Consider the following 45188-nt stretch of genomic DNA (forward strand, 5'->3'; position numbering starts at 1 on the left):
AAATCCCCCTAATGAGGGGGAATAGGTTCAGCCACATCCAGGCTGCTCGTCGTCACATCAACTTCCCCCAGCAATTCAGCGCGGACGAACGTGAGTTGCGTACCCGTCAGGTAAAGGGGGGCGGCCAGTCATCACATCCCAGTGACCTGCCCAGCACCTGCATTTCGCACGCGCAGCCGAAGAGTTGGGAATCGCCCCGCCTTCGCTCACCAAGCAGATACAGGATGCAGAACGCCTGCTCCAGTTCCGGCTGTTCCATCGGACCCGCCGTTCCGTGTCGCCTCGTCGGCCGGCAACTCGACGTTGCCTACGTCAGGCCTCCGATGTCCTGGTCCGAAGAACTGCAAGCCAGCCGCGTGTATCAGGACGAATTCGTCGTCGCACTACCGGAAGACTCCCCGCTGGCTGCACAGAAAGGTATTGCGCCGCAGCAGTTGCGTAATGCACGGTTCGCGGTGCCCGAGCAGGAATTCGGCACGCTCGAAGTGGCTCGGCGCGGACGCTTTTCGCCTCAGATCGAATTGCGGCCGGGCCCACTGGTCGCGGTAGTCGCGAGCGTGTCGCTCGGCAATACGGTGGCCATTGTTCCCGGCTCACTGTGTGCATGCGTCACGCTGCCCGGCGTGGTCTACCGGCCACTGACCGGCAAGCCCGTTCTTTCGGAAATCGCCCTGCTTTACCGCCAGCACGAGCGCTCGCGTGTGGTGAGTGCATTTCTGCAGTATGCCCACAATGAATCTGCCTCCATGCCTCATCGCCCTTGACATGGGCCAGTTCCTCAAATCGTGCTGCAATCTGCTGCTCGCGCAGGAAAGTCGCCGCTCCTAAGCGCGACGCGCGGAGGCGAGCCACTGTACAAAGGTGCGGACTGCACTGGACGTCGCATGCTCCGCGAGATGGGCGACATAGAAGCCGTAGCCAGCTAACGCAAAGGGCAGCACTTTCACGAGCGCGCCGCTCAGCAATGCCTGCTCCAGTACGATGTCGCTGCACAGAGCGATTCCCTGACCGGCAAGCACAGCGTCAATCGCATGGAGCTCTTCCCGAAAGCTCAAATCACGCTTGCTGCGAAGAGGCGTGAATGCGGATACCGGAACACCGTAAGCCGAAAACCAGCGCGGCCAGCAAGGTGCCTCGGGATCTCCGTTCGTCCACTCGTAATGGATCAGAGGAAATCGAAGCAGGTCCATCGCCGCAATTGGGCGTGTATTTTCTGCCCCGAGGAGGCCCGGGCTAGCGACAGGGTAGAACGCATCTCGCGCGATCTCCTTACAAATCAGACCTATTGGCGCCGCGCGTGCGTAGCGTATCGCGACGTCTGCTTCGCCCGCGTCCAGGTCGAGGACCGCATCGGTACCGATAATCTGCAGCGGAATATCGGAGTGAGATTCGTGCCATTGCGACAGCCGCGGAACCAGCCAGCGACTCGCGAAGGCGTTCGGACTGGTGATCCGTAGCGCGGTCGTGCCACCCATTTCCGCGACCGTGGAGAGTGCATCCGCGAATGAATCGAATCCCCTGCGCAGCGGCGGATACAAAAGTTGCCCGGCAGCAGTGAGTCGAATGGGTCGCGGCCGACGCGCAAAGAGTTGCCGGCCACACGCTTCCTCCAGCGTGCGGATCTGGTGACTCAGGGCCGTCGGCGTCACGTTGAGCTCTTCCGCGGCATCCTTGAAACTGCGATGCCGCGCAACCGCCTCGAACGCCTGCAGCGAACGCAGAGGAGGCAACTTTCGCATCTGTTCAGTCTAGATGAAGTTTTCTCATCTGAAAGCTGAATTCTTTCATTTTGCTTCGACGCGTGGGAAGTGCAACCATCAAGCGACCGAACTTGAATTTCGGCTTCAGCGCTAGCGAGCATGAAGGAGGCAAGATGAGCACCGAAACAGCGTCGTCAGATATCTTCAGGGGCGAAAGCCACGCTGCCTCGCGTGAGCTCGAGCAATTGCGTGGCACGCTCCACGGCACGCTGGTCATGCCTCGCGATCCTAACTACGACGAGGCGCGCCGGGTGTGGAACGGGTCAGTCGACAAGCGGCCGGCGATGATCATCTATTGTGCTGACGCCGACGACGTGGTCGCAGCCGTGCGCTTTGCCAGGTCGATCGATGCGCGGGTTGCGGTGCGTAGCGGCGGTCACAACGTGGCGGGCCTTTCGGTCTGCGATGCCGGTATTGTTATCGACCTCTCCCGGATGAAGCAGATCGACCTCGACGCCGATCGGCGGGTGGTGCGCGCAGAGGCCGGCCTCAACCTCGGTGAGTTCGATCGGGCCACGATGGCCCACGGCCTCGCGACGACAACGGGCGTTATCAGCGACACGGGCCTTGCCGGCCTGACGTTGGGCGGCGGGTTCGGCAAGCTCGGCCGCAAATACGGACTCACTTGCGACAACCTCGTCGCCGTCGAAATGGTCACTGCGGACGGGCAGCAACGGCTCGCGAACGACTGCGAACATTCCGACCTGTTTTGGGCCGTCCGGGGCGGCGGAGGCAACTTCGGCATAGCGACGGCTTTTCACTTGCGGCTGCACCCGCTGGATCCCGAGTTGCTCGTCGGCTCTTTGCTATACCCGTTCGAGCAGGCACGCGCCGCATTGCGCGCTTACGACCGGTTTGCGCGCAATGCGCCGGATGAGGTGAGCGCAGATGCTGCACTCGTTACCAATCCTTCCGGCGAGCGATTCCTCAGCATATCGGCTTGCTATGTCGGCGCGCCCGAGTCCGGTCGACAGGTTCTCGAGGCACTGATGGAGTCCGGCTCACCCGTCGACCGCCGCCTCGAGCGTCTGCCCTACCTCCAGATTCAATCGAACGGCGACAGTGTGTTTCCGCGGGGCCGGAGGTACTACTGGAAGGCGCAGTTCCTGAGAGAGATCGACGATGGCGCGATCGACGCGGTATTGGGCGCCTATGAACGTTCGCCTTCGTTGTCATCGTTGCTGGTGTTTCAGCATGTTGGGGGAGCCATTGCCCGCGTCGCCGGGTCCGCGACCGCCTACCCGCATCGCGACGCCAGCTTTGACTGCTTTCCCGTCGCGATCTGGGACGATGCAGCCGAAGATGCGGCGAACGTCCAATGGGCGCGCAGCATATGGGACGCGCTAAGGCCGTATTCATCCGGAGGCGTCTATGCAAACAACCTCGGCGATGAAGGCAACGAACGCGTGAAGGAAGCTTATGGCGGCAACTATGCGCGGCTGGCTTCCATCAAACGCCAGTACGATCCAGACAACGTCTTCCGCCTGAATCAGAACATTGCTCCCGCCTGAGTCTCTTCACCGGGCGTGCAATACCCGGCACACGGAACTTCGTGCAGCCGTTCGCTCGAAACCGAAAGGTGCATTTCTCGACGATCCATGCCCTATGCCGTTTGCTTGAGAAAACGACGATGCCAGTTCATGACGCGATGAACGTCAACCGCGAACGACCGGTCGTCAACATGAGGCACTACGAGCGGATTTAGAAAAGATAGTTTAGATAAGATAGTCATGAAATTGGCAACCGCGTCCACATTGATCACCGCCACCCGCTTGCTCGACGTTTCTGAAAAATATCTTCACCGACTGGAACCCATTATCGCCGCGATGCTGGTTACCAAGGTGAAAGAAGGCCTTCACGAGCCTGTTCGCACCATGCTTAAAAGGGCTTTTAAGAGGATCATTGCCCGGGTGATTCTGGGTTTCGAGTGACTCGCCGTCTTCGTAGCTCCGATTTCCTTCAGACACCGGTGAGGGAATTCAACGAAGTGGGAATTCGAGCATCGACGGTTTTCTAGCAGATCGAAGGCGCAGCATGTATGCCCACGTGCCCGCGCACACGCGTACACGCAAATTCGTGCGCCGCACATTCCTAAAATGGGGCAGACCTGCGCCTGCCCCGTGTACTTACTTTAGTGAATGGCCATCTGCACGACCTTCACGATCACGAGACCCACTGCGACGACGAGGTAGGTGCGCAGCACGCCCATCCACACGCGTGTCGACAGCGTCAGGTGCTGCGGCGCCGGCAGGTCTTCGAGCGGCGACATGCGCCACGTGTCGCGCAACTCCTTGAGCGCTGGCTTGTTGAGCGGCAATGCATCCTGGGTGACATCCGCGCCGCGCGATTTGCGCGTGAGTTCCACCGCGGCGTACACGGCCACGGCAATTCCACAACCGCCCACGAGAATCTTGACGATCGCCGCGCCGCTGATGTCCGGAAACACGGTGGCCGCCGTCAGGATGATCGACAGCACGACGAGCACGGCAATCACTGCACCCGTGAACACGTTCAGCTTCTTCGAATTCACCCACGGGCCAAGCACCGCTTTGTCATTGCAGAGCAACAACAGGAACACCGTTGCGCTCGGCAGCAGCACGCCAGCCAGCGTTTGCACAGCCTCGGTCAGGAGGCCAAGCGGGCTGCCGGGTATCAGCACGAGGGCGGCCGCGAGCGCGATGATGCCGAAGTAGACGAGATAGAAGCCCTTCGCGTCGAGCACGCTGCGGTGCAGCGAGTGCTTGACCTTGAAGACGTCGCCAACCGCATAGGCCGTCGATAGCGAGACCGCGGCAGCGCCGATGATCGACGCGTCGAGCAGCGCGACGGCGAAGATCGTGGCCGACGTCTGTCCGACGTATTTGTGCAAACCTGCAATCACGCCACCCGCGTCGGTGAAGTTGCCGAACTCGGGCTTGCCGTCAAAGAGCGCGGCGGTGAAGGCCATCATCGCCACAGCGCCGACGATCACGAACGCGATACCGATCCAGAGGTCCGCCTTTTCGTACTTCATGAAGCGCGGCGTGATGCGCTTGTCGATCACGTAGCTCTGCTGAAAGAATAGCTGCCACGGCGCGACAGTCGTGCCGACGATGCCGATCACGAGCAGCATCACATCGGAGAGCTTCGAATTCGCCGGCCAGGTCGGCACGAAGAAGTCACGCGCGATGACGCCCACAGGCGGGTGGATCGAAACGAGCACCGGGATCAGCAGGAGGCTCAACAGGCACAGGACGATCGCGAAGCGTTCGAAGCGCCGGAAGTCGCCCGTACTGACCGCCGCCATCGTCAGAACCGCGGCGATGCAAACGCCGAGTACCTTCGAGACGCCGAGAAAGTCGAGCGCAAACGTAATGCCGATGAACTCGGTGACGATCGTGAGCGCATTGAGCAGAAAAAGATCGATGACGCTGAAGGCGCCCCAAAACTTGCCGAAGCGTTCGAAGATGAGGCGTGCGTGACCGACGCCGGTCACGGCGCCGAGGCGCAGGACCATTTCCTGGTTCACGTAGAGAACCGGGATCAGCAGCGCGAGCGTCCAGAGCAGCGAAGTGCCGTAGTTTTGCCCGGCCTGCGTATAGGTGCCGAAGGCGCCGGCGTCGTTATCGCCGACCATGACAATGAGGCCGGGGCCGAGAATGGCCAGCAGCGTGCGCAGGCGCGCCATCCAGTTGCTACGAGGGGCGGTGTCGTGGCGGGCGATCGTGCCGAGAGCGCCTTTGATATCGCCCACGTGCGCGTCGTCGAGCACGGCACTCCGACGTTGCGTGAGGTTTGCGGGAGTGGTAGACATTTTTTAGTTATTCCTTGGCAGTACTGCTTGAAATCGATGATTGAGGCGTGGCACTGCCCTGCCGCCTGCCGGTATTGATGCAGTGGGCAGACAGTCGGCCACGCCCGGCCGTGTCAGCGAGCGAGCTGTTTGAGCGCCGTCCAGATGGCAGCGACTACGCCGGTCGATGCGTGCGAACGGGCGTCGAGCGCGAGCATGCCGTTGTAGTGCGAGCGAGCTTCTTCGACGTGCGGAAGTTGCGAAACGAGGAGTGCGAAGTGCATGGTGATTCCTCCAGTAACTTGAAACGTGGCGCCTTTGACCAGGCCTGCTCTCGTTTCAGTCCACGCGCGCCGATGCGCTCGGGCGTGATGGAGGAACGTGTGCGGCCAGATGTCAGGCGAAGTGAGCGGCGTTCGGCGAGAACGCGTGCTGTGTCGTACAGGAACAAGGCTCAGGGTCGGGCATCGTGAGCTCCACTTTCATTTGGGTCCGGTTCATGTTTGACGGACGTGTTTAACCGCACGCCGGTTCCGGCACGCAATTGCTTGCGCGAAAACGGCGTGAACGAGCGGCGTCGCGAGCCAATGGCCCGACGCGCGGAGTCGCGTTGACGAACGTGCGTGACAGCACGCGCGTCAACGACGGCGGCCAATCGAAGAGATGCGCGGGAAAAACTGCGAAAACTACTGCGGCGCGCACCGTCTGCCTGCTGGCAGGACGGCGGCTAAGGAAGAATCCAGGCGGGCGTCGTGCCGGTCAGGCAGAAAAACGATTCGAAGGTCGACTACTACAACTGTCCAAGGCAAATGCCCCTTTCGTGGAAACAGGCGAATTCTAGTGACGACGCGCAAGCCGAGTCAACGACTATTTCAAAGATTTTTCTTTCGAATCTGTTACTGCGGTGGATGCAAATCATTTGCATAACTCTTCGTTTCGCATTCGTGCAGTGCAGACCGTTGCCCGAGGGTGGTGTGCGTTCGGCATCCCTGTTGAAGCTACTAAGCACTGCGTGACAATTTCTGCTTGCACGTTCACAGAGGGCGCGCATAGAATCCGCCCTGTCTTAGAAACAGGAGAGTCCTTCGTGGACGCAAGCTCTAGTAGTCGATCTTGTACGCCGGCCTGTGCCGGCACCCAGACTGCAATCGCGCGTTAGCGACGCCGGACTTTCCTTCCTGCCGCTGACTCCGATTGTCGGGTCAGCGCGCTTCTTCTGGACCGCCTCTTCGGTCTAACTGTAGCTCGCTCCCTTTTTTGCTTAAGAACACCGACAGCGCTTGACTGCGCTGACGGCGTGTCGCTTATCGAACGTTGCCCGGTCTCGCCGGGCTCGACGGGAGTTGAACCATGCATATCGAACGCTTTCTTCGCGTCTCACGCACTTACTTGCGTGCGACGCTGGCCATCGCACCGCGCCACGAACTTGACGGACCAGGCCAGCTCTGGGGGCACCCAGGCGCCCGCCCAGTTCACGCAGTGCGACGCGACGCCTCGGTCGCGGCCCTCTGGACAACGTCAAAACGTAACACCGGCAGTACCTCGTGGCCCGCCTGAGCGGGCCGTCGCGAGTACGACTCCACAAACCTGCCGCCTTGTGGCGAGTTGACGCCGAACACGTTCCTGCCTCGGCGTCGCTCATTCATCAGTTCGTTTCCCAGAAGAAAGCAAAAATGATCTCCTTTGGCATGCCCACACAAAACGACAATGGCATTAGCACGCGACGCCTCCTCCACCCGTCCTCGCGCATTAAACCGGTTTGCGCCACCGCGGTGCTGTTAATTGCGCTGGCCGCCGGCACAACCGATCCGGCTTACGCACAGTCGCAGTCACCCGCTCCCACATCCGCGGACCAGGACCCTGCGGCAGCCACGAACGCAGATGCAAACGCCGCACCGGCCGACGCCGCCCCCGCGCCCACCGGACTCTGGGAGCGCTCGAACCTGCTCGGTGACATGGGCGGACTGCGCACGTTCCTGGGCGACCACGGCGTCACGCTTAACGCGCAGGAAACAAGCGAGCTTTACGGTAACTTCTCCGGCGGTCTGTCGAAGGGCGCTTCATACAACGGCGCCACGCAGTTTGGCCTTAACGTGGATACCGACAAGGCGTTCGGCCTCAAGGGCGGCACCTTCTTCGTCGATGCCTTGCAGATTCACGGGCACGGCATCACGGCGGCACGCCTGAATGCGCTGCAGGCCGTGAGCGGCGTCGAGGCCGAAGCGTCGACGCGTTTGTGGGAACTCTGGTACCAGCAGGCGTTCGGCGACAGGTTCGACGTCAAGATCGGCCAACAAAGCCTTGATCAGGAATTCATCATCAGCCAGTACGGCAGCACGTTTGCGAACGCGACATTCGGCTGGCCCGTGCTGGCTGCCACCGACCTCCCTGCGGGCGGCCCCGCGTACCCGCTATCGTCGCTTGGCGTGCGCCTGCGGTTCAAGCCGAGTGATTCGATGACGATTCTCGGCGGCATCTTCGACGGCAACCCCGCGCCGGGCAACGGCGACCCGCAGCAGCTCAACGCCAGCGGCACCCAGTTCAACCTGCACAACGGCGTCATGATGATCGGCGAGGTCCAGTACGCGATCAATCAGCCACCGGCAGGAGGTTCCGGCGCAACACAGCCGGGCGGCCTGCCCGGCACCTACAAGCTGGGCTTCTGGTACAACAACAATCACTTCGCGGATCAGCACCTCGATACAAACGGCATCTCGCTCGCGAGCTCCGCGTCGAATGGCGTGCCGGCGACGCATCGCGGCAACTTCAGCATTTATGCCATTGCAGACCAGATGGTGTGGCGCCCGAGTGCCGACAGCCCGCAATCGGTCGGCGTCTTCACGCGTGTGATGGGCGCGCCGGGCGACCGTAACCTGCTCGACTTCAATCTCAACGCGGGCGTCGTGCTGAAAGCGCCGTTCAAGGGCCGGGACAGCGACTCGGTCGGGCTCGCTGTGAGCTACGCGAACGTCAGCTCGAGCGCGAGCGCGCTCGACCGTGACATCGCAACGCTCCAGACGCCAGGCTACCCCGTGCGCTCGGCGGAAACGGTGATCGAGGCGACGTACCAGTATCAGGTTGCGCCGTGGTGGCTGTTGCAGGGCGAACTCCAGTACATCTTCCATCCGGGTGGCGGCATCCCCAATCCGAACAACAGCGGTGCACGCATCGGCAACGAGGCCGTGGCCGGACTGCGGACGGTCGTGACCTTCTGATGGTGTGACGCTCTGCGACGCCCCGGCCTGCCAGCATTCCGCGAGCAGGCCGGGATATACGGTCACTAAATCGACGCGCCCGCTCGGTAAATGATCGCTTGATTGATTGAGGACGACTGTGCACGACCGATGATCATCGGTGGGATTTCATACAACCATCGGCGCGAACGCTGCCCATGGCTCACCATCAGCCTGCCTACATTCGCCAGCAGGCTGACTTCGTCAGCCGGCCATTGGAGACGTATGTCCGGGCACGGCCGCGCTCGCGAGAATGCCCTGCATAACGAGCGCTTCGACCGTCAGCCGCTCCTCTTCTCCAGCACGGCGCACGCAAGCGAGCCGGCTGCAGTCGCGAACAGGACGTCCTGCACGGCGGCGAGGGCGATCTGCGCGACGACGAGCGGCTCCATCATCACTTCACCTTGAACGTGTAGTGCCCCTGCGTGCGATGCCCGTCCGCAGCGACAGCGACCCACGAGACCGTGTAGACACCCGGAGTCAGCGGATTCAGCGACACCGACATGTGCTTGATGTTCGACTGGTCAACCACGGCCTTGCCACTGGTGACGGTGCCGCCATGGGCGTCCGTGACGCTGATCGAACTGAAGGCCGGCTCCAGGCCATCGTCGAAATCGATTGCGACGTCCTTCCGCGAGACGGGGACGGTCGAGCCGGCCGCTGGCGCCTGATGGGTCGGGTACGCGTGCGCGTGTGCGAGTTGCGCGAGGGTCAACGCCAGCGCGGCGGCGGCGCCGCGCATCGAAAGGGGGACCAGAGCGGTTTTCATTGTCCGAAGAGCGGTTTGCCCAGAGTGTCAGGGAAGATATCGTCGAAATACACGTGAGCCTGCAACAGTATTCCCGTATGCGTACCGCTCGCGCGATTGACGGGAATCTGCGCCTCGATGCCGAACTGGCCGTAGCGGTTGATCCAGATTACGCCGGGGTTAATCGTCCCCGTCGTGTGACCTGAGCATGCGCCCGCCGTGCAGGTGCTCATCGGGAATTCGACGACCGGCACCAGATTGCCGATCGGCTGGGGCAGCCCGAGGTCCTTCACCTGCGTTTGCAAGTAGAGAATGCTGTACTGGAGCGTGACGCCCCAGCCCAGCGAGTTCGGACCGTTATCGGACGACGCCGTCGTCAGGTTGGGACCAATCGTGCCGGTAATCGCGAGCGGTCGCAGGTAACCGAGTGATGCCGGCAGGTCGCCGAAGCCCTTGCCGAAATAAGCGGTCGGGGTGAACGTCGAAAACGAGTTCGCAATTGATCTGGCGCCGGTACCGCCGAGTGTGGCGAGCAGGCCGACCGACGCCATGAATTCGTGCGGCGCGTTCGTGTAAACAAGATATTTGACGCCGAGCGTGAAATTGTCCCAGCCCTTCGCGCTGCCATCTGGTGAATTCAGGCTTGTGTAATTGCTCGCGATGCTGAACGCGAGATTCTTCGTGATCAGTTTGTCCCATTCGTACGACACGGTATTCACGTTCATGTCGTCGCCGTTGCTATCCGGCGTCTTGATGTGGCTGAACTCCAGGTTGAATTCGTCGCCGACGCCTGGGTCATCGACAGCCATCGTGGCGGGAAAGACCCGGTCCCCGACGACGGCGTGAGCCGACGCGTCAACGGAAAGCAGGCACGACGCGAGCGCGCATAGCGCGGCGGCGGCACGTTTGGGCGTGGTTCGCATTTTCAGATCCTGATCAGATTGTCGTGACGCGCCCTGCAGGCTGCCTGCAGGCAGACCAGGAAGTCCTTGCAGGCCGCGCCCCGAAGATGCGCGACAACGCAGCGACGCCGGTCATCGGCATTGCTGGAATGGTTGAGAAACGTTGACGAAGATCAGGACCAGGTAGGGGGAGCGCGCGGCTGGGCTGGCGTCAGCACCGTATATGGACGGAACGCAGGGCCGATGAGGGGGGACGGAAAGGAGGGACGCAGCGGCACGACGCTCGATGCGACGGTCACGCCAGGCAGGGCTGGAGAGTGTGCGAACAGTCCGCAATATGGGCACGCGTCGCACTGAAAGGACGAATCGGAACCATGGTGATGCATGGCATGTCCGGCATGCGCGACTTCGACGGCCGCTTGATGGTGATGCGCATGATGGGCGTGATGCTCGACCTCTCCATACACGCCGCGCAGCACCTGGGACACCGTCGGCGCGAACACGCTCAGCAGGATGGCAAGCATCCCGAGCCAGGCACCAAGCTTCTGACGGTGGCGGTTGAGCATCGCGAATCTGCCAGACGGCAAAATAAGCTGGAGGGGAAGGAATGCTAACAGCCTGCCTGGCATTCCCGATAAGCGGAAACCCATGACCGGCATTGGCATGTAGCGGCAGCAAAACGGCCGCCACAATGCGCAAGCGACGCAGTTTCCAAAAAACTGCCGCCATCGGACCGAGTATGTCGCACCGCCATTATTGACGCACCCGAGCCAGACCCGAGATAGTCGTGGGGACATTCCCCCTAATTGCCACGTTCGCCAGCGCGGGGAGCAAATGGCGCCGCGTTGGAGGGGGCGCGGCCAACTCCCGTCTCTGCTTCAACGCTCCAGAAAGTCCCCTTTCCGCGCTCACCGCACAGTCCCGGCGCGACGTTGATCTTTTCGAAAGGTGATTAGTTATGCGAATGTAATTTGCAAAATGCGGCGTGCCTAAGCGTCAATTTGAATGATACGAACGCCCATTTCAAAAAAAAACGCGGCCCGAAAGCCGCGTAAAAACAGATGAAAAAAGACCGCTCCCTTAGTCAAAGGGGCGAGGCAAATTGTATCGCTGCGCCGAGCGGGATTTCAGGTCACAATCTGGAATATTGCCTTTCGCAAAATGACGGAAACTATGCGTTTGCGGTCGACCGGGACAACTGATTCGTCTATCCGAGAGCATTGACGTATTCCTGCAGTGCAAGCCGTCCGCTAGGGACTGTGTACCGCCGAGCAGTGAAAGTCGCTCGCGACGTCCTTGCCTGGACTGCAGGCCACCGGGCGCCACGACCCACCGCTGCTTCGCCTTTACTCGCGCCCGGCGCCGTGCGCCAGTTTCAGAGCGATATCGAGCCGCGCGATCCACTGCGCGTCGTCGAGCGAAGCGCCGAGCATCTTTTCGATGCGCTCCAGCCGGTAGTTGAGCGTGTTCAGATGAATGCCGAGCGCGTCCGCCGTCGGGCGGCGGCGTCTGCCATTGGCATAGAACGCGGTCAGCGTCGCCAGCAGATCCGAGTCGGTTCTGATCTGCTCGACGAGCGAGACGAGATAGCGCGTCACATCGCCGGCCGTGCGCACCGTTTCTTCGAGTGCGATGGCGGAATATCGCGCGACCCGCGCCCCGTCTGCGCTGCGCAGCGAAACCTCCGCCGCACGAATGGCCTCGTTGGCGGAGGCCGCCCATCCCGCGGCTCCTTCATTCAATAAACCGACGCCGACCGCACGAAGGCGCTCTTCCGCGCTCACAAGGTTTTGCGCGCATTGACTCGCTGCGAGATCACTTTGCGCAGCCAGATCTCCGCGCTGGCCCGGAAGCCAGAAGATTGCACGTCCACGATGCCACACGTGAACGATCGTCTCTCGCTCAATCCGGAAGTGACGCGACACGGCAAGCGCGTAGCGCTCGGATTCGCGGTGACGGATTTCTGACGTGAGCGCTTCGAACCCGGCATCGAGCGCGATCGCGATTCGCGGCACCGAAGCGTCGAGCCCCAGCGCGCTCATCGCCGTTGTGAAGCTCGCGTGATCGTCAGGAGAATGGAAGATCGCAGCATGCAGCTGGTAAAGATTCGCCTCACGCCAATTCGCGCGGTGGCGTTGCTCCTCGACATATGCTTGCGCGAGGGTCTGCGCGATACCTTCGAAGAACTCGAAAAGGAACGGCGCCACCGTCAGCGCCAGCTCGCGCGCGAGGTGTACTTCCTCACCGGCCACTTCCACGCTGGCTTGCCAGACTTCGCGCGCGCCAATCTGGGTGGCGCGTAGCAACGCCTGCAGTGGCACGCTTTGGTGAACGCGTCGACGGGCTGATTCCTCGATGTCCGCGTTCACAGGTTCCGCGGGCTGGCTCCCCGTCAGCAGGAGCCGGAACCACAGCCTCGCCAGTTGCTCGACGGACTGGAATATGTCGTCGCGGATAGCGGGTGGAAGCGCCTCATAGCCCTCCAGTTTCATGAGCGAAGCGTACACACGCTCGATGGGCACATGCGGGTCGTTAGCAAGGGCTGTCAACCCTTGGCGCAGTCGCGGGCTGATCTGGGGAGCGGTAATGAGCAAAGGGGGTCCTGCCATGAGTCGTCAGTGCATGCGTACCACAGGGGACAGAATGAGGCGGTAGGCCGTTTCGTGAAATGACACACCGGGCCTGTGCCGTTTGCCAATTTACCATGCACCTTCGTCCGCCTAGGATAAGCGCTCGGGACAAGAGGCTTCCCGCCGATGTCGCTTTTGCTGAGTATCAGCCTGCCGGCCCCCCGCGCCCGCAGCGCAACCAGCACGCGGGGTTGCTTGCGCGCCGGCTCGCCCTTCAACGCGTTTGCATCGTCAGCGATGCCTGTGATTCATTCATGACCCTTTCCACTGCAAAACGGCTTGCCTGGTCGGCGTGCGCATCGCTGTCATTGGGCGGATGCGCGATTTCGCCATCCTTACCGCTCTTTGGCGCTGCCTTTCCCGACTGGCTTTTCTGCATCGTGGGCGGCGTCGCGGCAACGATCATCGTGCATCGTGAGCTTGGCCGCCGCGACTTGCGCGGGGCGCTGTCGCCCGTAGCCGTCAGCTATCCGGCCCTGACCGCCATCTTCGCGACGGCAGCCTGGCTCATTTTCTTTTCCCGCTGAGGGTGCGCTCGCCCATGACACCTGACGCCCGCGCCTTTCGCAACACCACGCGCACCGCAGCCGCAATCGTCCTCGCCGGCGCTGCAGCATCGCTGTTAGTGCTTTGGCGGCTTGACTGCGTCCTGGGGACCGCCTTTTCGTCGCTCGCATCGACGGTTTTTTCTTTTCTATGACTGCGCGTATCGCATATGACTGACAACGCTCGCGCACCGCTGCGCACGAAACGGCTGCCCGCGGCGATTATCGCCCTTATCGCCATCGCACTGCTTTGCATCGTCGTCTGGCGCAAAGATCACGCCCCCAGCACCGACGACGCGTATGTGTATGCCGACACTATCGACGTGGTTCCGGAAGTCAGCGGACGGATCGTGGACCTTCCCGTACACGACAATCAGGCCGTCAGGAAAGGCGATCTGCTCTTGCGCGTCGATCCTCGTCCTTATCAAGACGCACTCGCTCAAGCAAGCGCGCGCCTTGTCGCGCTCGACAAGCAGATCGAGCTGACACAGCGCTCGGTAAACGCGCAGCAATACAACGCCGATTCGGTGAAGGCTGCGGTCGAGCGCGCGCGCGCCGTGGCAGCCCAGGCCGCCGACACGCTGCGCCGGACCGAGCCTCTGCTCGGACAGGGTTATGTTTCTGCGGAAGAAGTCGATCGCGCACGCACGGCTCAACGTTCCGCGCAGGCGGAACTCGACGCCGCGGCGCTGCAGGCCCGGCAAGCCAACGCCGCGGTGAGCGGCGTCGATGCGCTGGTCGCGCAGCGCGCCGAGGTCCAGGCGCAGATTGCGATTGCCGAGTTGAACGTCGCGTTCACCGAAGTTCGCGCGCCGTTCGACGGCCGCATCGTGTCGCTGCACACGACGGTCGGCCAGTACGCCTCGCCGTTGAAGCCTGTCTTTACGCTGATCGACACGGAACAGTGGTACGTGGTCGCCAACTTCCGCGAAACGGAGCTCAAAGACGTGCGCGCAGGAACGGCAGCCACCCTCTACCTGATGACCGATACCAGCAAGCGCTTCTCGGGTGTCGTGGATTCGGTCGGCTACGGTGTGCTGCCCGACGACGGCGGCCTCGTGCTCGAAGGGCTCCCGCGTGTCCAGCGCAGCATCAACTGGGTCCACGTTTCCCAGCGCTTCCCGGTGAAGATCGCCGTGCGCAATCCCGACCCGGTGCTGTTCCGCCTTGGCACGTCGGCCGTTGCCACGCTCGAGCGCACCCGTGCGGTAGGCGGTCCGGCGCAATGAACGTCGCCATGGATGCCGCCGCCCGGTCCCCGACAGGTTTCGCGCGACTCGCCCGCTTCCTGGCGGAGGAGGTTCGCGCCTACCCGGGAAGGGCGAACTTGATGCTGCGTTGCATGCTGGCCAGCGCAATCGTGATCACCGTGTCCATGGCGTTGCAGGTGCCGTTTCTCGCGCTCTCTCTCATCGCGGTGTTTTTCGTGACGCAGTCGAATGTGGTGATGACGCGCCTGATCGGCATCCTGTTTATTCTCGGCACGACGCTCGGCATCGGCTGCATCATTGTCGTGCTCGAGCTGACGTACGACTTCCCGCTGCTGCGCATCGTGATTTCGGCGGCCCTGTTCTTCGCAAGCGCTTACCTGATGCGCGTGGCGAAGGTCGGCGCCGCGTTCATGCTGGTCGGCATCGTCGTCATCTACGTACAGTCGTTCGTCGATTTGACCGACCAGGCCGAGGCGCTGGTTCGCGTCTCACTATGGGTGTGGGTCGCCAACACCTACGCCATTGCCGTCACGCTCGTGATCAATACCCTGTTCCTGCCCGCGGAGCCCGCGCGCCAGCTCGAAGACGCGATGCTAGGTCAAATTGAGGCGGTCGACGGGCTCCTCGCAGCGCTCGAACGCGGCGACACTTCGGTGGCCCGCCCCAACGCGGGCCGCGTCCAGAACGCCGCGCTCACGCTGCAGAAACTGCTGCGCTTTTCGACGATGCGCGATCCGGAGTTCAGGCGCCGACAGGCCTTTCACCTGGCCCGTGTGGCGACCGTCTCGCGACTGTTCACAGCGGCGGCGCATCTGGACGGCAGCGCCGGGAATGCCGGAGCCGGAATCGTCCCCGCGCTGCGCGACGGTTGCGCGCGTCTCGCGGAGTCCATCCGCACGGGCGAGCGCTTCGTATTCGCCGGCGCGGCGCCCGTTTCCCGCGCCGCGCCCCTGCCCGGCGCGCTGTTCGAAATCGGCAATGCCCTGCGGGCCTTCGCCGACCGCAGCGCAGCGCCGGAGCCGGCCGAGTCGCCCGCGGAGAAAGAGCGGATGCTCGTGCAAGACGCCTTTTCCAATCCCGTGTATGCGCAATTCGCACTGAAGACGTTGTTTGCGGCGTTGCTGGGCTACCTCTTTTACCGCGCCACGGACTGGCAGGGCATTCACACCGTCATGCTGACGGCGCTGATCGTGGCGCAGCCGAGCCTTGGCGCGACGGGCCGGCGCGCGATATTGCGTATCGCTGGAGCCGCCGCGGGCAGCCTGCTCGCGCTCGCCATGGTGATCTGGGTGGTACCGAACATCGACGGGCTGACCGGCTTGCTGCTCATGTCACTGCCCGTGATCGCGCTCGGCGCGTGGCTGGCTGCCGGATCGGAGCACATCAGCTATGCGGGCACCCAACTCATGTTCACGTTTGCACTCGCCCTGCTCGAGCAGTTCGGGCCGACCACCGATCTCACAGAAATCCGCGACCGCATGCTCGGCATTCTGCTGGGTGTGGCCATCTCCGCAGTCATCCACGCGTCGCTGTGGCCCGAGGCGGAAGGCGAGGCGCTGCGCCAGCGTGTCGCGCGCCTGCTGCGCCGCATCGCGGCGCGCCTGCGGCAACCGCAAAGCGCGATTCCCGCCCTGCTGTGGGCCGAACACGCCGATTGCGAGGCAATGGCGGCCCGTGTCGCGCTGGAACCCGGCTGGCAGCCGGGCGAAGCGCAACACGAGATGTTCCAGCTACACATGCAGGCAGTGCTCGCGCAGACCCGCGAGATCCTGCTGGCAAGCGACGCATTCGAAGCCGAGCTGCGGGCGCTGCCCATACAGACACCGGGCGGCCTGGGTACCCCGACGCAGTTCGGCGAAACGAGTGCCGCCTCGCTGGAAGGCTACGCAGACGACCTGACTGCCCGGCCTGGATCGGTACGCGCGCCCGCGCTCGTCGTTCCCGCGCCGATCGCCGAACCGCACAGCGCCGATGAGCGCATCGTCGCAGGCGCCGCAAAACTGGCCGCGCAGATTTCGACGCTGCCCCACTGGGGCGTGGCTTCGTCAGACCGCGACTTCACTACCCACGCATCGCAAGCATGACCGTATCCTCTGTTTCCGTTGTGTCCCGCTGTCTGCGCTGGGGCGCAAGCGCCGCCGTGGCCTGCGCCTTGTCCGCTTGCGCATTGGTCCACGAAGCCAGCAAAGCCCCGGCGCCTGTCGCCGCGGAGCAGATCCGTCTCGCCAGCGACATCCAGCTCGCGCACGGGGACTGGCCCGCCGGTCCATGGTGGAGAGCGTACGCGGACCCGCAGCTGGACGCTCTCATCGAGCGCGCGTTGGCTTCCTCGCCGTCGATCCTGATCGCGCGCACGCGCGTCGCTCAGGCGAAGTCGGACATCGATCTGGTACGGGCGGGCACCAATCTCCAGATCGCGGCGCTAGGAGCCATAGATCGCCAGCACGTGTCGTCCAACGGGTTCCTCGGCGCGTACTCGGGCGACCAGCCGCTAATTGGCGCCACGGGGCCGTGGTACACGGAAGGCATTGTCGGCCTCGGCGCCAGCCTGAGCGTCGACATCTGGGGCAAGCAGCGCGCCCAGGTGCAAGCCGCGATGGGCGTGAGCAACGCGCGGCGCGCCGAACTGGTGGCCGTGGAACTCGAACTGTCCACCGATGTGGCGCAGCTTTATTACGGTATCCAGACGACATCCCAGCTGGTCGACCTGCTCGACCAGCTACACGACGAGGCGGCGTTTTCTGTCGACGCTCACGCCGCCCGCGCAGCGCGCGGCCTCGAGCCCAAAACGCAGACTGAACTCGCACGTGCGCATCTGCTGGCGACGCAGCGTCAGATCGTGGCGGCTCAGGCCCGGATCATGCAGTTGCGCGAATCGCTGCGCGCGCTGCTCGGCGCGGGGCCAGACGATCTCCCGCAGATTCGGCCCATGCCGTTGCCCCTGCCGCAGGCCAGCTTGCCGCCTACCCTGTCGTACGAGCTGCTGGCTCGCCGCCCGGATCTCCAGGCCATGCGCTGGTACGTGCAGTCCTCGTTCGACCGCATCGACGCCGCCAGGGCAGCGTTCTACCCGAGCTTCGACATCAAGGCTTTCTTTGGCGTGAATGCGCTGCATCTCTCCGACCTGTTCACGCATGCGAGCCAGCAGATCAACCTGATCCCGGGGCTGTATCTGCCGATCTTCGAGGGCGGCCGCCTCAATGCAAACCTTGATGCCGCGCGCAATGCGCGCAATGCGCTGATCGAGCAGTACAACCAGTCCGTGCTCGATGCGGTACGCGACGTGGCTGTGACGGGCAACAGGCTGCAGGACCTCGAAGAGGAGACGAACCTGCAGACGCAGAAGATCGAGGCGGTATCGTTCGCCGAAGCGAGCGCGCAGGCGCAGTACCAAAGCGGCGTTGCGAGCCGCCTCGCGGTCACAGACGCGCGCCAGGCGGTCGTGCTTGAGCGCATCGCCCTGCTCGATATCGACGCGCAGCGGCTGAGCCAGAACATCGCGCTCACGAAGTCGCTGGGCGGTGGCTACAACGCCAAGGCGGATGCGCTTCTGACTGATCACCCATGACGACGATCCTGCGGACTGCTTTCGGTACGCCCCTGACCGGGGCGATGCCGCAAACCCTGGCTGCCGCACAAGTGCACCCGGATTGCGGCGATGCCCTCATGCTGGTCTTCCGGGTACACAGGAGCCTCAGTCGTGCGCTCACCGATGACCTCCAGCACGCACTTGGCGTTTCATTTTCGCATGCGCGCGCCATGCTCTGTCTAGCCGGCTCTCGCCCTGTCACCTGCACGGAACTGGCCCGGCGCCTCAACTGGGACGGCAGCCATATCTCCCGCCTGGTTCCCGTGCTGGAAAGGAAGAATCTGATCACGAGCCATCGGTGCGCAGACGACCGCCGTACGGTGCGGCTTTCGCTGACCAGCGCGGGCGCCGCGCTCGCGGATCGTGTGCCTGCCGTCTTGCGCGACAGTGAGGAAAGATTCCTCAGGGGAATCGACGAGCGTGAACGCGAACTGTTACGCAGCCTGCTGCTTCGAGTTGCTTGCCACGGCGAAAACGCGGTATGCGATCGGGCAGATGGCGCGTCCAATGCTCTGGATAACTGAGTGACACCATTTTGGCTTCGGCAGCGGGCACCAGGCCGACGGGCAGAACGCAAATGGAGTGCCCCGGGGACATGACTCTGTTTGATTCCGGAATAATGTTATCTGCAGTTGACGGTTAACCAAAGCTCACTCTTCAGCTTAGACTTTTATGGAGCGCCGACGCATTGCTTGGCCGTCCACAAAAACCAATGGGATTGAGTTAACCATGAAATCGCTGATCCAGACCGTTGCCGTCGCACTTGCCCTCGTCGCACCGCTTACCTCGTTCGCCCAGTCGAATGGCCAGATCACCCGTGCGCAAGTTCGCGCCGAGTTGGTCCAGCTTGAAAAAGCCGGCTACAACCCAGCCCGTGGCGAAGACCCCAACTATCCGGCTGATATTCAGGCCGCAGAAGCCAAGGTTGCCGCAACGAACGGTAATTCGAGCGGTTACGGCGGAGCCACGAACGCTTCGTCGGATGCGGGTTCGCCGCACGACGTTCGGCTTTCGTCGTACTCTGCTCAGATTTACGAATACCACTAAGTTCAAGCCAAGCGCTGCACTGTGCGGGTGCGCGGACGGCTACCGTTATCCCATGCCGTTCAACGTCGACTTGAAGTCGTTATAGTGAGGAAAGCGAGTAGACGCCCTTTGCGGTGCCTACGTGGTGTGTGGCCCGGGGCAGCCAACTTTCCGCCAACTGCGTTAAGCGTCCCCCCGGGGGGAATATCGTGATTTTCGGCCTGCTTCTTTCGAAACCCATACTCGAAAGTCACTGCGTCAATGCCTCATGACGGCCGTCTGCGTTCCTTCGGGCTGCCGGGCAATGCGCATGAAAAAACGGCGAGCACTTCCTGTATTACTGCCTCGCTCATTTCCTGGGGCGCGTTCATTATCGAGAACTGCACGCCGTCGCACAGGCTTACCAAGGCGAGCGCGAGGGCGTCCACCTGCAGGGGAAATGGGCTGCCGTCGCACCGCGAAACAGCGCCGGATGGACGTGCTGACCTGATCCCGCTTTCCATGCCTGCAGGCGTTAATGTGTTTTTGAAATGTGGCGTCTCTGCGCGCGAGTAGCCTGGTCTCGATCCAAACTGCGAAGCAGTCGTGATCTCGGAGATCTTGGCTGTAGTGAGCGATAGCGCGCGCCCTCAACTACCCGCGTGCCACCCTCTTCTTCGACGAATCTCTCGGGCGGCCGAAAGCAGGCGCTCCCGCGTCTACTCTTTCCTCTGTGCTTGCGTCAGGCGTTCGCGATTCACGGCATAACGTATTGGTTCGATCGCCATCTGCGGTGTCACCGCTTGGGGGGCGCGTGTCAGATGACGGGCTCGCACCGACTCTTTCGACATGGATTCAAAAATCTCGCACCCGCCTCGACGGTTCGCGCAAACTATTTCCCACTCTGGATTACTTCGACCACGGCACATTGAGTTTGCCGACGCAAACACAATGTGCCCACTAACGATAGGCCACCAGATCTTTGGTGGCCGTTACTCAGCATCCCAAACAAGATGATCGGCTCAAGACCGCCGGGAATGTACGAGGTCCGTAAAGGGAGTATACGTCCACGCAATTGCGCCGGCCAGTCTCGCTGACGCGGGGAACGCCCGGAGGCGTACATGAAATTCTAGAACATCTTGCGAAGCCCCATTGCGACGCCCAGTTGGTTCGTGCGGCCAATCGTGTTGGTCGGAATGCTGGCTGAATCGACCGCGCCCGGATAGTCGGCAGCAAAGGCACCGGTGCCGCGCGCCCAGTCGGTAATCGCATAGATTTCCGTTTGCTTCGAGAATGAGTACTCGGCGAGAATACTGGCTGACTGGTTCACACCCCTTCCGAGGTTACCATCGAGCAGAAGCGCATTGCGTGTCTTGCCGTAGTAGTACGCAAACGTGAACAGCAGCGGAGCGGTAGCTTGCCAGTTGGCACCGACATAATAGGTGTCGTCGATCCGGTTAGGGCTGTAACCATGCAATGTCGGCGCGCCACCTTGCTGCATGTTGTAGTCGGTCAATCCAGTCTGGTCCTGCCCATGCAGCCATCCTGCGAGCAGGCGGACATCGTGGTTGACTTGATACGCGCCACTGATGTGGAAGAAATTCGTCTTACCGCCATTGATTACGCTGCCGGTATTGTTGCCAACCGATGAGCCGGTTGCGGACGTCGGCACGGAGACCTGCTGGAAGCCGGCATTCAGCATGGCGGGGCCATACGTGTACGTTAATTCCACGGCATAGGTCGCGCCGAGACCCACTGCGCCTGGCTGGTTTCCGAAGCCGTAAATGGCATCGATCGCCAGGTTGTTGAAGGTGCCCCTATACTTGACCGAGTTGTTGACTTCCAGATAACTGCCGATACCGTTGTACATCCAGCTGTTTTGCCAGTAGTTGCCAACCGTCAACGGGTCGAAGACATCGCCCAGGGTATCGTAAGCGGGCGCGTATTGCTTACCAAAGGTCAGCGCGCCCCACCTGTTGCTGGACAGCCCCACGTAGGCCTGCCGGCTGAACAGCGTGTTAGCCTCGTGGAGCTGTCCATTAAATGCTTCGAATCCGTTTTCGAGGCGGAAGACGGCGGAGAGGCCATCCCCCAAGTCTTCGGAGCCCCTCAAGCCCCAACGGCTGTGAGTTTCCGGGCCCGAGGTCATGGAGACCTGATCACCACCGCCCGGGGCCGCATTCGTTTGATACCGAATAGCGTTGTCGACCAACCCGTAGAGCGTGACTGAACTCTGTGCGAATACCGATGACGCTGCAACAGTGAAAAGTGCGCCTACAGCACCGGAAATTGCGACTTTCTTCATTTTCGTCCTGACCATGATTAATTACTTTTCGACTCGATCAACGCTTCACCGAGACAGAACGGGTAAACCGTCATCGGGAGAATAGTTCGCCGTAATTTTTCCGGGCAACTTTCTTTAAGCGCTGTTGTATGTTTTCCATGCATCGCGTATGGTGCGTTGCCGCTCAATCCTCGGCCCGACAAGGCTGTTTTCAATTAATAGCGTTTCTGGAAATGTCTGATCCAATTAGACGCTTGATCCCCGAAGGACTCGAATTGCCCTGTCAGTCGGATATATCGAGAGTCCAAAAGCTTTCCAGACTAGCGGGGCGCCCTCCTGTAAAGCGAGGATGGCGGATTGAGGTCGCCATGACAGGCCCGAAATCCGTCCGCGGACTCCGCAGCCATGAGAGCGATATTCCCGCGATGCACCAGTGAACGAGGCGGCAGCGAACGAGAGCACCTTGTTTCAGGATGCTGCTCTCCTTCGCTTACCAATACCGCCACTGCAACAGCTTTTCTCTTTAACTGATCTCCTGGCGACGCTTAACCAGACACGCGATCCGCAATGTTTGCGGAAGCGTCCACGTCGCCATGGTGTTCGCGCTCGTCGAGGTATTCGGTACGATAACCCGCACTCACACCCCAGTAGTAGAAGACTAGCGCACAGGCAATCACGACCAGCATGTCCCATCCGTAGGGCAGTACGCCGAGACCGCCGAAATCCTTGCTGCCGATCAGCGACAGAACCGCCATTGCCGGCAAATAGGCTATCAGCCACCACGCCGCTTTCAGATCGCGGCCCCAGCCACTAAAGCCCGACTTGGCCTGAAAATAGAAGTACACGGGCAGTGCGACGACCATTAGCAGGATGATTTCCCCAGTCAGCGGCCACTTCGCCCAATAGAGAACGAGCGATGCACAGACGAATGCGAACGGTGCGATCACATTCATGAACGGTAAGCGCAGCGGACGAGCCAGATCCCTGGCCGCACGGCGCAGCGCCATCAGGCTGATCGGGCCCGTGAGAAAGGAGACGACTGTCGCGACGGAGATCACCGCGGACAGGGTCCCCCAGCCGCGGAAAAAGAACAGGAAAATGAACGAGACGAACAAATTGAACCACATGGCCTGCCGCGGCACGCCGTAGAACGGGTGCACGTTGCCGAACATCTTTGGCATCGTGTGATTGCGCTCCATTGCGTATATCATGCGCGTCGTTGTCGCCATGTAGGTCGTACCGGTGCCGCTCGGGCTGACGAATGCATCGACGTACAGCAGGACTGCCAACCAGTTCAGATTCAGCGCGATCGCCAGTTCCGCGAACGGCGACGCGAAGTCGAAGTGATTCCAGCCTTTCGCGACATCGGAGGGGTTGACGGCGCCGATATAGGCGACTTGCAGCAACACGTAGATGACCAGTGCGAGCAGGATCGAGCCGATCACGGCGAATGGCACGCTCTTCGCCGGATTGCGCGCTTCACCCGCCAGGTTGATCGGGCTCTGGAAACCATTGAAGCTGAATACAATGCCGCTCGTAGCGACCGCCGTGAACACCGCTGGCCATCCGAACGGTGCGAAACTGCCAATCGTGCCGAAGTTTGCCTTGTGAAAGCCCGTCAGCATCAAGCCGAGGATCGTTGCACCCGGCACGAGAAATTTGAAGATCGTGATCGCTGAATTGGCTCGCGCGAACACCCTTACGCCCCAATAGTTCAGCATGAAGTAGATGACGACGAGCAGCGCCGAGAGAAAGATACCGGTTGACGTCAGCGATCCGTCTACGAGTAATCGGTGCGCCCACTCGTAGGGCCAGGTGCTCATATACTGGATCGAAGCTTCGGCCTCGACCGGAATCACCGACACCATTGCGATCCAGTTGGCCCACGCGCTGACGAAGCCGACGAGCGCGCCATGCGAATAGCGGGCGTAGCGCACCGTGCCGCCGGACTCGGGGAACATCGCGCCAAGTTCCGCGTACGTCAACGCAATGGCCAGGATTACCACGGCGCCGATGAGCCAGGCACAGATAGCCGCCGGACCCGCGATTTTCGCGGCCTTCCATGCACCAAACAGCCAGCCCGAACCGATGATCGAGCCTAAACCAGTGAGCATCAGTGCGATTGGCCCGATGTTCCGTCGAATAGAACTTTTCACTTCTTTTCCTAGTATCACAGATCCCCGACAGGAGAATCCACACAAAAGCGGTGAGACTAAGCAGCCAAAAAACTGGCATTAACCCCACGTTCCGAATAAGTTCCTTTCGGATCAGGCTATATACCGATTCCATTACATGCGAGACCGTTTCAATTGAAATTGATCCAGCCGGAAACTGAAACCCTCGAGTAATCGCCGCTTGCTGAAATACACCCATCGACTGCAGTCGAGACGCAACGAATCCGCGACACGCCCACGCACGGCATGCATGGGCTGATTGATCGCCGTTGCGGCGCCGCCTTCGACGGTCGGCACGCCCAATGCCGACATTCCTTTTAGTCTTACGGCGGTATATGTCAAAGGCGCAGGCAGGCATCCGGATCGAGGGGGCGCGGCAGAGACAAGCTCGCAATCCAGGAACGTGGGCGCGCGAAGCAGCGCAAAACGCAGCTTCACGATCATGCTCCCGGTGTAATTCTCGACCGTCATTTCGGGGCCCGCGGCGCGCGGTCAGTCACGTCTGGCACGCGGCAGGGTACCGATTCCGTTTGCAAGGTACCGTTGCGGCGACCGGTTCAACGGACGCCTGGCGGCACTCCCATCGCTATAGAAATTCGTCGGGAAATGCTGAGTCGCTTGATTAACTGGAATATGTTGTTGCGCGCAGCCGCGTTGCTCGCGCCGATCTTCATCGTCGAACGGGTGACGGGCGACGCCGAATGGTTGAGCGTACCGGTCATCACCGTGTCTGCGTTTGTGGCGGTAGAGCGCGGACGTCTCGCGCCGCTTGGTGCCGTGCTCTACGCGCTCGCGATTGGCGTGGCCTTCGTCGCAGTGACCGCCTCTTATGGCACGCCCGCCGCGTATATCGGCGTCTCGATGGTGCTTGCGGCCGCATGCGCGAGCTTGCTCGCCGGCGGCAGCGAGATGCGTTGGACCGGTTTTTTTGCCTTTATTCCAGTCATGTACTTCGGCTGCCAAACGGCCCGCGAGGCGCATGGCCATGCGTATCTGAACGCCGGCATAGAGGCCATGCCCTATGCGCTGGCCGCAACGCTGCCCGTCATTGTTGCCTCGATCGTCAGCTACGCCATGCAGCGTGAACCCCGCTCAGAGCACGGCTGGCTGGCGCTACGGCTGATCAGCGAGCCGCCTTCACCGGGGCGGCGTGAGGCGATCGTTGCCGGGGTGCTCGGGGTGGGATTGGCGTCGGCCTTGGTGGCATGGCATCCGATGCCCTATCAGGAGTGGTTCGTCTGGTCGGCCTTCAGCGTTGTGACAGGCGATTGGAAATCGGCGCGCTCAAAGTGGCGCGACCGATTGGCGGGCACTATTGTCGGTGTGCCGGCGGGCGTGCTGGTGGCGATGCTTTTGCCGCATAGCCACCCGCTTGCCAATGCGGTGGAGATTGCGATCGCGCTGGAACTCGTTGCTTTCCATCGGTACGTGGTGGCGTTCGGCGTGCGGTGTGCGATGCATGCGGCCGCGATCGTCATTTCAGGCCACGCCTGGTTCTGCGCGGATGCACGCCTCATTGACGTAGTGCTCGGCAGCACCATCGGGATCGCGTTCGTGTTCGTCGCGCGTCAGGGGGCGCGTTCTCTGCGGCGCAACACCCCAGGGGTGTGACGTCCCCGCGCGTTGGCCAACAGTGAAATTACTTCTCGATATACGTCGCTGCTAGCCGTTTGTTGAACGGCGTCGCGCTGAAGAACTTCGATCGCTGGCTGTCGCTCACATATGTCGCGACGCTCGCGACGAACCCGGCGTTGTCACTGCCTTGTCGTCTTGCAACGCTTCCTCTTCCGCCGTTTGAAGCGAACGTGATCAATTCCATTGACGGCAAGCGCCATCGTATCTCGTCGTGCTTAACTGCACCGTCGTCGATAGCGCTTGCTACACGTTTCACCTTGCGCGCGAGTATTCGCGTCCGGTTCGAACGCTTGCGCTGGCGGACCCCGGCGGACGGAAGGCGCCTCCCCCCGGGGATGAACTTAACGAGGCGTCGGAGTTTGAGAGGCCTCGCCCGCCGACGAACGCAGCGCGAGCGGCGAAAACGGGACGGTCTCCTGCGGCGTCGGCAGCGCCGCCGCCGTCCAGCCGCCCCCCAACGCGCCGACCAGCTCGACCGCCGCCTGCAGCCGCCTTGCATGCACCTTCGCCGCCGACAACTCCGCGTTGAGCGCCGCGACCTGCGCCACGGTCACGTTCAGATAGTTGTCGAGGCCGCTCGTGTATAGCTCCATCGCGATCGTCTGGACCTTCAACGCCGCGGTGACCGCGTCGCGTTGTTGTCCGTACTCCGTCGCGAGCTTGTCAGTGAGCGCGAGCTCATCTTCGACCTGCCGGAATGCATCCAGCACGGTCGCACGATAGTTGTCGGCCGCCTGGTGCACGGTGGACCAGCTTTGCTGAAGTTCTGCCCGGCGCAAGCCGCCCTCGAACAGCGGCAACATCGCCGAAGCGCCTACCGACCACAGACTTTCCGGCAGCGCCGCGAGTGCAACCCCGTTGTCCTCGAAGCCGAAGCTGGCGGCCAGATCGATATTGGGGTAGAACGCGGCACGCGCCACGCCCACCGCTGCATTGGCCGCAGACATCCTGCGCTCCGCCGCCGCGATGTCCGGGCGCCGTTGCAGCAGTGCAGAGGGCACGCCAACCGGAACGACCGGCGTGCTCAGATGCGCAAGCCCATCGGGCGCCAAGGTGAACGTCGACGGATTGGCGCCCGCCAGCACCGCGATCGCATGCTCGAGCACGGCGCGCTGCGCCTCGATCTCCGTATCGGCGGCCTGCGCGGCGGCCAGCTGGTTGCGCGCCCGCTCAACGTCGAGGCCCGGACTGATCTGCCGGTTGTAGCGCAGCGAAGTGAGCTTGACGGCCTCGTTGTACGACCGGACCGTGTTCGTATAGATCACGTGCTGCTCGTCCAGACCTCGCAGCTTCACGTAGTCGTCCGCCAGTTCCATCTCGAGGCTAAGCCGCGCCGAGGAGACCATGGCCGCGGCAGCCTGGGCGTTGGCCGTCGCATAGTTCGTCCGGTTACGGATCTCGCCCCACAGGTCAGGCTCCCAGGTCGCGGCCGCGCCATATCCCAGCGAAGACTCTTCGAGCGGCGATCCGGAACTGGCACTGTGAAAGAGCGCGTGCTTCGACAAGCCGTTGTCCGTGGCGAATGCCTGCGCGCTCAACTGGGGGAACAGTTGCGAACGGGCCTCGGCCACGACGTCGCGCGCCTGCGTATACGTTTCCTGCTCGGCGCGCAGTGTCGGATTCGAAGCATCCAGCTCGCGTTCCAGGGTGTCGAGTTGCGGGTCCTTGAAAACTTCCCACCAGGGTCCCCGCGAAAGCTGATCGCCGGGCCGCGCGAGCACGAACGGTCCGGTCCCCTGGTAGCTGTCGGGCAGCACCGTTTTGGGCGGGCTGTAGGTCGGCGCGAGACTGCATGCGGCGAGCGGTGCGACGAGCGCCAGCAGTACGCCAGCCCGGCGCAGTGCGATCTTGATTGGAGATTTCATTTTGAATTGTTCCCCGCATTGTCGGCATGCGCTTGCACTGGCGCCTGCGGTTGCCCCTGGGGGGTTCCAGCCGCGTTGCCCGGCCCGATGCCCGGCACGCCGCTCACGATGCGCACCTGCTGAGCTTCGAGTATCCCGGCGGACGGACTGACGATCACGCGATCGTCGGGCTTGAGGCCCGACACGACCTGCACGTCCTGACCGAGGTTGAGCCCGAGCTTCACGTTCTGGAGGTGGACCCTGTCATGCGAATCGACGAGCGCGACCTGCATGCCCTGATCGCGGAACAGCAACGCCTGCTCGGGTATGACGAGGACGTTCTTGTCCGAGGGAACCTCGAAGTGCACCGTTGCATAGGTGCCGGGCCACAGCAGATGCTCGGGATTCTGTGCGACCAGTTCGGCCACCACGGTTCTCGTCTGTGGATCGAATGCGTTGGCCGTGGTCACGAGCTGTGCATCGAATACGCGCCCCGGATACTGCGGCACCGTAAACGTGGCGTGGAGCCCCGCGTTCAGCATCGCTGCATAATCCTGTGGTACCGAAACGAAGATGCGCATGGCGTGCACGTCGGCCACCGAATACAGTTCGGCCGCCGCGCCGTGCGAACTGACATCGCCCCCCGCGGGACTCACGTAGTTGCCGATGTCGGTATTGCGCGCGGTCACGATGCCGTCGAAGGGCGCTACGATGCGCTCGAACTTCATCAGTGCGAGGTCGCGCTGCACCTCGTCCTGGGCGGCTTGTACCTGCGCCTTCTTCGCGGCGGCATCGGCCACCTTGATGTCGACATCCTCCTGCGACACGGCTTCGGTACCCGAAAGCGCCTTCCAGCGCGTGGCGGTGACGTCGGCGAGCACGCTGTTCGTCTTCGCGACTGCCAGCTTCGCGAGCGCGGCCTGGTATTGCGCATCGACGGTCGGCGCATCGATCGCGGCAAGCAACGTGCCGGCCTTCACGAACGCCCCGTAATCCACGTACCACTTGTGCACATAGCCCGATACCTGCGCATAGATCGGCGCTGTGTACCACGCCTTGACGTTGCCCGGCAGCGTAACCGAACGCGTCGCCGGCCCCACGGCTGGGGAAGTCACCTGAACGGGGGCAATGGCGTCCTGGTCAGCGACGTTCTGCAGATCTGCCACGTTGTCGTGGCGTTCGACGATCCCGTGGATCACCAGCCCTCCGAGTATCAAGGCGGCGACCGCCGCGATCAGCTTGGGTCGGGTACGGCTCGGAGCCTGGGCCTCCAGCTCTATCTCGCGATGTACGTTCATTGATGAGACTCCGTGGCTTTCTTGTCGTTGCGATGCATGATGGCAAAGACGCAGGGAACAAATAGCAAAGTGGCAAACGTGGCGACCAGCAAGCCGCCGATCACGGCCCTGCCGAGCGGGGCGTTCTGCGAATTGCTGAAGGACATGGGCAGCATGCCGATGATCATTGCGAGCGCCGTCATGATGACCGGACGGATCCGTGCGTAGCCCGCTTCGATCGCGGCCGCGACGGCGTTGCCGTGCGCAGCCAGACGCTCGCGGGCGAACGAGACGACGAGGATCGAGTTGGCGGTAGCGGTGCCCATGCACATGATGGCCCCGGTGAGCGCTGGAACCGAAAGGCGCGTGTGCGTGAGGAACAGACTCCAGACGATGCCGGCAAGCGCGCCGGGCAACGCCGTGATGATGATGAACGGATCGAGCCACGACTGGAAATTGACGACAATCACCAGATACACGAGCAGCACCGAGACGGCCAGGCCGCCAATCAGCTCGAGGTAGGCGCTCATCATCGTCGTTGCCTGGCCGCGCACATGGATGCTCGCGCCATGCGGCAGTTGCGGCGCCAGCTCGTGAATGGCCTGCTGAACGTCGTCGTACACGGCGCCCTGGTCGCGTCGCTGATTGCTGACGTAGATATCCACCACGGGAAGGATGTTGTAATGCGACACCAGCAGCGGCGTGCCCGTCTGGCTGATGTGGCCAAGCGCCCCCAGCAGTTCCATGCGGTTGCCGCTCGGTGCGCCCTTGCCCTGGTCGATCGGGATCGTCTCGAGATCGTTCATCGAGGTGAGCTGGTCCTGGGGCGTCTGCATGTTGACGAGGTGCGAAACGCCGCTCGCCGTGTCGAGCCAGTAAGTCGGCGCGGTCTGGCCGCTGCCCGAGAGCGTCGCGAGCGCATTGTTGGCGACATCGGACTCCGAAAGATTCATGCCCGAAGCAAAGGAGCGGTCGGCGGCAACGAGCAGCGTCGGTTCATTGAAGGCCTGCTGGATGCGCACGTCGGCGGTCCCGGGGATCTTCCTGAAACGGGCTGCGAGCTGTTGTGCATACGCCATGTTGGCCGCTTGCCCCCGGCCCGAAATCTGCACGTCGATGGGCGCGGGCAATCCGAAGTTGAGGATCTTCGCCGTGATATCTCCCGGCAGGAACGAGAATTCGGTGCCAGGGAAGAGCTTTGGCAGTTCGCGACGCAGCTTGAACCGGTAATCGTCCACGGGCGACGCGTCATTCTTTAAGCCGATGTCGATGTCGCAGTCCTGCGGCCCGATGGTGCCGTCTGCGCTGTAGGCTTCATTGATCCCGCTCGCCGGCAGCCCGCAGTTGTCGACCAGGTTGGTCACCTGGCCCGGCAGCATCTGCCGGATCGCATGGTTCACGAGCACCGCATTGCGGCTTGCGTCTTCAAGGCGCGTGCCGACCGGCGCGCGCATGTGCATCGCGATCTCACCGGACTTGATGCCCGGAAAGAAGTCACGGCCGAGGAATGCGATCAGGCACATCGAGGCGACGGTGCACGCGACGAACACCGGCACAAAGCGCCGCCGATGGTGCACCACGCCCGTGAGGACCACCCGGTATCGCTCTCGGAACCTCGTAAAGCGTCGCTCGAAGCCGCGCTGGAAACGCTTGAAGAAGCCGGGATCGCCGTGGTCGCCGCCGTGACCATGTGCCTGGCCGCGAAGCAGCCACGCAGCCATGGTGGGCACGAGCGTACGCGAGAGGATGAACGAAGCGATCATCGCGTAGATGATGGCTTCCGCAAGCGGCCGGAACAGGTAGCCGGAGATGCCGCCAAGCTGGAACATCGGCAGCCAGACAATGCAGATGCAGAGTGTCGCCACCAGCGTGGGCATCACGATCTGGTTCGCGGCAGCAATGATCCCGGGTTCGAGTTCCGCGCCGGACTCGAGGTGCGAGTCGATGTTCTCGATCATGACGGTGGCATCGTCGACGAGAATCCCCACCGCGAGCGCCAGGCCGCCTAGTGTCATCACGTTGATCGTCTGCCCGGTCAGGTGCAGCATGATCACCGAGCAGAGGATCGCAAGCGGAATGGAAGTCGCCACGATGATCGTGGCACGCCAGTTTCCGAGAAACAGAAGCACGGTCATGCCCGTGAGGACTGCGGCCGTCAACATTTCCTGCACGACCTCACGAATCGAGTCGCTCACGAAGCCCGATGCGTCGTTCAGCGGCGTGATCTTCACGCCGGGCGGCAGCGTCCGCTCGATGGCGGGCAGCGCCTTCTTGACGCCGGCCACCACCGCGAGCGTCGAAGCATTGCCGCTCTTCAGGATTTCGATGAGCACCGACTGCTTGCCCTTGACGAGCACGGCGTTCATCTGCGGCGAGGGACCGCGGTGGACATAGGCGACATCATGCAGGTAGACCGTGGCGCCATTGACGGTCTTGATCGGCAGGTTGTTGAACGTCGATACCGCAACCGGCGTGGAGTTGGTCTCCACCATGAAATCGAGCGCGCCGATCTTCTGGTCACCCGCCGGCAGCACGACGTTCTCGTGGCTCAGCGCCGCGGCTACGTCCGCGGCGGAAAGGCCATGCGCGAGCAGCTCCGCCTGATTGAGATCGACCTCCACGTACAGCGGCGCACCGCCATACGGGCTCGGGATCGACGTGCCGGGCACCGACACCAGCGCGGGCCGGATCAGGTTCGATGCCATGTCGTAGACCTGGGCGGCAGTCATGTTCGACGCCGACACCTGCAGATCGAGCACCGGCACGGATGAGGCACTGTACGACAGGACCTGCGGCGGCGTAATGCCCGCGGGCATCTGCTTGAGCACGGTTTGTGAGATCGAGGCCACCTGCGCCTGCGCCGCGTCGATGTCGGTGCCGGGCTGGAAGAAGATCTTCACGACGGCGCGCCCATAGAGCGACTGGCTCTCAATGTGTTCGATATTGTCGACTGTGGCGGTCAGCGCGCGTTCGTAGTAGTACGCCACGCGCCCGGACATGTCTTGCGGCATCAGCCCGGTATAGGTCCACACGACCGCGACAACGGGAATGCGGATGGCAGGAAAGATATCTGTGGGTGTCTTGCTGATTGCCGATAGCCCCCCGAGGATGATGAGTATGCTCATCACCACGAAGGTCAATGGACGGCGCAGCGCAACGAGGACAATGGCGTTCATGAATGGGTGTCCGCAATGTCTGGTTCAGTCGGTTCGAATGTCGAGTGCGATACGGCGAGGCGTTGACCGACGCCGCCGTTCCCAGTTCCGCCGAGAAAGAAAATGAAATTTCACGAGCATTGGGCCTTCCTTGACGATGGGGTGAACGCAGAGTTTTTTCTCCGACGGTTAGCAAATCATTTCAACGCGGCACGTGAGCGGTTTCAGTCGTAACGATTGCGAAAATGTCTCCTGTTTTTGCCACCCGGCTCAGGCGAAGCACAATCCCATCAAATTACTTCGCAATCCTTTGTAACGTCAAAACCGCTTGCCGGACGCGTTTGTTAATCGGTGACTTCAAGCAGATTTCATTTGTAAATCGGGAGATATGGACAACCTGCCTCAGGGGAACAAGAATGAGTCCCGAAAGCAGGCAACCACCAACCGGACAGTGCCTGGGGCGTAACAACCGCGCGCTTGCGGGCGGCTGCCGCCGATGTCATGTGAAAAACTGTGGAGCATGTTATGAGCACGAGTAACACACGGACCGCACGTCAAATCCTTCGAGATCCCCGCAGCAACCGGGGCACGTCCTTTAGCGAAGAGGAGCGCCGCCGCTTTGGGCTCGAGGGGCTGTTGCCCCCCGCGGTGCTGCCGCTGGACCGGCAAGTCGCGCGAGTCAAGGCCGAAGTCGCAGCACTGGACAACGACCTTCAGAAGTACCTCTTGCTGTCCGATCTGCAGGCCCGCAACGAAACGTTGTTCTATGCGACGGTCATGTCCGATCCCGCACAGTTCATGCCGATCGTCTACACCCCGACCGTGGGCGAGGCGTGTCAGAAGTTCGACCATATCTTTCGTGCGACGCGAGGCGTATACCTCCCCATCACGGCACGCGGCCGTGTCGACGAACTACTCGCCAACTGGACGGTCGAAGACGTTCGCTTCATCGTGGTGACGGATGGCGAGCGCATCCTGGGACTGGGCGACCTGGGCGTCGGCGGCATGGGCATTCCGATCGGGAAGCTCGCGCTCTATACCGCCTGCGCGGGTGTCCCACCGGAAGCCTGCCTGCCGGTCATGCTCGACGTCGGGACGAACAACCAGGCCCTGCTGGACGACCCGCTGTATCTCGGCCTGCGCCGTGAGCGCGTACGCGGCGAAGCATACGACGCCTTCCTGGCGGAATTCGTCGAAGCGGTCCAGGCGCGCTTTCCGAAGTGCTGTATTCAGTGGGAAGATTTTGCGAACTTCAACGCGGTCTCGCTGCTCGCCCGTTACCGGGACCGCATCTGCACATACAACGACGACATTCAAGGCACAGCCGCGATCGCCCTCGCCGGCATCTACGGCGGCCTGCGCATCACCGGCCAGAAGCTCTCGGAACAGCGCTTCCTCTTCCTCGGCGCAGGCGCCGCGGCAACCGGCATCGCGGGGCTGATCACGCAGGCCATGATGCAGGAGGGGCTGTCGCGCGAAGAAGCGCTGCAACGCACGGCGCTGTTCGATGCGAACGGCCTGCTGGTGCGTTCGCGCGACGATCTGGCCGACTTCCAGCGCCCCTTCGCGCTCGACCACTCACCGGTCGACCGCTTCGTCGACGCGATCCGGGCATTGCGCCCGACAGGCATCATCGGCGTGAGCACCGTGCCGCACCTGTTCGACAAGGACGTGATCGAAGCCATGAGCGCGCTCAACGAGCGGCCCATCATCTTCCCCTACTCGAACCCGACCTCGCGTTCCGAATGCACGGCCGAGGAGGCTTATCGCTGGTCCGATGGCCGTGCGATTTTCGCGAGCGGCAGTCCGTTCGCGCCCGTGACGTTCAACGGCCGCACCTTCGTCCCGGGGCAAGGCAACAATGTGTATATCTTCCCCGCACTGGGCATGGCGATCTACGCGACCGAGGCCACCCGCGTGACCGATGAAATGTTCATCGTTGCCGCGCAGGCAGTAGCCGAACAGGTATCCGCCTCCGACCTGGAGAAGGGATTGATCTATCCGCCGCAGCAATCGATTCTCGAAGCTTCGCTGCATGTCGCCACCCGCGTGGCGAACTTCATCCATGACCATGGCTTTGCCCGTGCGCCGCGCCCCGCCGACATGGGCGCTCACATTCGCGCATGCGCATATCGTGCGGATTATCGGAGCATCGCGGACTTCAGCGCCGCCGCATGACCGCGTCTCGAACTGCGCCGCCCGGCGCAGTTCGGCGCACCGAAATCGAACCCACGGAAAGGCAGGTGCCTGAATGCATCGAATCGTAATCGTAGGCGGCGGGGCCGGAGGCCTCGAGCTGGCGACCCGTCTGAGCAACCGCTTCGGCCTGCGCAAGCGTCAAGGCGAGCGCAATGTTTGCGTCACGCTGGTCGACCGCCACCCCGCCCATGTCTGGAAGCCCCTGCTGCACAAGGTGGCAGCGGGCAGCATGAGCCCGGCCTCCCACGAGCTTTCCTATGCCGCCCAGGCTCGCTGGCACGGATTCGATTTCCATCAGGGCGAACTGATCGGGCTCTCGCGTTCGTCAAAGCAGGTGATGCTCGGCGCCGTGCATGACGATCAGGGTGTCGAGTTGTTGCCGCAGCGCGCACTCGACTACGACACGCTGGTCGTCGCGATCGGCAGCACGACTCAGTACTTCGGTGTGGAGGGCGCGGCCAGTCATGCGATCGCGCTCGACTCGGTCGCCCAGGCCGAGCGCTTTCGCAGGCGCTTCATCGAAGCGTGCAGGCGGGCCGGCGGGGCGCGCGGCAGTGAGAACGGCGCCCTCGCGCCGCGCATGCAGGTAGTCATCGTCGGGGCTGGGGCAACGGGTGTCGAACTGTCGGCGGAGCTGCGCGATGCCGCCTGCGAATTGTCGCAATATGGACTTCACGATCTCGACCCGACGCACGATGTGGGAATCGTCGTCATAGAGGCGGGGCCGCGCATCCTGCCAGCGCTTCCCGAGCGCGTGGCACGCGCGACGGCTGAACGTCTCGGCCAGCTGGGCGTGACGTTGATGGTGGGAGAGTCCGTCGCGCAGGTGCTCCCCGGCTGCGTGCTCACGCGCAGCGGCCAGCGGATACGCGCGGACTTGACGGTCTGGTCCGCCGGCGTGACGGCGCCGCCGGTGCTTTCCCTTCTCGACGGTTTGAACGTCAATCGGCGCGGCCAACTGGTCGTGCGCGACACGCTCCAGTCCGAAACCGACGACGACGTCTTCGCGCTCGGCGACTGCGCAGCCTGCGAATGGCCGGGAAAAAGCGGCGGCGTGCCGCCGCGCGCGCAGGCGGCGCATCAGCAGGCCGCTTTTATGGTCGAAGCGCTCACATGCCGGGTCGAGGGCAAGACACTGCCACAGTTCAAGTATCGCGACTTTGGGTCTCTGGTTTCGCTGAGCCGGTTCGGCGCGGTCGGAAACCTCGTGGCAGGCAGCGGTGAGGGCATGTATGTCGCCGGCTGGGTTGCGCGCGGCCTGTACGCGTCGCTTGAGCGCATGCACGTCGCGGCGTTGTACGGCATCCGGCGCATGGCGCTCGACACTGTGGCGAACTGGCTGCGCCGGTCGACGAGCCCTCGCATCAAGTTGCATTGAAGCGACGACGCGGCGCCCGGCACGCGGTGCGGCCGCAGTCTCAGCCGGAAGTGAACGTAAAGGTTACCTCAAAGTGGCTTCTGCAGCGCATATCCTTTTGCCCATCTTCGCCCTGATCGCAGCGGGCTTCGTCGCCCGCCGGTTGGGTTGGTTCGGCCCGGCGGCGGCGGCGGAGCTCAACCGGTTCGTCGTTCATCTGGCGTTTCCCGCGTTGCTGTTCTCCGCCATGGCCCGCACGTCGTGGCGCGATCTCGACCAGCCCGCACTGGCCACGACATTTGCCCTGTCATGCGCCGCGGTGTTTGCCGCCGTGCTCGCGTGGCGCATGATCTCGGGCCGCCGCCTGGCCGATGCCAGCATCGACGCCATCGCCGCGTCCTATCCAAACGCAGGCTTTATAGGCTTCCCGCTGTGCCTGCTCGCGTTCGGGCCTGCGAGCCTCACGGCGGCCACCATCGTCAATATCCTGGTCGCAACGGTCCTCTTCGGCGTCACCTGCGTGCTGATGGAGTTCGGCCTGCAAGAGGAGCCAAGCCGCCTCAAGATGGTACTCAAGGTGTTCAAAGGGCTTGCGCGCAACCCGATGATCGTGGCGCCGCTTGCAGGAGCCTTGGTTTCCGGACTGAAGCTGAAAGTCCCTGGCGCGGCCGGTTCGTTCCTGAGCCTGCTTGGCGGCGCCGCAACCCCGGCCGCGCTCGTGGGGCTCGGTATGTTCCTTGCCGAAAAGCGCAGTCCGGCGCGCGGCACGACGCGCGATAGCGTGCTGCTGATGCTCGCGAAGCTGCTGATGCAGCCACTGGTTGCCTGGTGGTTGGCGTTTCGCGTTTTTGCGCTGCCTGCCTCGCTGGGCCAGATCGTCGTGATGCTGGCCGCACTGCCGACCGGCACCGGGCCTTACATGCTGGCCGAGCACTACAAGCGCGATGCATCGCTGACCTCGCGCATCATTCTGCTCTCCACCGCGGTTTCGCTGGTCTCGCTTTCGGTTTTGATGACCTACCTTCATGCCGCACATTGACATTGGTTTGCGCGCCGATGGCAAATCTCGACTCACTGGATTGCATTTGAAATGGGTGACGGATCGCATTGGGCACCACCCCTCGCCAATTGCGCGACCCACGCAATGCCGATAACGTTGCCGGCGGTGTTGATGCTGATTCCGCATAGCCGTTAAAATCTGCGTACGGTCAAATCAGCAGGCTGACCTTTTCTTACGCAACGTTGTCCGAACTATCGGCAACCGCGATCGGCAACCGCAAATCGCATGGGCTAACCCGGGCATTTGCTGTCTCAGGCTTTCAGTCATGGTCGACGTCACCTTGCCTCACATCCTAATCGTCGATGACGATCCCGCCATTCGCGACGTCACGACCGAATACCTTGGACAGAATGACTTCCGCGTCTCCGCTGCGGCAAACGGTGGGGAAATGGCGGTCACGCTCAGGGACGGTGCTGTTGATCTGATCATTCTGGATTTGCGCATGCCTGGCGAAGACGGTATGAAAATCGCCAGCCGCATTCGTGAAGAGTCGACGCTCCCCATTTTGATTCTTTCGGGCCGCAAGGAAGAGGCGGACCGCGTGATGGCGCTGGAGCTGGGTGCGGACGACTACATGACCAAGCCGTTCAGTTGCCGCGAGCTGCTGGCGCGTGTTCGCGCCCTTCTGCGCCGGTCGAAGACCGCCCAGGTTGCCACCGGGCGGCAGGCCAATGCGCGAGGCTACCGTTTCGCGGGTTGGGAACTGAACATCAACACACGACGCCTTCTCTCCCCGGCCGGCGAACCGGTGGGCTTGACCAACGGCGAGTTTTCGCTGCTCGCCGCGTTTCTCGCTTCGCCCGGCATGGTCCTGACGCGAGATCAACTGCTCGAATCGAGCCGGCTTTACGACGAGGTCTACGACCGCGCAATCGATGTGCAAATTCTGCGGCTGCGCCGAAAAATCGAGGAAGACCCGTCGAACCCGCGTTACATCAAGACCGAGCGCGGCGCGGGCTACGTCTTTGCCGCGCAGGTGGAAAAACTCGCCGCCCTGGTCGTGTGGGAAAGGCGCTGACCCGCAGCTGGCTGCCTCGCCGCATCCAATACGTTTCACATGCGATACCGGATCGCAGGACTGTTTCAGCCGGAATACACTTCGGCGGACACTGCCCCCTCGACGTCGGATGACTTGCGGGAATACGAGTGGCCACGTTTTGTCTGACCATTGCTAACCGAATACAAAAGCCTCGATGAGGACCGAAAGAAGCAGGCGCCGGTTTGCGTGGCCGCACCGGTACAGGTTATTGGCGGCGGGCGGGTGCCTGCTCGTGGTCCTGTTGTGGATCGGCGCCGTCACGGAAAGCTTTCGATCGCGCCAACTGGTGCTCCAGTCCAACGACAGGGAACTGTCGAGCCTCGCGAGCGCGCTTGCGGAGCAAACCGCCCGCTCCCTGCAGGGCGTCGAATTCATTCTTCGGCGCACTTCCGGCTGGGCGCTCGACGCAAAGATCGCACAGGACTCCCGGGCGGCGGCGGACCGCTTTCTTCGCGAGGAAATCGCCGGCGTCCCCCAAGTCAGGCAGCTCGATATCGTCGATGCGACTGGCCAGCGAATAGCCACGACCCTTCCCGACAGCCCCGCCGCCAATGTTTCAAAGCGGGCTTACTTCAAGGCCGTCCAGCGCGCATCGGGCAACGCGCTGGTGGTGAGCGAGCCGCTCGTCAGCATAATCGACGGCCGGCCCACGTTTGCGATGGCAACTCGTCTGGAGGACGAACACGGCCGATTCAAGGGCGCCGTGGTCGCGCTGATCGAAGACGGCTACTTCCTCGACTTCTACCGGCAGGTCGATGCAGACGAAGGCACCGGCATCACGCTGCGGCGCGAAGACGGCGCGCCGGTCGTATCGTCCGACAACCGGCAGCGATCGGGCCAGGCCGGCCGGCCGGTACTGTCCGCGCGCAAGCAGGTGCCGGAATTCCAGTTGACAGTCGACATCACTCGCGACGAAGCACTGGCGCTTCACACATGGCGCGTATCTACGATCTACGACTTCATGGGCACCGGTGCGCTTTCGCTTCTCGTCGTCGGGCTCGGCGTCGCGCTAATGAGGCGGCTGCAGCAACTCGGACGCTTCACGCGCCGGCTGCAGTCGAGCCAGCGACGCTGGCGGGCCGTGTTCGACAACGCACCGGCGGGCATCATGCTGTTGCGGCCGCGCGGGCGCTACGTCGCCGCCAACCCCGCGTTTCAACGCATGGTCGGTTACTCGTCAACGGAACTCCAGAACCTGACGGCGACCGACATCACCCACCCGGAGGATGTCGAGATCACCCGGCAGCATATCGAGCGGCTGTTGCAAGGCGGCTTGCAAAGCGTCCGCTTCGAAAAGCGCTACCAGCACCGCGACGGATACACCGTCTGGACCGACGTGCGGCTCGCACGCGTGACCGTGTCGGAACAGGCGTCAGGCAAGGATCCCGCACGCGAGGAAGATGTGATCGTGGCGACCGTGGAGGACGTCACACAGCGCCGCGAAGACGAACAGGCGCGCCGTCAGCTCGAAAGCCAGCTGAGGCAATCGCAGAAGCTGGAAGCGCTAGGCACGTTCGCCGGCGGCATTGCCCATGACTTCAACAACATCCTCGGCGCCATCGTCGGCTATGGCGAGCTCGCGCTCCAGGCACTCGCGGACGAGACACCCGAGCAGCGCTATGTCGCGCAGGTGCTCAAGTCGGCGGATCGCGCACGCTCGCTGGTCGAGCGGATTCTCACCTTCAGCCGCAGCGGACTGACGACCCGACAACCCGTACACGTTCAGCCCATTGTTCAAGACTCGATCGAAATGCTGAAGGTGCGCCTTCCCGCCTGCATCCGGCTGGAAGCCGAACTGAACGCACCCAAGGCCCACATCGAAGGCGATCCTGCGCATCTCGACCAGCTGGTGACCAACCTTTGCGTCAATGCGATCCACGCGATGCCGGGCGGCGGGACGCTCAGAGTGGTCCTCGACACGCTCGACCTGGATGCAGCGCGCTCGCTGTCGCACGGCGCCGTGGAAGCGGGGCATTTCGTGCGGCTCGCAGTATCCGATAGCGGCGTAGGCATGGCGCCCGATCTGCTCGAACGCATCTTCAATCCCTTCTTCACGACGCGCAAAGCCGGCGAGGGAACGGGGTTGGGACTGGCGCTCGTCGACGGAATCGTTCGCGAATATGGCGGGGGAATCGACGTCAGTACGATGGTCGGCGCAGGAAGCCAATTCGAGCTTCTGCTTCCGACAATCGATTCGCACACCAGTCAACCACGCGAGGACGAAAAGGCCTGCCCTTACGGTGAAGGGCAGACCATCCTGCTCGTCGACGATGAAGAAGCGCTCGTGCGGATCGGCGAGGAGCGCCTCGCGGAACTGGGCTACGAGCCGGCAGGCTTCGTCTCCAGCGACGCGGCGTGGCAGGCCTTCCGCGCCGATCCTCAGCGCTTCGACGCTGTCGTTACGGACCAGACGATGCCTGGGATAACCGGCGTCGAACTCGCTCGGATGATCCGTTCGCTTCGCGCCGAGATACCCATTATTCTTGTCAGCGGATTCAGCAGCCCCGCCCTGGAAGCGCAGGCGCGCGAGGCAGGCGTCAACGCGCAATTGCGCAAGCCGTTGCGCAGGGCGGAACTGGCGCGTACGCTGAAGCATCTGCTGCCCGACTAGGCGCTCGCGTCGCCGCACGACTGTCTACGGCGCCCCCCGGCGCCGCGCCTCGTCACCCAGAGCGATTCGCGCCCCAGCCGGTCAACGCCGCAGCGGCTTGCAGCAACGCTTCGCGCTTGAACGGCTTCGCCAGCGCCCGTTCCACGCCCAACCGGCTGGCAAGCATCGACATGGCGTGAGCCTGTGTCGGGAAATAGCCCGAGATCGCTATGACGGGCACCGAGGGAAAGACAGTCCGAACGAGAGCGATCCGCTCGGGATCCATCGCCTTCGGCTGACTGATATCGACCACCGCAAGATCGACCGGGCCCAGACGGAAATCCGGCACGCTCGCGCCTGTTGACTCCAGCACGTCATAGCCCTCACCGCGGAACGTGAGCGAGAGCAGCGTCCGCATGGACATGTCGTCCTCCATCACCAACACCCTCTTTCGATCTTCCACAATCGATCCTTTACGGTTGTCATGCATTGGCCTCAGTGCGGTATCGACCTGCGTACGCGCCACTGGTCAGCCGATCTCCCAATGCTGCCGAACATCTTTGCTGCCACGATCCCAAGCTCGTAAAGGAGCATGAGCGGGCCGGCAAGGAGCAACTGCGACACGACATCGGGTGGCGTCACGACCGCGGCGACGACGAATGCAACCATCATCGTTACTTTCATCGGCACAAAGAACGAGCCCGTGACGTCGGTTACGATGAGCTTGCCGTTTTGCGGCAGATTGTCCGCCAGAGGCCGCACCACCAGGCGGAAAATCCCCGGTGCCCAATACACGAGCCCCACGAAAGCCACGAGGACCGCGGCGCCTGCTCTCATCAAACGCCGGCGCAGCTCCACGATGTGAGTCAGATACGGTTGGTCGGTTTGGCCGGCTTGCTCATCGGCTCCGTACGGGAGCTTTTGTGTACTGCTCATCGTGTGTTACCTTTTGCACTGTCGCGCGGTCAGCGGGGAATTCCCATACCGATGCGGTTCCTTCTCTTGACGGCCGCATGTTTCAGCGGACGTTGCTTCGTAGCACCAATCGTCATGCAACGAAAAGCGTCGCCGCGGATCAATGGCCTTGTCCGCCGCGTTCACCTGCGAGCTCAGCGTCTGCGCTTCGCGAAAGCGACTCGACCTCCTTCGCGCCATCCTTGAAACCCCTCACCGCAAACCCAAGATCGGAGCCGATATTTCGCAACTTCGCTGTTCCGAAGACCAGTGAAACGATGACCAAAACGATCAACCAATGCCAGATACTCAGCGATCCCATGACAATGCTCCTTAAAAATGCGTCGTTGTGTCGAACCTAAAATTGGCCTGGTGGCCCGGAAATGTAACGTTAAGCATCTTGCCTGCGATTGCACGTTTTCAGCGCGACAAGACAAATCATTGCAATGAACGCGAGGGACGAAGGGCCGAGCAACGCGACATCGTGAAACCGTTGCGTCGCGGCAAAGCGGCAACGAATGAGATGGCCGGTATCAGCCATTCCTGTGGCAGGCGGGCTATTGCGGCGGCGAAGAGGAACGCAGTTTCGAGTAGCAGCGCTACGATGGCTGAAACCGATTCGTCACGCGATTAGCCAGACGCAACAGCTGCGCGCCGAACACGCCGCCTGCAAATCCGCCCAGAGGGACCAGATGCGCAAGTGCCGCGCGGCCGTTTCCGGCGGCGAGACTGACCGCCGTCACCACGATGTTTCCCGTCATCGAATTCGCAAATATCCGGCCGTGGCCGACAAATGTGAACGCGTCGAGAAATCCACCGCACAACGTGAGCAGTATCGCGACTGCCGGATTTGCTTTCACTGATTCCATCTTCATTTCCTGATGGCGGAAGCCCGAACATCATCCAGTCCGTATCGGCGCTCCCGCATGGGAGCGCCATCGCTCATGCGCCGCGCCTTATTTGTGCGCAACGTAAGGCATCACCATCTTGCGCGGATCGACGATCCGGTCGAAGTCCGCTTCGCTAACGTAATTGAGCTTGAGTGCCGCTTCCTTTAGCGTGAGGTCATTGTCGTACGCGTAATGCGCGATCTTCGAAGCCTTGTCGTAACCAATGACCGGCGCCAGCGCGGTGACGAGCATCAACGAGCGGTCCACGTTCTCCTTGATCTTCTTCAGGTTTGGCTTTGTGCCCTCCACGAGGAACTTGCGGAAGTTCGTGCAGGAGTCCGTCATGATCGTGATCGAGTGCGTGATGTCGAAAATGATAAGCGGCTTGTACACGTTCATTTCCAGGTATCCGCTTGCGCCGCCGATTCCCGTGGAAACATCGCTGCCCATGACATGCGTGGCCACCATGGCGAGCGCTTCCGCCTGCGTGGGATTGACCTTGCCGGGCATGATCGACGAGCCCGGCTCGTTTTCCGGAATGATCAGTTCTGCGAAGCCGGCACGGGGTCCGCACGACATCAACCGGATGTCGTTAGCGATCTTGTAGAGCGACACGGCCAGCGTGCGCATGGTACCTGACAGGTGAACGAGCGCATCGTGGGCGCCCTGCACGGTGAACTTGTTTGGAGCGGTCACGAACGGCAGGTTCGTGAGACGCGCAATTTCGGCGGCGGCGGCGGGCGCAAACCGTGGCGTCGTGTTCAGGCCGGTACCCACCGCCGTCCCGCCCAGCGCAAGGCGGTAGACACCCTTGAGCGCATCGTCGAGCCGTTCGAGGTTGTCGGTCAGCATGCCCTCGTAGCCGGACCATTCCTGACCGAGCGTGATGGGCGTCGCATCCTGCATGTGCGTCCGGCCGATCTTGACGATGTCCATCCAGTCCTTCGCCTTCGCGCCGATGGAGTCGCGCAGGGTCGCCACGGCTGGCATCAGGCGCTGCTTGACGTTCATCGCGGCTGCCATGTACATGGCGGTCGGGAACGAGTCATTGGACGACTGCGACATGTTCACATGGTCATTGGGATGCACTGGAGCATGGCTGCCTAGCGGCGTGCCCGCGATCTGGCAGCAGCGGTTCGAGATCACCTCGTTGACGTTCATGTTGAACTGCGTGCCGCTGCCGGTCATCCACACGTGCAGCGGGAACATATCGGCGTGCTGGCCGGCGACAATCTCGTCACACACCTTGACGATCAGGTCGTGCTGCTGGTCAGTGAGCCGCTTCTCCGAGTAATTGACGTTGGCCGCTGCCTTTTTCAGGATCGCATAGGTGGTGACCATCTCCCTCGGCATCAGATCGGGGCCGATGCTGAAGTGCTCGAGCGAGCGCTGGGTTTGCGCACCCCACAGTTTGTCGGCAGGCACATTGACGATGCCCATACTATCGGTCTCCTGGCGGAAGCCCGCCGCCGGCGCCGATGCCGATGCACCCGCATCAGCGGATTGTGCAAACGCTCTTGTGCTGGCAAGCGCCACCGATGCAAGAAGGGTGGATTGCATCATTTCCCTGCGATTCATCTGCGTTCCTTTAACTATCCAATTGCGACGCCCGATCCGGCCCGTCGAGAAACTAAACGCCGCTTGACTGCAACGGCACCCGAGTCGGGCGGGCGTCGTTTCCGATTCTCGACAGCCCTGCCCAATGACTGGTATTTGACCGGCGAGCGGTGATCCCCACATTTCACATTCGAGCCTTGAGATTTCAACTGAAACGTATTGAACAGCGCCGGTTTCAGCAGTAACAAAAGGCGCGATTGGCGGAAACAGAGGCATAACGGGCTCGAACAATAATTTCATCCACCCGATCCTCTCGTTGCAACGTTGAAAAGGAAGGGTGACTGGCCTGTTCTATTCAAAAAATGTACTGATTACGAACAGCTTTGTTCGTAGCAGGACGAAATGAAACCTTGGAGGTAGCTATCATGAAGCCCCTGATTCAAACCGTTGTGGTCGCAGCCGCCATTGCGGCTCCCGTTGCAGTGTTCGCCCAGGCGAACCAGTCCGTTACCCGTGCGCAGGTGCGAGCCGAATTGATCCAGATTGAAAAGGCTGGCTACAATCCGGCTCGAGGCGAAGATCCCGATTACCCAACAGATATTCAGGCTGCTGAAGCCAAGGTGGCTGCGCAGCACGCGGCGACGGGTGTCGGCGGTGCGGCGAGTGGGTCATCGGACGCGGGTCATCCGTTCGTCAAGGCCGACTGGAACGCGACGTACAAATTTCCTTGATACGCTCGCGCTTGAGTGGCGGGTGGTATTGGCCGCCTACCGCTCGGCGATCTTGCTTACTTGCACTTATAAGAACACCCACCATCGCGGTAAACAAGATGGTGGGCCAGTTCTTTTCCATACCCAGCCACCCGATTGATGGTGGTAACGCACAGACCCTCATAGGTTACGCCGTAAGCGACGCGCCTAGAAGGCACTTTCGGCCAGATCCGGAATCCTGGTGGGATGACAAAACGCAGGCCCTACCCAACGGATGTATCGGATAAACAATGGCACTTCGCTACTCCTTATCTGACCTTGATGAGCAAAGACGCACCGCAGCGCCGCTACGAACTGCGCGATATGTCCAACGCGCTGCGCTGGATCGTGCGCGCGGGTGCGCCGTGGCGTTCGTTGCCCAATGACTTTCCACCGTGGGGAATGGGCTACCAGCAGACGCAGCGCTGGATCCATGCGGGCTGTTTCGAGGCCATGGCGAATGCCCCACGTTTGACCATCCGGATCACGCAGGACCGCCGCGGTCAAGCCAGCGCGGTCATTCTCGATGGGCGTACCCTGCAGTCGACCTGCGAGAGCGAGCCTCGTGCCGGTTACGACGGCTACAAACGCAAACGCGGCAGCAAGGTCCACATGGCGGCCGACACGTTGGGGCAACTGCTTGCTGTGCACGTGACGCCAGCCAACGAACAGGAGTGCGCACTGAGCGTTGGGCGGATTTCGGAGTGGACCGGCCATTCACGTGACGACTGTGTCGCCTTTGCGACCGGCAGAAAGTGGCCGCACTCGGAAGTTCGTCGCCCAACGCTGCTCGTGCATCCTACCGCTGCTCCGAACTTCCGTAGCCACCCGTTGCGGTCGTTCAACCCGAGTGACCACAGCGGCGGCTTCCGGGGTATAACGGCCGCTCCAACCGCATTCTTAGAGGCCAGTTCAAAAAGCCGACTGCGCTCGTTTGAATATATTCCAGCACACGAGCGAGCAAGCGAATTTGAGGAATGCTTCGTGAATGTCGCTACGGCGATCGAAGCGAATGCGAAGCCGACGGAA

Annotated in this window: 34 protein-coding genes and 5 pseudogenes; 19 read left to right on the plus strand and 20 right to left on the minus strand. The window is 62.2% G+C overall.

Annotated features, from left to right (window positions below):
• Positions 1 to 106 precede the first annotated feature (106 nt).
• The gene (locus AB4Y40_RS36745) at positions 107 to 259 is read right to left on the minus strand and encodes a hypothetical protein (protein WP_368692070.1); all 153 of its coding nucleotides are present in this window, start codon (positions 257 to 259) and stop codon (positions 107 to 109) included.
• On the opposite strand from AB4Y40_RS36745, the pseudogene AB4Y40_RS36750 reads away from it, so the two are divergent.
• Positions 191 to 764, plus strand: a pseudogene (locus AB4Y40_RS36750) (LysR family transcriptional regulator). The gene AB4Y40_RS36745 and the pseudogene AB4Y40_RS36750 sit on opposite strands and share 69 nt — an antisense overlap.
• Positions 765 to 824: 60 nt before the next feature.
• On the opposite strand, the gene AB4Y40_RS36755 reads toward AB4Y40_RS36750, so the two are convergent.
• On the minus strand, positions 825 to 1739 hold the full coding sequence (locus AB4Y40_RS36755; RefSeq protein WP_368692032.1) for a LysR substrate-binding domain-containing protein: 915 nt from the start codon (positions 1737 to 1739) through the stop codon (positions 825 to 827).
• Positions 1740 to 1873: 134 nt separating this feature from the next.
• On the opposite strand from AB4Y40_RS36755, the gene AB4Y40_RS36760 reads away from it, so the two are divergent.
• Both AB4Y40_RS36760 and AB4Y40_RS36765 read left to right on the plus strand, forming a co-directional pair.
• A complete protein-coding gene (locus AB4Y40_RS36760; RefSeq protein WP_368692033.1) occupies positions 1874 to 3271 on the plus strand; it encodes an FAD-binding oxidoreductase in 1398 nt (465 codons plus the stop codon).
• A 219-nt stretch (positions 3272 to 3490) separates the two neighbouring features.
• Positions 3491 to 3691: a hypothetical protein gene (locus AB4Y40_RS36765; RefSeq protein ID WP_368692034.1), complete on the plus strand. Its 201-nt coding sequence runs from the start codon at positions 3491 to 3493 to the stop codon at positions 3689 to 3691.
• Between the two features lie 200 nt (positions 3692 to 3891).
• Here AB4Y40_RS36765 and AB4Y40_RS36770 read toward each other — a convergent pair whose 3' ends face one another.
• The gene (locus tag AB4Y40_RS36770; protein ID WP_368692035.1) at positions 3892 to 5553 is read right to left on the minus strand and encodes an Nramp family divalent metal transporter; all 1662 of its coding nucleotides are present in this window, start codon (positions 5551 to 5553) and stop codon (positions 3892 to 3894) included.
• A 113-nt stretch (positions 5554 to 5666) separates the two neighbouring features.
• Positions 5667 to 5816 carry a hypothetical protein gene (locus tag AB4Y40_RS36775; protein WP_368692036.1) on the minus strand — a complete coding sequence of 50 codons (150 nt, stop codon included), beginning with the start codon at positions 5814 to 5816 and terminating at the stop codon, positions 5667 to 5669.
• A 1389-nt stretch (positions 5817 to 7205) separates the two neighbouring features.
• Between AB4Y40_RS36775 and AB4Y40_RS36780 the strand changes: the two genes are divergently transcribed.
• The gene (locus tag AB4Y40_RS36780; RefSeq protein ID WP_368692037.1) at positions 7206 to 8747 is read left to right on the plus strand and encodes a carbohydrate porin; all 1542 of its coding nucleotides are present in this window, start codon (positions 7206 to 7208) and stop codon (positions 8745 to 8747) included.
• Positions 8748 to 9159: 412 nt separating this feature from the next.
• On the opposite strand, the gene AB4Y40_RS36785 is transcribed toward AB4Y40_RS36780, so the two are convergent.
• The 3 genes from AB4Y40_RS36785 to AB4Y40_RS36795 form a co-directional block, all read right to left on the minus strand.
• Positions 9160 to 9534: a copper resistance protein CopC gene (locus AB4Y40_RS36785; RefSeq protein ID WP_368692038.1), complete on the minus strand. Its 375-nt coding sequence runs from the start codon at positions 9532 to 9534 to the stop codon at positions 9160 to 9162.
• On the minus strand, positions 9531 to 10436 hold the full coding sequence (locus tag AB4Y40_RS36790; RefSeq protein ID WP_368692039.1) for a hypothetical protein: 906 nt from the start codon (positions 10434 to 10436) through the stop codon (positions 9531 to 9533). The genes AB4Y40_RS36785 and AB4Y40_RS36790 overlap by 4 nt, the downstream gene beginning before the upstream one ends.
• 152 nt (positions 10437 to 10588) lie before the next feature.
• On the minus strand, positions 10589 to 10903 hold the full coding sequence (locus tag AB4Y40_RS36795; RefSeq protein WP_368692068.1) for a DUF2946 domain-containing protein: 315 nt from the start codon (positions 10901 to 10903) through the stop codon (positions 10589 to 10591).
• Here AB4Y40_RS36795 and AB4Y40_RS36800 point away from each other — a divergent pair.
• Entirely contained in the window at positions 10790 to 11029 is a 240-nt protein-coding gene (locus AB4Y40_RS36800) for a hypothetical protein (RefSeq protein ID WP_368692071.1), read from the plus strand. The genes AB4Y40_RS36795 and AB4Y40_RS36800 overlap by 114 nt on opposite strands.
• Positions 11030 to 11761: 732 nt before the next feature.
• Here the strand turns inward: AB4Y40_RS36800 and AB4Y40_RS36805 are convergent.
• Entirely contained in the window at positions 11762 to 12907 is a 1146-nt protein-coding gene (locus AB4Y40_RS36805) for a PucR family transcriptional regulator (protein ID WP_368692040.1), read from the minus strand.
• A 392-nt stretch (positions 12908 to 13299) separates the two neighbouring features.
• Here AB4Y40_RS36805 and AB4Y40_RS36810 point away from each other — a divergent pair, with 392 nt between their 5' ends.
• The 6 genes from AB4Y40_RS36810 (at position 13300) to AB4Y40_RS36835 (ending at position 19437) form a co-directional block, all read left to right on the plus strand.
• Positions 13300 to 13572: a YtcA family lipoprotein gene (locus tag AB4Y40_RS36810; protein ID WP_368692041.1), complete on the plus strand. Its 273-nt coding sequence runs from the start codon at positions 13300 to 13302 to the stop codon at positions 13570 to 13572.
• A 188-nt stretch (positions 13573 to 13760) separates the two neighbouring features.
• On the plus strand, positions 13761 to 14819 hold the full coding sequence (gene mdtN, locus AB4Y40_RS36815; protein ID WP_368692042.1) for a multidrug transporter subunit MdtN: 1059 nt from the start codon (positions 13761 to 13763) through the stop codon (positions 14817 to 14819).
• A gap of 113 nt (positions 14820 to 14932) precedes the next feature.
• The gene (locus AB4Y40_RS36820; RefSeq protein WP_368692043.1) at positions 14933 to 16885 is read left to right on the plus strand and encodes an FUSC family protein; all 1953 of its coding nucleotides are present in this window, start codon (positions 14933 to 14935) and stop codon (positions 16883 to 16885) included.
• Complete coding sequence (locus AB4Y40_RS36825) at positions 16882 to 18369, plus strand: MdtP family multidrug efflux transporter outer membrane subunit (protein ID WP_368692044.1); 1488 nt, start codon at positions 16882 to 16884, stop codon at positions 18367 to 18369. The genes AB4Y40_RS36820 and AB4Y40_RS36825 overlap by 4 nt, the downstream gene beginning before the upstream one ends.
• The gene (locus AB4Y40_RS36830; RefSeq protein ID WP_368692045.1) at positions 18366 to 18914 is read left to right on the plus strand and encodes a MarR family winged helix-turn-helix transcriptional regulator; all 549 of its coding nucleotides are present in this window, start codon (positions 18366 to 18368) and stop codon (positions 18912 to 18914) included. The genes AB4Y40_RS36825 and AB4Y40_RS36830 overlap by 4 nt, the downstream gene beginning before the upstream one ends.
• A gap of 205 nt (positions 18915 to 19119) precedes the next feature.
• Positions 19120 to 19437, plus strand: coding sequence for a DUF4148 domain-containing protein (locus AB4Y40_RS36835; RefSeq protein WP_368692046.1), 318 nt, complete (start codon positions 19120 to 19122; stop codon positions 19435 to 19437).
• Between the two features lie 1087 nt (positions 19438 to 20524).
• Here AB4Y40_RS36835 and AB4Y40_RS36840 read toward each other — a convergent pair.
• From AB4Y40_RS36840 to AB4Y40_RS36850, 3 genes are all read right to left on the minus strand, one after another.
• On the minus strand, positions 20525 to 21700 hold the full coding sequence (locus tag AB4Y40_RS36840; protein ID WP_368692047.1) for a porin: 1176 nt from the start codon (positions 21698 to 21700) through the stop codon (positions 20525 to 20527).
• Positions 21701 to 22224: 524 nt separating this feature from the next.
• Positions 22225 to 23835, minus strand: coding sequence for an APC family permease (locus tag AB4Y40_RS36845; RefSeq protein WP_368692069.1), 1611 nt, complete (start codon positions 23833 to 23835; stop codon positions 22225 to 22227).
• 132 nt (positions 23836 to 23967) lie between these two features.
• Entirely contained in the window at positions 23968 to 24324 is a 357-nt protein-coding gene (locus AB4Y40_RS36850) for a hypothetical protein (RefSeq protein WP_368692048.1), read from the minus strand.
• A gap of 147 nt (positions 24325 to 24471) precedes the next feature.
• Here AB4Y40_RS36850 and AB4Y40_RS36855 point away from each other — a divergent pair, with 147 nt between their 5' ends.
• Positions 24472 to 25464, plus strand: a complete 993-nt coding sequence (locus tag AB4Y40_RS36855; protein WP_368692049.1) for an FUSC family protein — start codon at positions 24472 to 24474, stop codon at positions 25462 to 25464.
• 365 nt (positions 25465 to 25829) lie between these two features.
• On the opposite strand, the gene AB4Y40_RS36860 is transcribed toward AB4Y40_RS36855, so the two are convergent.
• The 3 genes from AB4Y40_RS36860 to AB4Y40_RS36870 are packed head-to-tail and all read right to left on the minus strand — an operon-like array spanning position 25830 to position 31785.
• Positions 25830 to 27353, minus strand: coding sequence for an efflux transporter outer membrane subunit (locus AB4Y40_RS36860; protein WP_368692050.1), 1524 nt, complete (start codon positions 27351 to 27353; stop codon positions 25830 to 25832).
• Entirely contained in the window at positions 27350 to 28630 is a 1281-nt protein-coding gene (locus AB4Y40_RS36865; protein WP_368692051.1) for an efflux RND transporter periplasmic adaptor subunit, read from the minus strand. Before AB4Y40_RS36865 ends, AB4Y40_RS36860 begins: the two co-directional genes overlap by 4 nt.
• Entirely contained in the window at positions 28627 to 31785 is a 3159-nt protein-coding gene (locus AB4Y40_RS36870) for an efflux RND transporter permease subunit (protein ID WP_368692052.1), read from the minus strand. Before AB4Y40_RS36870 ends, AB4Y40_RS36865 begins: the two co-directional genes overlap by 4 nt.
• A 504-nt stretch (positions 31786 to 32289) precedes the next feature.
• Here AB4Y40_RS36870 and AB4Y40_RS36875 point away from each other — a divergent pair.
• The 5 genes from AB4Y40_RS36875 (at position 32290) to AB4Y40_RS36895 (ending at position 40030) form a co-directional block, all read left to right on the plus strand.
• Positions 32290 to 33942 (plus strand): NAD-dependent malic enzyme, encoded by a 1653-nt coding sequence (locus tag AB4Y40_RS36875; protein ID WP_368692053.1) that lies wholly within the window; start codon positions 32290 to 32292, stop codon positions 33940 to 33942.
• A 73-nt stretch (positions 33943 to 34015) separates the two neighbouring features.
• Positions 34016 to 35341, plus strand: a complete 1326-nt coding sequence (locus AB4Y40_RS36880) for an NAD(P)/FAD-dependent oxidoreductase (protein ID WP_368692054.1) — start codon at positions 34016 to 34018, stop codon at positions 35339 to 35341.
• A 73-nt stretch (positions 35342 to 35414) separates the two neighbouring features.
• Positions 35415 to 36359 (plus strand): AEC family transporter, encoded by a 945-nt coding sequence (locus AB4Y40_RS36885; RefSeq protein ID WP_368692055.1) that lies wholly within the window; start codon positions 35415 to 35417, stop codon positions 36357 to 36359.
• Positions 36360 to 36645: 286 nt separating this feature from the next.
• On the plus strand, positions 36646 to 37398 hold the full coding sequence (locus tag AB4Y40_RS36890) for a response regulator (protein WP_368692056.1): 753 nt from the start codon (positions 36646 to 36648) through the stop codon (positions 37396 to 37398).
• 253 nt (positions 37399 to 37651) lie between these two features.
• The gene (locus AB4Y40_RS36895; RefSeq protein ID WP_368692057.1) at positions 37652 to 40030 is read left to right on the plus strand and encodes a PAS domain S-box protein; all 2379 of its coding nucleotides are present in this window, start codon (positions 37652 to 37654) and stop codon (positions 40028 to 40030) included.
• A 52-nt stretch (positions 40031 to 40082) separates the two neighbouring features.
• On the opposite strand, the gene AB4Y40_RS36900 is transcribed toward AB4Y40_RS36895, so the two are convergent.
• The 5 genes and pseudogenes from AB4Y40_RS36900 to fumC form a co-directional block, all read right to left on the minus strand.
• Positions 40083 to 40499 (minus strand): response regulator, encoded by a 417-nt coding sequence (locus AB4Y40_RS36900; RefSeq protein WP_368692058.1) that lies wholly within the window; start codon positions 40497 to 40499, stop codon positions 40083 to 40085.
• A 158-nt stretch (positions 40500 to 40657) separates the two neighbouring features.
• A pseudogene (locus AB4Y40_RS36905) lies at positions 40658 to 40945 on the minus strand (twin-arginine translocase subunit TatC); the annotation flags it as partial.
• A 139-nt stretch (positions 40946 to 41084) separates the two neighbouring features.
• A complete protein-coding gene (tatA, locus tag AB4Y40_RS36910) occupies positions 41085 to 41285 on the minus strand; it encodes a Sec-independent protein translocase subunit TatA (protein WP_368692059.1) in 201 nt (66 codons plus the stop codon).
• Positions 41286 to 41562: 277 nt separating this feature from the next.
• Complete coding sequence (locus AB4Y40_RS36915; RefSeq protein WP_368692060.1) at positions 41563 to 41832, minus strand: YoaK family protein; 270 nt, start codon at positions 41830 to 41832, stop codon at positions 41563 to 41565.
• Between the two features lie 87 nt (positions 41833 to 41919).
• Positions 41920 to 43311 (minus strand): annotated as a pseudogene (gene fumC, locus AB4Y40_RS36920) (class II fumarate hydratase); the annotation flags it as partial.
• 524 nt (positions 43312 to 43835) lie between these two features.
• Here fumC and AB4Y40_RS36925 point away from each other — a divergent pair.
• Positions 43836 to 44141 carry a DUF4148 domain-containing protein gene (locus AB4Y40_RS36925; protein WP_368692061.1) on the plus strand — a complete coding sequence of 102 codons (306 nt, stop codon included), beginning with the start codon at positions 43836 to 43838 and terminating at the stop codon, positions 44139 to 44141.
• Positions 44142 to 44366: 225 nt separating this feature from the next.
• A pseudogene (locus AB4Y40_RS36930) lies at positions 44367 to 44834 on the plus strand (transposase); the annotation flags it as partial.
• A 237-nt stretch (positions 44835 to 45071) separates the two neighbouring features.
• Here AB4Y40_RS36930 and AB4Y40_RS36935 read toward each other — a convergent pair.
• Positions 45072 to 45188: pseudogene (locus AB4Y40_RS36935) on the minus strand (IS5/IS1182 family transposase); the annotation flags it as partial.

It is taken from the genome of Paraburkholderia sp. EG287B (assembly GCF_040965595.1).
In the GTDB taxonomy this organism is placed as follows: Bacteria; Pseudomonadota; Gammaproteobacteria; order Burkholderiales; family Burkholderiaceae; genus Paraburkholderia.

What these genes read in the sequence shown, in the direction of transcription:
- AB4Y40_RS36805 (WP_368692040.1), bottom strand. Translation starts at nt 12,907, where the DNA reads ATGAAACTGGAGGGCTATGAGGCGCTTCCACCCGCTATCCGCGACGAC.
- AB4Y40_RS36870 (WP_368692052.1), bottom strand. Translation starts at nt 31,785, where the DNA reads ATGAACGCCATTGTCCTCGTTGCGCTGCGCCGTCCATTGACCTTCGTG.
- AB4Y40_RS36820 (WP_368692043.1), top strand. Translation starts at nt 14,933, where the DNA reads ATGCTGGCCAGCGCAATCGTGATCACCGTGTCCATGGCGTTGCAGGTG.
- AB4Y40_RS36835 (WP_368692046.1), top strand. Translation starts at nt 19,120, where the DNA reads ATGAAATCGCTGATCCAGACCGTTGCCGTCGCACTTGCCCTCGTCGCA.
- AB4Y40_RS36785 (WP_368692038.1), bottom strand. Translation starts at nt 9,534, where the DNA reads ATGAAAACCGCTCTGGTCCCCCTTTCGATGCGCGGCGCCGCCGCCGCG.
- AB4Y40_RS36755 (WP_368692032.1), bottom strand. Translation starts at nt 1,739, where the DNA reads ATGCGAAAGTTGCCTCCTCTGCGTTCGCTGCAGGCGTTCGAGGCGGTT.
- AB4Y40_RS36790 (WP_368692039.1), bottom strand. Translation starts at nt 10,436, where the DNA reads ATGCGAACCACGCCCAAACGTGCCGCCGCCGCGCTATGCGCGCTCGCG.
- AB4Y40_RS36780 (WP_368692037.1), top strand. Translation starts at nt 7,206, where the DNA reads ATGATCTCCTTTGGCATGCCCACACAAAACGACAATGGCATTAGCACG.
- AB4Y40_RS36850 (WP_368692048.1), bottom strand. Translation starts at nt 24,324, where the DNA reads ATGACGGTCGAGAATTACACCGGGAGCATGATCGTGAAGCTGCGTTTT.
- AB4Y40_RS36760 (WP_368692033.1), top strand. Translation starts at nt 1,874, where the DNA reads ATGAGCACCGAAACAGCGTCGTCAGATATCTTCAGGGGCGAAAGCCAC.
- AB4Y40_RS36810 (WP_368692041.1), top strand. Translation starts at nt 13,300, where the DNA reads ATGACCCTTTCCACTGCAAAACGGCTTGCCTGGTCGGCGTGCGCATCG.
- AB4Y40_RS36900 (WP_368692058.1), bottom strand. Translation starts at nt 40,499, where the DNA reads ATGCATGACAACCGTAAAGGATCGATTGTGGAAGATCGAAAGAGGGTG.
- AB4Y40_RS36880 (WP_368692054.1), top strand. Translation starts at nt 34,016, where the DNA reads ATGCATCGAATCGTAATCGTAGGCGGCGGGGCCGGAGGCCTCGAGCTG.
- AB4Y40_RS36875 (WP_368692053.1), top strand. Translation starts at nt 32,290, where the DNA reads ATGAGCACGAGTAACACACGGACCGCACGTCAAATCCTTCGAGATCCC.
- AB4Y40_RS36925 (WP_368692061.1), top strand. Translation starts at nt 43,836, where the DNA reads ATGAAGCCCCTGATTCAAACCGTTGTGGTCGCAGCCGCCATTGCGGCT.
- mdtN (WP_368692042.1), top strand. Translation starts at nt 13,761, where the DNA reads ATGACTGACAACGCTCGCGCACCGCTGCGCACGAAACGGCTGCCCGCG.
- tatA (WP_368692059.1), bottom strand. Translation starts at nt 41,285, where the DNA reads ATGGGATCGCTGAGTATCTGGCATTGGTTGATCGTTTTGGTCATCGTT.
- AB4Y40_RS36865 (WP_368692051.1), bottom strand. Translation starts at nt 28,630, where the DNA reads ATGAACGTACATCGCGAGATAGAGCTGGAGGCCCAGGCTCCGAGCCGT.
- AB4Y40_RS36745 (WP_368692070.1), bottom strand. Translation starts at nt 259, where the DNA reads ATGGAACAGCCGGAACTGGAGCAGGCGTTCTGCATCCTGTATCTGCTT.
- AB4Y40_RS36915 (WP_368692060.1), bottom strand. Translation starts at nt 41,832, where the DNA reads ATGGAATCAGTGAAAGCAAATCCGGCAGTCGCGATACTGCTCACGTTG.
- AB4Y40_RS36860 (WP_368692050.1), bottom strand. Translation starts at nt 27,353, where the DNA reads ATGAAATCTCCAATCAAGATCGCACTGCGCCGGGCTGGCGTACTGCTG.
- AB4Y40_RS36830 (WP_368692045.1), top strand. Translation starts at nt 18,366, where the DNA reads ATGACGACGATCCTGCGGACTGCTTTCGGTACGCCCCTGACCGGGGCG.
- AB4Y40_RS36800 (WP_368692071.1), top strand. Translation starts at nt 10,790, where the DNA reads ATGGTGATGCATGGCATGTCCGGCATGCGCGACTTCGACGGCCGCTTG.
- AB4Y40_RS36770 (WP_368692035.1), bottom strand. Translation starts at nt 5,553, where the DNA reads ATGTCTACCACTCCCGCAAACCTCACGCAACGTCGGAGTGCCGTGCTC.
- AB4Y40_RS36765 (WP_368692034.1), top strand. Translation starts at nt 3,491, where the DNA reads ATGAAATTGGCAACCGCGTCCACATTGATCACCGCCACCCGCTTGCTC.
- AB4Y40_RS36890 (WP_368692056.1), top strand. Translation starts at nt 36,646, where the DNA reads ATGGTCGACGTCACCTTGCCTCACATCCTAATCGTCGATGACGATCCC.
- AB4Y40_RS36775 (WP_368692036.1), bottom strand. Translation starts at nt 5,816, where the DNA reads ATGCACTTCGCACTCCTCGTTTCGCAACTTCCGCACGTCGAAGAAGCT.
- AB4Y40_RS36825 (WP_368692044.1), top strand. Translation starts at nt 16,882, where the DNA reads ATGACCGTATCCTCTGTTTCCGTTGTGTCCCGCTGTCTGCGCTGGGGC.
- AB4Y40_RS36840 (WP_368692047.1), bottom strand. Translation starts at nt 21,700, where the DNA reads ATGAAGAAAGTCGCAATTTCCGGTGCTGTAGGCGCACTTTTCACTGTT.